This is a genomic window from Leclercia sp. 119287, assembly GCF_009734485.1.
Taxonomy (GTDB): Bacteria; Pseudomonadota; Gammaproteobacteria; order Enterobacterales; family Enterobacteriaceae; genus Enterobacter; species Enterobacter adecarboxylatus_C.
This window is the reverse complement of the sequence record NZ_CP046445.1, coordinates 3,090,040-3,147,459: the sequence shown is the minus strand read 5'-3', so window position 1 is coordinate 3,147,459 and position 57,420 is coordinate 3,090,040. Positions and strand designations below refer to the sequence as shown.

Below are 57,420 nucleotides of genomic sequence, written 5' to 3'. Positions count from 1 at the left end.
CTTCGGCTAGAGGGGAGTTAGAAATAACGACGGTTAATGAAGTTTACCTGAGTAATAATACCCTTAATGTTGAGTTGTTAGGACGAGGTTTTGCATGGTTGGATACTGGTACGCATGACAGCTTGATTGAAGCTGGCAGTTTCGTTGAAACCGTTCAAAAACGTCAGGGGATGATGGTCGCATGTCCTGAAGAAATTGCATGGCGCAATGGATGGTTGAGTAATGAAGAATTATTAAATATGGGCATGCATTTAAGTAAAAATCATTATGGTCAATACTTAATTAAGTTGGCAAATCATATATGAAAATAGATTTTATTCCGCTCCAGGTACATGGGGACGAGCGTGGCGCATTAGTATCGCTTGAAAGGGAAAGAAATATCCCTTTCGATATTCGAAGAGTATATTATATCTTTGATACTAAACAGGGTGTTACTCGTGGTTTTCACGCTCACCGTAAATTAAAACAAGTTGCAATTGCTGTGAAAGGGAGTTGTCGGTTTATTCTTGATGATGGGAATGAACGAGTAAATGTGATATTGGATAACCCCACGCAAGGTCTACTAATTAACTCCTTTGTTTGGAGAGAAATGACTGATTTCAGCGAAGATTGTGTACTTATGGTCTTAGCTGATATGGAGTATGAAGAATCAGATTATATTAGAGATTATTCTACCTTCAAAATGATTGTACAAGCCCAACAAGGTTAATTGCGACAACACCTTAACTCATTAATAATTGGAATGTTATTCTTTTGGGTTATTATAGCTAAATAATGGTGAAAAAATGGTTGATTTTTTGAATCTGAAAAAGATAAACGAGCGACAAAGAAGTGAGTTAATCAGTGCTGTCGAACGAGTGATCGATTCAGGTTGGTATATAATGGGAGCGGAATTACAAGCCTTCGAGCAAGAATTTGCAAAATTCTGTCAGGTTAAATTCTCTCTGGGTGTTGCAAATGGTCTGGATGCACTTACGTTAGTGCTTCGAGCCTGGAAAGAAATGGGTAAATTAAAGGATGGCGATGAAGTTATCGTACAGGCTAATACCTATATTGCTTCCGTTTTAGCTATTACAGAAAATAATCTTGTGCCTGTGCTAGTAGAACCTGATGAGGGAACATTTAATTTAAATATTAATAATGTCCGTGCTGCGATATCTGATAAAACTAAAGTCATTCTGCCAGTGCATTTATATGGCCAGATTTCACCAATGAAAGAAATCATGGCGCTTGCAAAAAAACATGGCTTGTTAGTTCTTGAAGATTGCGCTCAATCACATGGCGCCCAAATTGAAGGCAAACGAGCAGGTAGCTGGGGCGATGCAGCTGGATTTAGTTTTTATCCTGGTAAAAATCTAGGGGCGCTTGGTGATGCTGGTGCCATTACCACTAATGATCAGGAGCTATTTACTGTTGTTAGTGCGTTAAGAAACTATGGATCAGAGAAAAAATATTTAAATATATATCAGGGAGTTAATAGCCGGCTTGATGAAATACAAGCGGCTATGTTACGTGTTAAACTAACAATGCTTGATAATGATATTAAAATCAGGCAAGAAATCGCACAACGTTATCTTTCAGAAATTAAAAACCCATTACTTGAATTACCATTTATTGAAAAAATGGAAAATCATGTATGGCATTTATTTGTAGTGAAAACAACTAAGCGAGAAGCATTACAAAACTGGCTCAAGCAACATAATATTCAATCATTAATTCATTATCCTATTCCACCTCATAAACAAAACGCCTATAAAGAGATGAAATCGCTTGTTTTACCTCTTACGGAAAAAATTCATTCACAAGTATTATCGATCCCAATGGATCCAACAATGACCGATGCTGACATAAGTTCAGTTATAAAAGCGTTAAATGGTTTTATGGGATGAGTAAACTCTTAAAAGTTATAGCCTCTACCGGAATTTTAACCTTGGCCAAAATGGCAATGGGATTTGCGATCGCTAAGGTCGTCGCAATTTATACCGGGCCTGCGGGTATGGCTTTACTTGGGCAGATTCAAGGATTTATTACTTCTTTAACAGGGATTATTAACGCACCAGTAAGTAATGGAATCATAAGATATACGTCAGAACAAAAAAAAAATGGCTTCACTGAATGCTCGCCTTGGTGGCGAGCTTCAATACTTTGGGTTTTAACTATTTTCCTGGTTATGCTGCCCTTCTCATTATTGGCATCAAGAAACATTGCAACTTACTTTTTTGGTGATATTAAGTATTCATGGGTAATTAATTTAGTTGTCTTTTTACTACCCATTTCAGCATTTGGAACGCTTCTCCTTTCAATCATCAATGGGTTACAAAACTTCAGAAGATTCATTGTTTTAAACTTTGTCTCAGTGCTAACTTCAAGCATTGTTATGATTTTTTTAATTATCAAGTATAATATTACTGGAGCGATAATTGCGGCCGCCATTCAAACAGCATTGATTGGTGTCATTATTGTACTATCTAATATTGGTCAACAATGGTTAGGGATTAAATATTTTATTGGCACGGTTCACTTTGCTGAGTTCAAAGGCATCGGTAAATATGTACTTATGGCTATGACGAGTGCTTTAGTTATGCCTATATCATTACTTATTGTACGTAATCTATTGGTGCAGTATACCGGATGGCAAGGAACTGGGTTATGGCAAGCTGTCTGGAAAATTTCTGAAGTTTATTTGGGTGTAATAACCATAGCGCTCAGCACCTATTACTTACCTAAATTATCTCAACTATCAGATATAGATAATATATTAAAAGAAATAATATCAACTACCAAGGTTATAATACCAATCATATCCCTAATCGCCGTCACGGTTTTTTTATTCCGTGATTTATTAATTAGTATCTTGTTTACTAATGAGTTTCGTGAGGCAAGGAATCTCTTTGCCATTCAATTAGTTGGGGATGTAATAAAGATTGTAGCTTGGCTATTTGCATTCCCCATGTTATCGCGAGGTGCTGTTAAGTGGTATTTATTAACCGAACTTCTTTTTGGTGTGGTTTTTATTTCACTTTCATTCATTCTTATTCCTATTTTCATGTTGCACGGTGCCAATTACGCCTATCTTTTTAGTTATATAATTTATGGCGTTATTGTTATAACAAAAATTAGAACTTTCGCAGCATAGGGCTTTAAAATTGAACTATCTTAGTAAACTTTATTATACGGTGTTGAGTATTATGTACCTCGTGATTGTCAATATTAGTACACGAGGTTCAATTAAATTTAAATCCCCCAGATTCGGAAAAGGATTAAGTGTTTCAGTATACGGCCGAGCAAAGATTGAAATTGAAAATTTAGTTGCAAGAAATAATTTAAATCTGCTTGTAAGTCAAGGTTGCTTGTCTTTTCAGAAAGGTTGCTTCGTAAATAATAATTGCTCTTTTAATTGCCTTGATAAAATTGAAGTTGGAGAAAATACAATTTTTGGTGAAAGTGTGAAAGTATATGATCATGATCATCTAATCAATGATGGATATTTTGTTAGCAAAAACGAATTTGTTACTTGCCCTGTTAGTATAGGTTCTAACTGTTGGATTGGTTCTAACGTAGTAATATTAAAAGGGGTAAGTATAGCGGATAATGTCATTATTGGTGCCAACTCTCTTGTAAATAAGTCTATATCCTCTTCAGGCATCTATGTTAGTAAAAACGGCGTACTAACAAAAATTAAGTAAATATAAGGTTTACATGTCAGAAATGGAAATGCTAATAACTGTTGTCGTATTATCTTATAATTCTGGGAATACTATTGCTGAAACATTACATAGCATTCTTGAACAGACTTATGATAAGAAAAATATTGAAGTAATTATCTCTGATGATGGTTCTCAAGACGATACATTGCTTATTGCCCAAGAGTGGAAAAACCAAAATCAAGTTTTTTTCAAAGAAATCATCATTATATCGCATAAAAAAAATAAAGGCGTTGCGGCTAACTGTAATCAAGGATGGCGGCTAGCGAGTGGAAAATGGATTAAAACTATTGCCGCGGATGATCTACTATTGCCAGACTGTTTAAAACATAATGCATGCTTTGTTTCAAATAATCCAGAAGCAAAGATTGTTTTCTCTGATATGATTCCCTTCATTGGCAATGTATATCAAGCACCGATTGTGCATGATAAAAATAAAATATTATGCAACCAGCAACAACAATTTAATAATATACTCTCAGAATGTTATCTGCTTGCACCTACAGCTTTTATCAACAATAAGGTTCTGAAAGAGGTTGGGTATGCTGATGAATCCTATCCGATGATTGAGGATTACCCCCTATGGTTCAAATGTCTTAGTAATGGTTATTTGCTTTCATATCTTGAAGAGACTACTGTACTTTATCGGAAAGGTGACTCTCTATCGCAGCAAGGTACGCGAATTGGAAATGCCTCTTACCTTGAGTCTTTTTATAATTTCCAAAAAGAAAAAATATGGCCTAAATTACCATTAAGCAAAATTTTAAAAAAATGGGACGATTATTTGCTTTTTAAACAAAGAATACTTTGGATTCGTTTCTTTGGTAATAAGGTGACATTACCATATCTCATATTGCAAAAATCATTATTTCTAATTAGACCATACCGTTTATATTCATTCGCAAAAAAATTAATGAACAAATAGAGACAAGATGATGGCTATAAATGCATTAATAATATTAATATTTGCGATTGTAACTATATTGGCAAATGTGCGTTTGAGAATGTTTAGTTTCAAACCAACGGTGTTAGGGGCCATTTTTTTACTGGCTTTGTTTGTGCAGATTGTACCGGGTACAATTTTAGTTGCATTTTACAATTATCCAATGTCATTTGGCGTTGATACAGTTATCACAGCAGAAAGCAAAGTTGAAACATTCCGTTATACTATAATCTCAATTTCAGTTTTATTATTCATCATTTTTTTATTTTCTTATATTTGCCGTTTTGATGTTGATCTTGAGAAACTGGAAACACATCATATTCGCGCCAAATTGCTGACGTTTTTTTCATTTGCAGTAATTGCTATCAAAATCCTATCGGTTGGAAATATTCCATTCCTGATGGCACTAAGAGGTGACTTTGACGGAGCTGCTTTGGCTAAAGCACAAATACTCAGAAACGAAGTAGGCTTCGGTGGTTTGTTTATTGGTTATATTTTTGTCTACTTCCCATACATTTCAATGGTTTATGCTTATTGCCATAAAAAGCGATACCAGTTTGGTAATTTCATATTCAGAGTTAACTTACTACTTATAACCATATATAGTATTTATGATATGCAAAAGTCAAAGTTTATAGTTGTGCTTTTCATGCTATTTATACTTTATTTAAAGTTTTCCAAACGCGTCAACTATGTGCTTGTCACAATAATTCCTGCAGTTAGTATTGTGCTTCTCTGTGCTTTCTTTATGTTGTTACATAATATTCCGTTAGGAGAGGTTTTTGATTCTGTTTTAGCAAGGCTATTTATCGGTCAAACTGAAGGTTCTTTCATGATATATCAGGCATTGATACCTGATATTTCTCGTATAGCATATGGTATGCCTCTGGGGGGCCTTTTTGGTATATATGCAGTGGATCCTGCAGCGGAAATAATTACAATATTCTTTCCAACTGCTGGTGACGCATGGATTAACTCTAACAGTTACTTCCAGGCGCATGCATGGTCAATATTTGGAGATATCTCGCTATTGCTCGGACCTTTAATTGTCAGTCTGAATATTATTGGTCTATACTTCTTAAAAGAGATGTTCAGTAAAATTGATAGGGCATATGCAAGTTGTGTTTATATTGTTTCCATTTTGACATTACCCATTGTAAATGATTTTTCGTATTTCTTGTTCTTTAAATCTTGGTTCTGCATGCTTGTACTGATGCTATTTTATATTATTACTTCTAAAATGATTGAGTTGAGCATTAAGGTAAGAACAAATACTATATCTTAATTGCTCATTATGTTTCTTCCTCACTAATCAACCTACTATTGATTAACTTTTGAAAACTATGATGAAAGTACTGCATATTGTTGGGAATAAGATTGAATCTTCAAATGGCATTGGACGGCTATTACCTGAGATGATTGTGATGCAGAATAATTACAGTTCAGACATGGAGTCTTCGCTTTACTGTATCAATGACACCTACGAAAATGCATCCTTCGAGGTCATCAATTATAATGAAATGAATGATAGCCTCATCGATAATTTCGACATATTTATTTTTCATGGCCTTTACTTTTACCGTTATATCACATTTGCAAAAAAGATTCGCTCAAGAAATAAACCTTATCTCATAAAACCTCACTCTAGCTTAATAACTCACGCTCAGAAAAAATCCTTAATTAAGAAATATTTAGCGAATCTATTATTTTTCAAGGGATTTGTGAAACATGCAAACGCTGTAATATTTACAAATGAAGATGAGGCTAAAAATTCTGTACAATGGAATGATAATATTTTGTATGAAGGTAACGGCTTGCAAAGTATCCAAACAAAAGAGGTGAGACTCAGGAAAAAAAATTCACCATATAAATTTGTATATCTTTCTCGCATAGATTTTTCACATAAAGGAACGGATATCCTTTTAGATGCTTTGATGTTGTTGAAAGAAAACAATAAAATCGATAATCTTGATCTTGCAATATATGGAAAGGGTTCTCCAGAGGAAGAAAATGAATTAGTGAGACGCATCAATCAATTGAATTTCAAAGATGTATCGTTTAAAGGACCAATATTTGGTCAGCAAAAAAATGATATGTTTTATGAGAAAGATATTTTTATATTAACTTCTCGATACGAAGGTTTCCCGATGGCTATTCTTGAGGCATTAGACTCAGGTTTACCATGTCTGGTTACGCAAGGCGTTAATATGACGAGTATTATTAATAATCATCATGTTGGCTGGGAGTGTCAAACTACTCCACAAAGTGTTGCTGAACTAATTCTCTATGTAATGAACATAGACGAAGAAGTTCTGAATAATATGACTACAAAATCACGGGAGTATATTATTAATCAACATGATTGGTCTGCACTCGTTAAATATTCAGAATCTATTTATGCTGATGTGTATAAGAGGGTTGTGTGAAAAAGAAAATTCTAATTTTAGGAGGTGCTGGTTTTATTGGGGTAAACCTAATTGAACATTTCTTAAACAAAAATTATGATGTAGTTGTATATGGTAGAACACTACCTTTAGGATTTGAAGGTAAGATAATATTTATTGAGGCCGGATTATCTGATGTTTCTGAAAAAAAAGATTATCTTCGAAACCTTAAAATCGACTCGGCAATTTACTTAATTAATACCTTTCCCGTAAATTCAAATGTTTCTGATTATCAATTCTTATTAGAACAGAATAAAAATCTTATTAATAACATTTTTGATGTCGTTGAACGTTTCATCTTTATCTCTTCAGGTGGCCGGGTTTACAAAAGTAGCAATCGCCCTCATCATGAAAATGAAAAGCTTACAGCGATTTGTGATTATGGGAAAAGCAAAATTGCATTAGAGCAATTTGTTTCGTCTTGCGCTAATCATAAAAATAAAAAACACCTTATTATAAGACCTTCTAATCCTTATGGTCCTCACCAGAGACTTACTGGAAACCAAGGGTTGATCGCTGTATTAATTGGTCGGATATTAACTGGGGAACCTATTGAGGTATGGGGAAGTGGGCTTGAAGTAAGAGATTATATTTATATTAAAGACTTTGTTGGGATATTTTATAACTTATATTGCATTGAAACCCCTAAATATAATGTCTATAACATAGGCTCATGTGCTGGCGAGTCGACATTATCTATTTTAGATGCGGTTCGTCTCCAATTGCCTAAGCATGAAATACAAATCAAGTATATTGCGAATGATCAAATAATAAAATCAAATATACTTTGTAATAAGCGTGTTCTTGATGAAATAGGTAACTTTACTTATACAAATCTTAGCTCTGGAATTGCGCAATTTATAGAATGGTTGCATGTTACACCGCATAATAAATGATGTTGAGAATACTCTTTCAGGATTGGCCATGAAAATTAGTGTATTACTATCTTTATATAACAAAGAATCGCCAGAATTCCTAAATGTCTGCCTGACAAGTTTGCATGAGCAAACTCTTGCGCCAGATGAAATAGTGATTGTTTTCGATGGGCCTGTCACGCCTGAGTTGAATGATTGTGTAGTTAAGTGGTCCCACAAATTACCTATCATTATTATTCGATTAGATAATAATGTTGGACTTGGTGAAGCACTTAATATCGGACTTAAATCATGTAGCCATAACCTTGTATTCAGGATGGATACTGATGATGTATGTCACAAAGATCGTTTTTTAAAACAACTGTCCTATTTTGAACATAACCCTAAAGTAGGGCTTTTAAGCTCTTCTGTTGGAGAGTTTAAAGAATCTCTTGATGATGTTTATGCATTTCGTAAATTGCCACTAACGCATAATGAAATCATTCGCTATGCTAAAAAAAGAAATCCTTTCAATCACATGGCTGTAGCTTTCAAAAAAGATTTGGTTTTACTTGCGGGGGGCTATAAACGTGAATATTTATACGAGGATTATGCTTTATGGGTAAGAATGATTCAGAATGGCGTGATTACTGCAAATCTACCTGATGTGTTGGTTTATGCCAGAACAGGTAATGGTATGGCAGCAAGGCGTTCAGGAATTAAGTATGCCAAATCAGAATATACAGCACAAGTAAATTTCTACAGGACAGGGCATTTGACTTTAATTGAATTGGTCAGGAATCTTTCAATTAGATTACCGTTAAGGCTTATTCCCGTACGACTATTATCAATTCTGTACTCAACCATTTTACGTAAGTAAGTTATATTTACACTTTTCGGAAAATGCTCTTAACCAATTAAAATCATAATAAATATTTATTCTAAGACACCTATCCGCTAAGATACAGTGTACATTAATATACTTAGCGCACATAATTGCTGAGAAACACACCTGACAGGAGTAAGTAATGTCCAAACAACAGATCGGCGTCGTCGGTATGGCAGTGATGGGGCGCAACCTGGCGCTGAACATTGAAAGCCGTGGTTATACCGTCTCCGTTTTCAACCGCTCCCGTGATAAAACCGAAGAAGTGATTGCCGAGAACCCAGGGAAAAAACTGGTTCCTTTCTATACGGTTCAGGAGTTCGTTGAATCTCTGGAAACGCCTCGTCGTATCCTGTTAATGGTGAAAGCAGGCGCTGGCACAGATGCGGCCATCGACTCCTTGAAACCGTATCTGGAAAAAGGCGACATCATTATCGATGGCGGTAACACCTTCTTCCATGACACCATTCGTCGTAACCGTGAACTTTCTGCAGAAGGCTTCAACTTTATCGGTACCGGTGTATCCGGCGGTGAAGAGGGCGCACTGAAAGGCCCATCCATCATGCCTGGCGGCCAAAAAGATGCTTATGAGCTGGTTGCGCCAATCCTGACAAAAATCGCTGCGGTTGCTGAAGACGGTGAGCCATGCGTGACCTATATCGGTCCTGACGGCGCGGGTCACTATGTGAAGATGGTTCACAACGGTATTGAATACGGTGACATGCAGCTGATCGCAGAAGCCTATTCTCTGCTGAAAGGCGGCCTGAACCTCTCCAACGATGAACTTGCGCAAACCTTCACCGACTGGAACAACGGCGAGCTGAGCAGCTACCTGATCGACATCACCAAAGATATCTTCACCAAGAAAGATGAAGAGGGTAAATACCTGGTCGATGTGATTCTGGATGAAGCGGCGAACAAAGGTACCGGTAAATGGACCAGCCAGAGTTCACTGGATCTGGGCGAGCCACTGTCACTGATCACCGAATCGGTCTTTGCACGTTACATCTCTTCTCTGAAAGAGCAGCGTGTTGCAGCATCTAAAGTGCTGACCGGTCCACAGGCGAAGCTGGCAGGTGATAAAGCAGAATTTATCGAGAAAGTACGTCGCGCACTGTATTTGGGTAAAATCGTCTCCTATGCGCAGGGCTTCTCTCAGCTGCGTGCCGCGTCTGATGAGAGCAACTGGGATCTGAACTACGGTGAAATCGCGAAGATTTTCCGTGCCGGTTGCATCATCCGTGCGCAGTTCCTGCAGAAAATTACCGATGCGTACGCTGAAAATGCGAACATTGCTAACCTGCTGCTGGCTCCATACTTCAAGCAGATTGCTGATGATTACCAGCAGGCGCTGCGTGACGTTGTTGCTTATGCAGTACAGAACGGTATTCCGGTGCCAACCTTCTCTGCTGCAGTCGCTTATTACGACAGCTATCGTGCTGCTGTTCTGCCTGCAAACCTGATTCAGGCGCAGCGCGACTACTTCGGTGCACATACCTATAAACGTACCGATAAAGAAGGCGTGTTCCATACCGAGTGGCTGGAATAATTTTTTAACTCTCCTGGCAGCACGTAAATCTTGTTGCGATGAGTAGTTAATATTTTAAAGCTGATTAGTTCAACCTAAAAGGCTTTAGAGCCTGAGTTCGTTAATTTGCGGACTCAGGCTTTTTTGTTTAAAGATTTGTGATTATTTTCTAACGCGCTTAATCTAAAACATTAAGGAAGCTATCTGCTATAACAAATGAAATAGTATGAAGCAATGGTAAAACAATTTTTGACTTACTATCTATCACATTAATTACTTTGCCACTCGGCATAAAGTAAATGAAATTTAATGCGAGTACGAGGCTAATGTAGATATATTATTCACCCATAATAGAGCGAATAATTTTAGCCGGATTACCTGCAACAATAACATTGTCAGGGATATCTTTTGTTACAACAGACCCGGCTCCAACGATACTATTGTAGCCTATTGTTATTCCTGGCAAGATTGTTGCGTTCGCGCCAACTGATGCACCTTTTTTTATAAGAGTCTTTGGATATTCAGCTGAATAATGTTTGGAACGTGGGTACATATCATTGGTAAATGCAGCGCAAGGACCAATAAATACATTATCCTCTAATGTAATTCCATCCCATAAATATACACCTGATTTTATTGTTACATTATTGCCAATGAGTACTTTATTTTCTATAAGTGTATGTGCACAAATATTGCAGTTCTCACCAATTACAGCATTTTCAAATATCACTGCATATTGCCAAACAGTCGTACCTGAACCAATGTTCTTCGATTTTACATCACTTAATGCATGAATTTTCATTTTATTCCTGATGAGTTTGATCAATTATTTTTACATTTTAGCAAAAAATAAATTTGGTGAAAAGTGCATTTAAAAGCGTAGCTCTATGCGTGAAAGAAGTAGCATTCCCTTATCACAATATTCTGAAATGAAGGAACTGGTTAAACTACCGTTTTTCACCTCAAGTTAGCTGGATTAATCTGATTTAACTCAGTCATGTAGCGATACCTGGTTAAGCTCACCTGGGTTTTTTATCTATACAATCCCCGTGTTGCCTAACCTGGTTTATCCGAAGGGCTATAATGCAGCATAAACCACTGCAATCGTCCCATTCTGCAGCCAGCCATTCGCCTTGACATCAACTCAGCATACGAGGTACAAACCCCAAAAGTTGCTCATTGCGGTGGGGCGGCAGTCGTCCCCGGACACTTAATCTCAAAGAAGTTAAATCAATGAAAATAACAATCTCAGGAACAGGTTATGTGGGTCTCTCTAACGGGATCCTGATTGCACAGCACCATGAAGTGGTGGCTCTGGATATCGTGCAGGCCAAGGTTGATATGCTTAACCAGAAGATCTCGCCAATAGTGGATAAAGAGATCCAGGACTATCTGACCAATAAGCCGTTGAATTTTCGTGCCACGACAGACAAAGTTGACGCCTACAGCGGTGCGGATTATGTGATCATTGCGACGCCAACTGACTACGATCCGAAAACCAACTATTTCAACACTTCAAGCGTAGAAGCGGTGATTAAGGATGTAACGGCGATTAACCCGAACGCCGTGATGATCATTAAATCGACCATTCCTGTCGGCTTTACCCAATCCATCAAAGAAGAGCTGGGTATCGATAATGTCATTTTCTCACCGGAGTTTCTGCGTGAGGGCAGGGCATTGTACGATAACCTGCACCCGTCACGTATCGTCATTGGGGAGCGCTCGGAGCGAGCGGAACGTTTTGCTGCTCTGCTGCAGGAAGGCGCCATTAAAAAAGACATCAATGTCCTGTTTACCGATGCGACAGAAGCTGAAGCTATCAAACTCTTTGCCAATACTTATCTGGCAATGCGTGTCGCCTACTTTAACGAGCTGGACAGCTACGCTGAGAGCTTGGGGTTGAACACCCGGCAGATCATCGAAGGCGTCTGCCTTGATCCGCGTATTGGCAACCACTATAACAACCCTTCCTTTGGTTACGGCGGTTACTGTTTGCCGAAAGATACCAAGCAGCTGCTGGCCAACTACCAGGCCGTACCGAACAACATAATCTCTGCGATTGTAGATGCTAACCGCACGCGTAAGGACTTCATCTCCGACTCTATCCTGGCACGACAGCCCAAAGTCGTGGGCGTGTACCGTCTGATTATGAAGAGCGGGTCGGATAACTTCCGTGCTTCATCCATTCAGGGGATCATGAAACGTATTAAGGCGAAGGGCGTTCAGGTCATCATTTATGAACCGGTAATGAAAGAAGATGAATTTTTCCATTCACGTGTGGTTCGCGATCTGGATGCCTTCAAGAAAGAAGCGGACGTGATTATCTCCAACCGGATGGCGGAAGAACTGTCTGACGTGGCGGATAAGGTCTATACCCGCGATCTTTTTGGCAGTGACTGATTGCTCTGTAGCATGAAAAAGCCCGGCGTAATCGCCGGGCTTTTTTTAGACTTTGTAAAATTCGCGATACCAGTCAACGAAGTTCTTCACGCCTTCTTTAACCGAGGTCTGCGGCTTAAAGCCTATGACGTCATACAGCGCCGTAGTATCCGCGCTGGTTTCCAGCACATCACCAGGCTGAATCGGCATCAGGTTTTTGTCCGCTTCAATGCCTAACGCCTCTTCCAGCGCCGTGATGTAATCCATCAGTTCGACAGGCGAGCTGTTACCGATATTATAGACACGATAAGGGGCGGAACTGGTGGCCGGGGAGCCTGATTCAACGGTCCACTCGCTGTCAGCCTGCGGGATCACATCCTGCAGGCGAACAATCGCTTCGGCAATATCATCGATATAGGTAAAGTCGCGCTTCATCTTACCGAAGTTATAAACGTCAATGCTTTTTCCTTCCACCATGGCTTTGGTGAATTTAAACAGCGCCATGTCGGGACGGCCCCAGGGGCCATATACGGTAAAGAAGCGCAGGCCGGTCGTTGGCAGTCCATACAGATGCGAGTAGGTGTGCGACATCAGTTCGTTAGCTTTTTTAGTCGCGGCATACAGCGATACCGGATGATCAACGGAATCGTCGGTAGAGAAAGGCATCTTACGGTTTAGTCCGTAAACGGAGCTTGAAGATGCATATAGCAAGTGTTGCACCTTATTATGACGACAGCCTTCCAGCACGTTCAGATGACCTACCAGATTGGCTTCGGCATAGGCATGTGGGTTGTCCAGGGAATAACGTACGCCCGCCTGAGCGGCGAGATGGATCACGCGATCAAATTTTTCCGCAGCGAAGAGAACAGCCATACCTTCTCGATCTGCCAGATCAAGCTTATGGAAAGTAAAGTTCGCGGATGTTAGCAGATCAAGACGCGCCTGCTTCAGGCTCACATCGTAATAGTCATTGAGGTTGTCGATACCCACAACCTGATGCCCGGCATCCAGGAGCCGTTTGCTGACATAAGCGCCGATAAAACCCGCTGCGCCAGTGACCAGAAATTTCATAACTGTCCTCATCTGTTACTTACCATGCCCGGTGCGTTAAATACCGGATTTAAGGTATGATAACGCGATGCGCAGGGTTCCCAAACATCATATTTTCGATATGGCTAATCGGATTCCTATAGAAAATCCGTCAACAATCGATAAACTATATCTGAAACTTTATTATTTGCGCTTTTTGGCCTTCTAAGGATTATATGACGCAGAACAACAATAACGTGGTCACGCGAAGCAGTGACCCTGAGCAGATTGATTTGATTGATCTTTTGGTACAGCTGTGGCGTGGGAAATGGTTAATCGCTGCGTTTGTCGTTATCGCTCTAGTGGTTGCCGGTGCATACCTGGCTTTTGCCAAAGAGAAATGGACATCTACCGCGATTATCGCTCAACCTGATGCAGCTCAAATAGGCAGTTACAGCAACGCGCTAAATATCCTTTATGGTAGTAATGCGCCGAAATTAACCGAAATTCAAGAAAGCGTAATCACGCGCTATAACGCCTCTTTCTCTGCGCTTTCCCAGACGCTGGAAAACAAGACTGACGCAGAAAAACTGACTATCGAGCCTGCAGTAAGAGGTCAGGATTTCCCTTTAAGTATCAAATATGTAAGTGGCTCGGCAGAAGCGGCGCAAAAGCAGGTGGCGCAATATATTCAGCAGGTAGATGAGCTGATTCAAAAAGAGCTTCAAGTAGATCTTAACGATAACATTAAGCAGCAGATCATCAGCTTGAAGGATGTACTGAGTAACCAGGAAACCATCGCTCAGGAGCAAAAAGATCTGCGGATCAAACAGATCACGGAAGCATTGAAATATGCTGAGGCAGCAAACGTTACAACCCCAAAAATTCAGCAGACACAAGATGTTACGCAAGAATCAATGTTTCTGTTAGGTACCGAAGCGTTGCAATCCATGATTGCTCATGAATCTTCACGTCCGCTGACGCTGTCCGACAGCTACTATCAAAACAAACAGAAACTGCTCGATATTCAGAAACTGAAAATCGATCCCACCACCATCCATGCGTATCGTTACGTAATGAAGCCAGATCTGCCGATTCGCCGTGACAGCCCGAAACGTTCAATCGTACTGATCCTCGCGGTACTGTTGGGTGGGATTATTGGCTCTGGCGTCGTCTTAGGTCGTAACGCTCTGCGCAACTACCAGACCAGAGCCTGATACAGGCCTGCAAGCTGAAAAAAACCGGGTTTCCCCGGTTTTTTTATTTGTGTCGCTGTCGCAGATTCTCAATCACCGTCGTTAAATCCAGGTCCTGATCCTGCAGCAGCACCAGCAGGTGATACATCAGGTCAGAGGCTTCATTTGTCAGCTCAGCCCGGTCGTTAACGGTCGCGGCCAGGGCTGTCTCTACGCCTTCTTCGCCCACTTTCTGCGCAATGCGCTTGGTGCCGCTGGCATAGAGCTTCGCAGTGTAGGAGCTTTCCGGGTCGGCAGTTTTGCGCTCGGCCAGCAGTTGTTCCAGCTGATACAGGAACAGCCACTGGTGGCTGGCATCGCCAAAGCAGCTGCTGGTGCCCAGATGGCAGGTCGGCCCGATTGGGTTCACCAGTACCAGCAAGGTATCGTTATCGCAGTCCGGGGTGATGCTGACCACGTTCAGAAAATGGCCGGAGGTTTCGCCCTTGGTCCACAGACGCTGTTTAGTGCGCGAGAAAAAGGTCACTTTGCCGCTGTCGATGGTCTTCGCCAGCGCGTCCTGATTCATATAACCCAGCATCAGCACTTCACCGGATACCGCGTGCTGCACGACCACCGGCATTAAGCCGTCAGTTTTTTCCCAGTCCAGCTGCGCACGTTGTTGCTCTGTTAACATACCCTGATCTCCACGCCCTGATTTGCCAGGAACGTTTTTAACTCACCAATATTAATAATCTGCTTGTGGAACACCGAGGCCGCTAGCGCGCCGTCAACGTCGGCATCGCGGAAGGCTTCAAGGAAGTGCTCCATCGTACCCGCGCCGCCAGAGGCGATCAGCGGCACATGGCATACCTCGCGCACTTTTTTCAGCTGCGCCAGGTCATAGCCGTTACGTACGCCATCCTGGTTCATCATGTTCAGCACGATCTCACCCGCGCCGCGCTTCTGCACTTCCTGCACCCAGTCCAGCGTCTCCCACTGGGTGACGCGGGTACGGCTCTCATCGCCGGTATATTGATTGACGTGATATTTGCCGGTGGCGTCGTCAAACCAGGTATCAATCCCGACCACGATACACTGTACGCCAAAACGATCGGCCAGACGGGTGATGAGCTCAGGATCGGCCAGGGCAGGGGAGTTAATGGAAATTTTGTCGGCGCCGAAGGAGAGGATCTTTGACGCGTCGTCTGCCGATTTAATCCCACCCGCTACGCAGAAAGGAATATCAATCACTTCCGCAACGCGCGCGACCCAGCTTTTATCCACCACACGGCCATCGCTTGAGGCGGTAATATCGTAGAAGACCAGCTCATCCGCACCTTCCTCCGCATAGCGTTTTGCCAGGGGAACGATATCGCCGATAATCTCGTGGTTGCGAAACTGCACGCCTTTTACGACCTGACCATTACGCACGTCGAGACAAGGAATTATCCGTTTTGCCAGCATTGAATCGCCTCCTTAACCGTAAATTTTTCTTCCAGCAGGGCGCGCCCAACGATGACCCCACGTACACCAGTCCCGTTCAGGGCGGCAATATCATTCAAATCACCAATGCCGCCGGATGACTGGAACGCCACCTGTGGATAACGGGCACAGACCTCTTCATACAGCGACACGTTAGAACCGGCCAGCGTGCCGTCGCGGGAGATATCAGTGCACAAAACATGCTTCAGACCCACCGGCAGATAGCGCTCCACCAGCGCTTCCAGGGTCACGCCGGAGTTCTCCTGCCAGCCGCTGACCGCGACCTGTTTGTTACCCTGTTCGTCGATACGCACGTCCAGCGCCAGCACCAGCACGTCGGCGCCAAAGCGCCTGAACCAGCCCTGTACCGTCTCAGGATCTTTTACCGCCGTAGAGCCCACCACCACGCGCGCCACGCCGGCTTCCAGCAGCGCCGCTACGTCCTCTTCGGTGCGCACGCCGCCGCCAACCTGGACCGGAACGTTCACGCCCGCGACCAGTTTTTTCAGCAGTGGGATCTGGCGTTTGGCCGGATCTTTCGCGCCGGTCAGGTCAACCAGGTGCAGCACCTCGGCTCCCTGCGCGGCATAGTCCTGCAGACGCGGCAGCGGATCGTTGCCGTAGTCGCGTTGCTGACCGTAATCGCCCTGGTGCAGACGAACAACCGTGCCGTCAATTAAATCTAAAGCGGGAATAATCATTACATCTCCAGGAAGTTTTTCAGCAACTGCGCGCCAGCGGCCCCGGAACGCTCCGGGTGAAACTGCACGCCGTAGAAATTGTCTTTCTGCACCGCGGCGGTGAAGGGCTCGCCGTAATGGCACTGGGCGATGGTATTCGCGTTTACCGGCATCGCGTAGCTGTGCACGAAATAGAAATACGCTCCGTCCTCAATACCGCGGAACAGTCGATCGCCCGCTTTGGGATAGACCTGGTTCCAGCCCATGTGCGGCAGCGGCAGGCCGTGGTCGGTCATTTTCGGCACGTCCTCGTCGATGATGCCCAGCAGATCCACGCCGTTGGACTCTTCACTGCGACGCCCCAGCAGCTGCATGCCCAGACAGATACCCAGCACCGGCTGGGTACAGGCTTTAATCAGATCAACCAGCTCACGCTGGTGGATCTGATCCATCGCCGCCTGCGCCGTACCGACGCCCGGTAAAAAGAGTTTGCTTGCGTGCAGCACCACATCCGGGTCGCGGCTGACCAGCGGGTCGTAACCGTGGCGGGCAATCGCGGATTTCACCGAATTGAGGTTGGCGCAGCCGGTATCGAGGATCACCACGTTCATTACAGCACTCCTTTCGACGACGGCAGGGTATCGCCTTCCACGCGAATGGCCTGGCGCAGGGTGCGGCCGAAGGCCTTAAACAGGCTCTCCACGCGGTGGTGATCGTTCTTACCTTTGGTTTTCAGGTGCAGCGTCAGGCCCATGGTGTAGGAGAGGGAGCGGAAAAAGTGCTCAACCATCTCGGTGCTCAGGTCGCCCACGCGCTGATAGGTAAAGTCGGCTTTATATTCCAGGTGCGGGCGGCCGGAGATATCCAGCGCACAGCGAGCCAGGCACTCATCCATCGGCAGTACAAAGCCAAAACGGCTGATGCCGCGCTTGTCACCCAGCGCCAGCTTCAGCGCTTCACCCAGCGCCAGGCCGGTATCTTCCACGGTATGGTGATCGTCAATGTAGAGATCGCCCTTAACGCCGATCTCCATGCGGAAGCCGCCATGGGTGGCGATCTGATCCAGCATATGATCGAAGAAGCCCACGCCGGTGTGGATCTTGCTGCCGCCTTCGCGATCCAGCCACACCTTGACGTCAATCTGCGTCTCTTTGGTATTGCGCTCCACGTGGGAGTAGCGGTCCCGTTTGGTCAGCTGATCGCCAATCATCGCCCAGTTCAGACCCTCACGCTGATAGCGCAGGCCGGTGATGCCCATGTTGGTCGCCAGCTCGATATCCGTAGCGCGATCGCCGATGACATAGCTGTTGGCTTTATCCAGCGCCGTGTCTGCCAGGTACTGCTCAACCAGCTTCACTTTCGGCTTACGGCAGTCGCAGTTGTCGGCAGGCAGATGCGGACAAATCAACACCTCATCAAACACCACGCCCTGAGAGGTGAGGATCTGCATCATCAGGTCGTGCGGGCCGTCAAAATCAGCCTGCGGGAAGCTATTAGTGCCGAGGCCGTCCTGATTAGTGATCATCACCAGCTTAAAACCGGCTTTCTGCAGTTTCAGCAGCACCGGAATAACGTCGGCTTCAAAGGCCAGCTTGTCGAAACGATCGACCTGATAATCACTGGGTGGTTCCGAAATGATAGTGCCGTCACGATCGATAAAAAGGTACTTCTGGCTCATACTTTCTCCGCATTCAGGGCGTCGATAACGCGCTGGCTCTCTTCCCGGGTGCCCACGGTAATGCGTAAGCAGCCACTCAAAGAGGGTTGTTTGTTCTGGTCTCGTAAGATAATGCCCTGATCCCATAAAGATTTAAACACTGCACTCGAGGCGGTAAAACGCGCCAGAATATAGTTGGTTTCCGAGTCGAAAACCTGCTCCACGCAGGGGATAGTTTTTAACTGGCTGACTAGATACGTACGCTCGTCGACGATCTGCGCCACACGACGCCGCATGGCGGTGATGCCGTCTGGCGACAGCGCCTGGGCGGCGATATCCGCTACCGGCGTCGAGAGCGGATAAGGCGCAATCACCTTCATCAGCAGATCAATCACCTCTTTATTCGCCAGCGTAAAACCGCAGCGCAGCCCGGCCAGGGCGAAGGCTTTTGACAGGGTACGCAGGATCACCAGGTGCGGATACTCCGCCAGCCAGCCGGCAAGCGTCGCCTGCGGGCAAAACTCAATATAGGCTTCATCGGCCACCACCAGCGCTTTACCGCGGGTCATATCCAGCAACGTGCGGATATCCTGCGGGTTAATCAACTGGCCGGTGGGGTTGTTCGGGCTGCAGACAAACACCACCTTCACGCCGTCGAGATTGTCGGCAATGCCCTGCAAATCGAGCTGCCAGTTTTCCAGAGCAGGCACTTTACGCAGCTCAACGTTAAAGGTTTCGGCGCTGACGCTGTACATCCCGTAGGTCGGCGGGCAGTAGAGCACCGCGTCTTTACCCGGCTCGCAGAAGGCGCGGATCAGCAGTTCAATGCCTTCATCCGCCCCGCGGCTGACCAGCACCTGCTCCGGCTGTACCCCGGCATAGGCCGCATAGTTCTCGATCACCGCTTTCGGCTGACACTCCGGGTAGCGGTTCAGCGTCTGCTGGGTCAGCTCGAAGCTGACGGCAGTGGGGAATTCATTGGCGTTCAGCCAGACATCGCCATTACCACCCAGACGGCGGGCAGACTGATATGGGGTCAGGGCGCGAACGTTGTCGCGGGCTAACTCTTCAATACTCATGCTTGCTCCTTCAGGGCGGCAACGCGCAGCGTCACGGCATTTTTGTGGGCGGTCAGACGTTCGGCGGCGGCCAGCGTTTCGATGGTAGAGGCCAGTGAGGCAAAGCCCTCGCGGGAAAGCTCCTGCACGGTCATGCGCTTCTGGAAATCCGCCAGTCCCAGGCTGGAACAGGTGGCGGTATAGCCGTAGGTCGGCAGCACGTGGTTGGTTCCGGAGGCGTAATCGCCTGCGGATTCCGGGGACCAGTCACCAAGGAACACCGAACCGGCGCTGGTGATGCTGTCCACCAGCTCACGGGCGTTGCGGGTCTGAATGATCAGGTGCTCAGGGCCGTAGAGGTTGGAGATAGCGATGCACTGGGCCAGATCCCGGGCCACGATCAGGCGGCTGGCGGAGAGCGCCTGGCGGGCGGTTTCTGCACGCGGCAGATCGGCCAGCTGACGTTCAACCGCTTCGCCCACGCGTTTTGCCATACCGGCATCCGGCGTCAGCAGGATCACCTGCGAGTCCGGGCCGTGCTCTGCCTGGGAGAGCAAATCGGAGGCCACGAAATCAGGCGTCGCGCCGCTGTCGGCGATGACCAGCACTTCCGACGGGCCGGCCGGCATATCGATGGCCGCGCCGTCCAGCCGCTGGCTGACCTGACGCTTGGCTTCGGTCACAAACGCATTGCCCGGCCCGAAGATTTTATCCACCCGCGGCACAGATTCGGTGCCCAGCGCCAGCGCCGCGATAGCCTGCGCCCCGCCGACGTTGAAAATCTCCTGCACGCCGCACAGCTGCGCGGCATACAGAATTTCATCGGCAATCGGCGGCGGAGAGCAGAGCACCACTTTGCGACAGCCGGCGATACGGGCAGGGGTCGCCAGCATCAATACGGTTGAGAAGAGGGGGGCGGAGCCACCCGGAATATACAAGCCCACCGAGTCGACCGGACGGGTCACCTGCTGGCAGCGCACGCCGGGCAGGGTTTCCACATCGACGGTTTGCAGCTTCTGCGCGGTGTGGAAGGTATCAATGTTCTGCACCGCGACGGCCATCGCCTGCTTTAACTCATCGCTGAGACGCGCGGCGGCTTCGGCAATCGTCTGCTCGCTTACCTTCAGCGCGCCGACCTCGGTTTTGTCGAATTTCGCGCTGTACTCCCGCAGGGCATCGTCGCCACGGGTTTTCACATTTTCCAGAATTTCCGCCACGGTGCGGGTAATGCTTTCCGACGCAGAGATGGCCGGGCGCATCAGCAATTCACGCTGCTGTTCTGCGCTACAGGTGTTCCAGTCGATAACGGTGTTAAAAGTCATGGTTGTTACTCCATCATCTTCTCAATCGGCAACACCAGGATTGAGCTGGCGCCCAGCGCTTTCAGTTTTTCCATAGTTTCCCAGAACAGGGTTTCGCTGCTGACCATATGCATCGCCACGCGTTGCTGATCCCCTGCCAGCGGCAGAATGGTTGGGCGTTCAGCACCCGGCAACAGGGCAATGACTTCATCCAGACGCTCGGTCGGGGCGTGCATCATGATGTATTTCGATTCGCGGGCCTGGATCACCCCCTGAATACGGGTCAGCAGGCGGTCAATCAGCTGCTGTTTGGCTTCCGGCATCTCGCCGTCGCGCTGGATCAGGCAGGCTTTGGAGCGGTAGATCACTTCCACTTCGCGCAGGCCGTTGGCTTCCAGGGTGGCGCCGGTGGAGACCAGGTCACAAATCGCGTCAGCCAGGCCGGCACGCGGGGCCACTTCGACAGAGCCGTTCAGCAGGCAGGATTTGAACTGCACCCCTTTCTGATCGAGGTAACGCTTCAGCAGGTGAGGGTAGGAAGTCGCGATACGCTTGCCGTTCAGGGAAGCCGGACCGTCCCAGGGTTCGTCTGCCGCGGTCGCCAGCGACAGGCGGCAGCCGCCAAAGTCCAGGCGACGCAGGGTAAAGTAGCGCGGGTCTTCTCCCTGCGCGCGGCGGGTCAGGAGCTCTTCTTCCAGCACGTTTTCGCCAATGATGCCCAGATCCACTACGCCGTCCATGACCAGGCCCGGAATGTCGTCGTCACGCACGCGCAGAATATCAATCGGCATGTTCTCTGCCAGCGCAATCAGGCGCTGAGTGTGCAGGTTAATTTTAATGCCGCAGCGGGCCAGCAGTTCGCGGGAGTCGTCGCTAAGACGACCTGATTTCTGCATAGCTATGCGTAAACGTGAATTATCTAACATTGTCGGTTCCTCATGATCCTGTTGTAACTTGCCTGAATACGGTCCAAAAAAAAGCCCCCGGAAGATGATCTTCCGGGGGCTTTTTCTTGCGTTCATGCACCGCTGGAAGATCTAACTGTCTTCCAGCACACATCGCCTGAAAGACTAGTCAGGATGATGGTGATGATGGTGGTGTTTAAATTGAACGCGTGTCATAAAATTCTCGATGAATGCTTATTCATGTGATGTCGTTTAACCTAAACCACTTGCGCTACATAAAGCAAGGGCTTTTTTTAATCATTAAATGATTTCATATTGGTGCTATCAATTGTCAGTTGCGTATGGCTGGCGTAGCCTTAAAGCAGAGGCGTAAACGTCAGGAGAAAACGCATGAAAAAGGTCGCAATTGTCGGTCTGGGATGGCTTGGAATGCCGCTGGCCATGTCGCTACTGGCGCGGGGCTGGGAGGTCACCGGCAGTAAAACCACAGCGGATGGGGTCGAAGCGGCGCGAATGTGCGGCATCGAAAGCGTTGAATTGCGCCTGGAGCCAGAGCTGGTGTGCAACACCGACGATCTGGATACGCTGATGAGTGATGTGGATGCGCTGGTGATCACGCTGCCGGCGCGTCGCACCGGGCCGGGGGAGTCTTATTATCTGCAGGCAGTCCAGGAAATTGTCGACAGCGCCCTGGCGTACCATATTCCCCGCATTATTTTCACCAGCTCCACGTCGGTATATGGCGATGTGGAAGGCGCGGTGAAAGAGAATATGCCGCGCCAGCCGGTGACGGCCAGCGGGCGGGTATTAAAAGAGCTGGAAGACTGGCTGCATAATTTACCCGGCACCCAGGTGGATATATTACGCCTGGCGGGGCTGGTGGGGCCCGGTCGTCATCCCGGTCGTTTTTTTGCCGGAAAATCAGCACCTGATGGACAACATGGCGTCAATCTGGTGCATCTTGAAGACGTGATCGGCGCAATTACCCTGCTATTACAGGCCCCGAAGGGCGGGCACATCTATAATATATGTGCGCCCTCTCATCCAACACGCAGTACATTTTATCCGGTGATGTCGCGTCAGCTCGGCCTGGCACCGCCGCACTTCCACGATGCCCCCGGAGAGGGGAAGGGCAAATTGATTGATGGGAACCGCATCTGTCATGAACTGGGATTTGAGTATCTCTTTCCCGATCCGCTGGTTATGCCTATGGAGTAACGCCGCTGGCGGAGCGTAAGCGCACCACAAGGGGGTGAGCATGAAACCGCTGCTGGATGTCCTTATTATCCTTGATGCACTGGAAAAGGAGGGGAGCTTTGCTGCGGCCTCGGCGAAGCTCTTTAAAACCCCCTCAGCGCTCAGCTACACCGTTCACAAGCTCGAAAGCGATCTTAATATTCAGATCCTGGACCGCTCCGGCCACCGGGCGCGCTTTACCCGAACCGGGCAAATGCTGCTGGAGAAAGGGCGGGACGTACTGCATACGGTACGTGAGCTGGAAAAGCAGGCCGTTAAACTGCATCAGGGCTGGGAAAACGAGCTGATTATCGGAGTCGATGATACCTTTCCGTTTTCCCTGCTGGCACCGCTTATCGAGGCCTTTTACGAGCGACACAGCGTTACCCGTCTCAAGTTTATCAATGGCGTGCTGGCCGGCTCCTGGGAGTCGCTGGTGCAGGGGCGGGCGGATGTTGTCGTCGGCGCACTGCATGAGCCGCCGCAGCTCAGCGATTTTGGCTTTGCCTGTCTCGGGCAACTGGAACAGGTATTTGTCATCGCTCCACACCATCCGCTGGCCCAGGAGCCGGAGCCGGTGAATCGCCGGACGATCAAAAATTATCGCGCTATCGTGGTGGGTGACAGTTCCTTACCCGGCTGCGCGGTCTCTTCCCAGCTACTGGACGATCAGGAAGCTATTACCGTATTTGATTATAAAACCAAGCTGGAGCTGCAAATTAGCGGCTTAGGCTGCGGCTATCTGCCACGTTATTTAGCCCAGCGCTTTATTGAAAGCGGTGCGCTGGTAGAGAAACAGGTCATCGCGCAATCCAGCTATGATTCCGTATGGATTGGCTGGAATGAGCAGACCGCGGGGCTTGCCAGTGCATGGTGGCGACAAGAAATTTTAGCAAATAGTGCTATCGCTGCCGTTTATGCACAGGGCGCCGCTGAGAAATCAGGCGATTAAATAAAAATTTAACTTTAGGATGCCTTTCGATCTCTTGCATTTTCACTATCATTTAGGGAAAATGCGCCGCAGCAAACATGGAATAATCGACGATATAAAAGGCGTCGGTTATTTTTTTTTGCATGTAAGAAAACCATTAAATCCAAGAGGCCGGGCTTCGTACCGGATAGATATTTACTAAAATCCGACAGTTGTTGTCGCTGAGGAAGAAAGAAATGGGGCAATCATTCGCTTACGTGGCGGTATTCACCGTAAAGGAGAATAACTATGTCGCATAACGCAACTCCAAAAACCTCTCGCGTGGAATTACGTAAAACGCTTACGTTGATTCCGGTTGTTATGATGGGCCTTGCCTATATGCAGCCGATGACGCTGTTCGATACGTTTGGTATCGTCTCAGGCCTCACTGACGGTCACGTTGCAACGGCATATGCCTTTGCGCTGATCGCGATCCTCTTTACCGCGCTGAGCTACGGCAAGCTGGTTCGCCGCTTCCCGTCCGCAGGCTCTGCGTACACCTATGCTCAGAAGTCCATTAGCCCGGCTGTCGGCTTTATGGTGGGCTGGTCATCCCTGCTGGACTACCTGTTCATGCCGATGATCAACATCCTTCTGGCGAAAATTTACTTCGAAGCGCTGGTGCCTTCCGTACCGTCGTGGATCTTCGTTGTGGCGCTGGTGGCCTTTATGACCATCTCTAACCTGCGCAGCATCAAGACCGTTGCCAACTTCAACACCCTGATTGTTATCCTGCAGATGGGGATTGTTGCGGTGATCGTGGGTCTGATCATTTACGGCGTTTCTCACGGTGAAGGCGCAGGTACGCTGACCAGCACCCGTCCGTTCTGGTCTGAAGGCGCGCATGTGGTGCCTATGATCACCGGTGCGACTATCCTGTGCTTCTCGTTCCTCGGCTTCGACGGCATCTCTTCTCTGTCTGAAGAGACCAAAGACGCTGAGCGTGTGATTCCGCGCGCTATCTTCCTGACGGCATTGATTGGCGGCATCATCTTTATCGGTGCTTCTTACTTCCTGCAGCTGTACTTCCCGGATATCTCTCGCTTCAAAGATCCGGACGCGTCACAGCCAGAAATCATGCTGTATGTTGCCGGTAAAACCTTCCAGTGGGGCGTGCTGATCTTCTCCAGCGTCACCGTTCTGGCATCCGGTATGGCGGCACACGCAGGCGTTTCCCGTCTGATGTACGTGATGGGCCGTGATGGCGTGTTCCCGACTCGCTTCTTCGGTTATGTTCATCCGAAATGGCGTACCCCGGCATGGAACGTGCTGCTGGTGGGTGCCATTGCGCTGCTGGCGATTAACTTCGACCTGGTTACCGCGACTGCGCTGATCAACTTCGGTGCGCTGGTTGCCTTTACCTTTGTTAACCTCTCCGTGATCTCTCAGTTCTGGATCCGTGAGAAGCGCAACAAAACGCTGAAAGACCACTTCAACTACCTGCTGCTGCCGGTATGTGGCGCGCTGACTGTAGGTGCGCTGTGGATCAACCTGGAAGAGAGCTCAATGGTTCTGGGTCTGATCTGGGGTGGTATCGGCCTGATTTACCTGGCATGCGTAACCAAAAGCTTCCGCAACCCGGTTCCTCAGTACGAAGACGTAGCATAACAAACCTCCAGGTCCGGCAAGCGTAGCGCCGCCGGGCAAAGCAAAAAAAACCGGAGAACATCGCCTCCGGTTTTTTTATATCCTGTGCTTACACAATCTCCTGCGCATATTGATACAGCGCCTTCAACAGCGCCTGCTTTTCAGCATTGCCTTCATACTCGCCATAGAGCATCTCCAGCTCCTGGGCGTAAGCCTGCAAATACTCCGGCGTAAACACATTGCGGCGATGCTGCAACCACCGTTCCTGCTCGGCCTCATCCAGCGTGCCGGGGAAATTACGCGCCCGGTAGTTAAAGATCAGCTTGTTGATGCGCTGGTCGGCAAAGGTGATATCCAGTGCGGGCAGGTTACGGGGATCGGTCTGCAAAACAATATTCATGGCAGAGCGGTCAGCATCGCTGAAAAAGCCGTTATAGAGCTGGGCATCAACGTTCTCTGACGGGACAAACGGCTCCGCCTCGGCAAAAATCGCCACCACCTTTTCGCGCACCTGCGGGTTCTCACGCAGCCGTTTCAGGTTGTCCAGGCAGTGCTGACGGTCGATACCCAGCCGTTCGGCATCGTCCGGACGCAGGGTATTGGCGGGGGCCAATACCGGGCACTTGTTAATATGCACCAGCTTCACCGGCACGGCAGCATCGTCGCCCAGCGCCTCTTTCGGCGTGTACAGCCGCTCGCGCAGGGCGTCGCTTTCAAGCGTCAGCAAGGGGGTAATATCCCCGGCCAAATCAACCATAATCACCGCGTTGCGGTTTTCCGGGTGCCAGGCCAGCGGGGCCACCCAGCTGGTATTCCCGCGCCAGGCGCCAAACATCCCGGAGATGTGCATCAGCGGCTTCATCTGCGGCACGTCTATCAGGGTGGTGAGTTTCTGTTTACTGCGATGGCTGAGCAGGTACTCGAACAGCTTCGGCTGCCGGGTCTTCACCAGCTTCGCCATGGCGATAGTGGCGTAGACGTCCGCCATCGCGTCATGGGCGTTGCTGTGTTCAATGCCGTTCGCGCGGGTCAGATGTTCCAGGCGGAAGCTGGGTAGCCCGTCTTCATTATCAGGCCAGACGATCCCCTCCGGGCGCAGGGCATAGCAGGCGCGCATCACGTCCAACAGATCCCAGCGTGAGTTCTTATTTTGCCAGCTCCAGGCATAGGGATCGTAGAAGTTGCGGTAAAAAATATGCCGGGTCACTTCGTCATCGAAGCGCACGTTGTTGTAGCCCACCACGCAGGTGTTGGGCACGGTAAACAGGTCGTGAATGCGACGGGCAAACTCCGCTTCATTCACCCCTTTCTCCCGGGCTTCCTGCGGCGTAATGCCGGTGACCATCACCGCACCGGGCTGGGGCAGATAGTCATCTGCGGGTTTGCAAAAGAACACCTCCGGCTCGCCGATGATATTGAAATCGGCATCGGTGCGGATCGCGGCAAACTGAGCAGGGCGATCCAGCGAGGGGCTGGTGCCAAAGGTTTCGTAATCGTGGAATAAAAATGTAGGCAGCGCGGCGGAGTCAGACACCAGTAATACCATCCTGTTTATGAGTGACACCACTATGGTAAACCATCCGGCCTGGCACGCCGAAGGAAAAGCGCCCTCAGCCTGCAAATTTGCGAGGCATCGTCCGGGAAAAACCTGCGTGCTGTCACATTTTTTTGCAATTATTCCAGGTATCCAGCGGAAAACTTCCGTAAAAAGGGCAACGATTTTAAATGACCTGAGGATATACCGTTGAAACGCCGTCTGTTTATTGCTGTTTCTTTACTCACTTTGAGCATTTCTTCCGCGCTGGCTGCCGATCCGATTAACTATGCGCCGCAGCCGCCAGCCATCCAGGCAGGCTCCTGGGTGCTGATGGATTATACGACGGGGCAGATTTTAACGGCGGGCAACGAACATCAGCAGCGTAATCCGGCCAGCCTGACCAAGCTCATGACCGGCTATGTGGTGGATCGCGCCATCGACAGCCATCGCATCACCCCGGACGATATGGTCACGGTTGGACAGGATGCCTGGGCCAAAGGCAATTCGGTGTTTGACGGCTCCTCGCTGATGTTCCTGAAGGCGGGCGAGCAGGTGTCGGTGCGCGATCTTAGTCGCGGTTTGATTGTCGACTCCGGCAACGACGCCTGCGTGGCGCTGGCCGATTACGTGGCGGGCGGACAGCCTCAGTTCGTCACCATGATGAACGACTACGTTAAAAAGCTGAATCTGCGCGATACCCATTTTGAAACGGTTCACGGTCTGGACGCCCCGGGCCAGCATAGCTCGGCGTACGACCTGGCGGTGCTTTCCCGTGCCATCATTCACGGTGAGCCGGCGTTTTATCACATGTATAGCGAGAAGAGCCTGACCTGGAACGGCATCACCCAGCAGAACCGTAACGGCCTGCTGTGGGATAAGTCCCTCAGCGTTGATGGCCTGAAAACCGGTCACACTTCCGGTGCCGGCTTTAATCTGATCGCCTCTGCCGTGGACGGTCAGCGCCGCCTGATTGCCGTCATTATGGGGGCCGAGAGTCCAAAAGGTCGTGAGGATCAGGCGCGCAAGCTGCTGCACTGGGGACAGCAGAACTTCGATACCGTGCAGATCTTGCGTAACGGTAAGCAGGTAGGCATCGAGCGTATCTGGTACGGCGATAAAGAGCAGATTTCGCTGGGCACCGATCAGGACTTCTGGCTGGCGCTGCCGAAGGCGGAGCTGCCGAACATTAAAGCCAAATATGTGCTGGATAAAAAAGAGCTGGAAGCGCCGATTGCCGCGCATCAGCGGGTCGGGGAGATCGAGCTGTACGATCGCGATAAAGTGGTCGCCCACTGGCCGCTGGTGACCCTGGAAGGGGTGGGTAAAGGTGGGATGTTCTCACGCCTGAGCGACTATCTGCACCACAAAGCCTGACGGCAGGATGAGCAGGCTGGCGACTGTGCGAGCCTGCTCGCATAATAGACAGATCATCATTGTTAAACCGCTTTTCTCTGCATTACAGTGTATGTATATACAGTAACCAATCGGAGGCAGCATGGACTACAGCATCAAGCACCAGAACAAACGCAAAATCGCCGGTTTTCATATGGTTGGCCCCTGGGAGCAAACGGTTAAGCAGGGTTTTGAGCAACTGGTGATGTGGGTAGACGGCAAGCATATTCAGCCGCTGGAGTGGGTGGCCGTCTATTATGATAATCCGGATGAAGTGCCCGCTGAAAAGTTACGCTGCGACACGGTGGTCACCGTGCCGGACGATTTTGTCATCCCCACCAACAGTGAAGGGGTGATCCTCACTGAAGTAGCCGAAGGCGAGTACGCGGTAGCCACCGCCCGCGTTGAGAATTATGACTTCGCCACCCCCTGGAACCTGTTTTTCGACAGCCTGCTTGAAGATGGCGATTACCAGATCGCACCGAAACCCTGCTTCGAACGTTACCTGAACGACGGTAACGCCGACGGCTACTGGGATATCGAGATGTTTATTCCGGTACAAAACCGGGTCGCGTAACGCTGCAGGTATGCTCAGTCTTCACAGGGTTTTTCTGCCGGGTGCCACCACTCCGGCAGAAAACGCAGTACAATCAGGGTTTGCCGTAATGCTGGAGAGCGTGTGCGCCCCGACAAAACTCTGACGCCTTTTGAAATTCGACTATATCGCCATTACCGCACCGTACACGGGTGCCGTATCGCGCTGGCGTTTGTCCTTACCTTTTTACTGGTGCGTCTGCTGGACGTGCCGGAAGGGACATGGCCGCTGATTACCCTGGTAGTCATCATGGGGCCCATCTCCTTCTGGGGCAACGTGGTGCCGCGCGCGTTTGAGCGCATTGGCGGCACCATTCTGGGTTCGGCACTGGGGTTGATTGCCCTGAAGCTGGAGCTAATCTCTCTGCCGCTGATGCTGCTGTGGTGCGCGGCGGCGATGTTCCTCTGCGGCTGGCTGGCGCTGGGTAAGCGGCCCTATCAGTCGTTGCTTATCGGGATCACCCTTGCGGTGGTAATAGGCGCGCCCACCGGGGATATGCATACCGCCCTGTGGCGAAGCGGCGACGTGATCCTCGGTTCTCTGCTGGCGATGCTGTTTACCGGTATCTGGCCGCAGCGGGCGTTCCTGCACTGGCGTATCCAGATGGCGAACTATGTCACCGCCTTCAATCGGGTCTATCAGGCGGGCTTTTCCCCTAACCTGGTGGAACGTCCACGGCTGGAAAAACATCTGCAAACCATCCTCAACGACGTGGTCAAAATGCGCGGACTGATTACTCCTGCCAGCAAAGAAACCCATATCCAGAAAGCCATTTTCGAAGCTATCCAGACCGTCAGCCGCAATCTGGTCTGCATGCTGGAGCTGCAAATCAACGCCCACTGGGCCTCCCGGGCCAGCCATTTTGTGATGCTGAATGCCCGGACTTTAAAAGAGACCCAGCAGATGACGCAGCAGACGCTGCTCACCATCGCTCATGCGCTCTACGAAGGTAATCCGCAGCCGATTCTGGCCAATACCGAGCGGCTGAACGAAATCGTTGCCGAGCTGCGCCAGCTGATCAACGATCGACCCAGTGAAAACGTGGCGGAAACGCCCATTCACGGCTATGTATGGTTGAGCATGGAGCTTGCGCGTCAGCTGGAACTGTTGTCACATCTTATCTGCCGGGCATTGCGCAAATAAAAAGCGGCTATGCGTGGTTGTGTTGCCTGCTGCTTCGATTCAGCAGAAATTGAGGTTATGATAGGGACAAAGGAAAAATTATTGTCATCAGCAATCGCTGTCAGTAAGGTTAACGGCATCGCGGTTGTTTAAACGAATCCGAATCTCACATTATCAGGGGTGTAAAAATGGAAACTACCAAGCCTTCTTTCCAGGATGTTCTGGAATTCGTCCGCCTGTTCCGCCGCAAGAACAAACTGCAACGTGAAATCCAGGACGTTGAGAAAAAGATCCGTGACAACCAGAAGCGTGTTCTGCTGCTGGACAACCTGAGCGATTACATCAAACCAGGCATGAGCGTTGAAGCTATCCAGGGCATTATCGCCAGCATGAAAAGCGACTACGAAGATCGCGTAGACGACTACATCATCAAAAATGCTGAGATCTCTAAAGAGCGTCGTGAAATCTCGAAAAAGCTGAAAGTCATGGGCGAGATGAAGCACGCTGAAGCCAAAGGCGAATAAGCGTCGCTGAACAAACTAAGCCCTCCGACCTGTCGGGGGGCTTTTTTTTGTCCCCGGTTTGCCGAACCCGGAAAAGCAAAAAGCCTGCTCGAAAGCAGGCTTCTTAAATGTGGCTCCTCTGACTGGACTCGAACCAGTGACATACGGATTAACAGTCCGCCGTTCTACCGACTGAACTACAGAGGAATCGTTGTGGAGCGTTATCTTAGCGGCGAAAAAACTTTTGTCAAACCTGATCTTACCTGATTTCGATCAACTGCTGATTCCGTCGTCAGTTTGACGTAATTACCAACATATTTTTGTGGGAAATACTTTGCAGGATCTGCATTTCTCCCTCATCATTTGAAATGGAGTTTCAACTTTTCTCGCTAAGGTCCATTTTGAACGTCACCTCCGCTTTACGCCAGGCCGTGATGCGCACGCCCTGGTATACCAAACGTAAGAGCTACAAGGTTCTCTTCTGGCGCGAAATCACCCCCCTTGCCGTGCCTATCTTCCTGGAAAACACCTGTGTCCTGCTGATGGGGGTGCTTAGCACCTTCCTTGTCAGCTGGCTCGGCAAAGAGGCGATGGCGGGGGTTGGGCTGGCCGACAGCTTTAACATGGTGATCATTTCATTCTTTGCGGCGATCGATCTCGGGACCACGGTAGTGGTGGCCTTTAGCCTGGGGAAACGCGATCCGCGACGGGCGAGGGCCGCTGCCAGGCAGTCGCTGGTGATCATGACCCTGTTCTCCATTGTGCTGGCGGCGGTGATCCACTATTTCGGTGAAGAGATCATCAACGTGGTGGCTGGCGAGGCCACCGGCGAGGTGAAAGCGCTGGCGCTGTCGTATCTCGAGATGACGGTGCTGAGCTATCCGGCCGCGGCGATTGCGCTGATTGGCAGCGGGGCACTGCGCGGAGCGGGGAACACCAAAATCCCGCTGCTGATTAACGGCGGGATGAACATCCTGAACATTATCATCAGCAGCGTGCTGATTTACGGCCTCTTCTCCTGGGACGGGCTCGGCTTTGTCGGGGCGGGTCTGGGGCTGACAATCTCGCGCTATATCGGTGCCATCGCCATCATCGTAGTGCTGGCGGTCGGTTTTAACCCGTCGCTGCGCATCAGCATTAAGAGCTATTTCAAACCGCTCAACTTCGCCATTATCTGGGAAGTGATGGGCATCGGCGTGCCTGCCAGCATTGAATCTGTGCTGTTTAACGGCGGCAAACTGCTGACCCAGATGTTCGTAGCAGGAATGGGTACCGACGTGATTGCCGGTAACTTTATCGCCTTCTCCATCGCGGCACTGATCAACCTGCCGGGCAACGCCCTCGGCTCGGCCTCCACCATTATCACCGGTAAACGACTTGGGAAGGGCCAGATCGGCCAGGCGGAGCGTCAGCTACGCCACGTCTTCTGGCTCTCGACCATCGGCCTGACCGCTATTGCCTGGGGAACCGCGCCGTTCGCCAGCCTGATGGCCTCGTTCTACACCCATGAGCAGGACGTTAAGGATGTGGTAGTGATCCTCATCTGGCTGAACGCCGCCTTTATGCCGATCTGGGCCGCCTCGTGGGTATTGCCTGCCGGGCTGAAAGGGGCGCGCGATGCCCGCTTTGCGATGTGGGTCTCGATGCTTGGGATGTGGGGCTGTCGCGTTGTGGCGGGTTACACCCTGGGGATCATGCTGGGGATGGGCGTTGTCGGGGTCTGGCTGGGGATGTTCCTCGACTGGGCGGTACGCGGAGCGCTGTTCTACTGGCGAATGGTCAGCGGGCGCTGGCTGAAGAAATACCCACGACCGCAGCGTGACAATGTGACGGTTGTAGCGTCAGAACGGGTGGTAAATGCGCAAAGTGGGGAATAAATCGGCAAACGATGCAAAATCTGCATTCTGCCTTTGACAACGCCAGGTGGCATCGCTAATATTCGCCCCGTTCACACGATTCCTCTGTAGTTCAGTCGGTAGAACGGCGGACTGTTAATCCGTATGTCACTGGTTCGAGTCCAGTCAGAGGAGCCATATTTAAGAAGCCCGCTTAAGGAAACTTAAGCGGGCTTTTTGCTTTTGCAGGTTCGCCCTCACCCGGTGGGTGAGGGCGTCAGCCAGACTACCTCTGTACCGGTGCCGTCGCCGCAACCAGCCACGGTAGCGCATCGCTGTTAACGTGCGGCGAGAGCGTCTCGCGTACCTGCTGGTGATACGCATCCAGCCACTGGATCTCTTTTTCGCTCAGCAGATGCAGCTCCACCTGGCTCAGGTCAATCGGCGCCAGCGTCAGGGACGCGAAGCGGCAGAAGCCCGGCAGGCTCTCCACAATCTCCACCTGATTTTCAATGCGGATCCCATACGCATCGGCCAGATAATAGCCCGGCTCGATGGTGATGATATTGCCTGCCACCAGCGGCCACGGATTGACCTTCTTAGCAATACGCTGTGGATTCTCATGGATCAGCAGCTGATGGCCTACGCCGTGTCCGGTGCCATGATCAAAATCGAGCCCCAGCTCCCACAGCCCACGCCGTGCGAAGGCATCTATCTGATGTCCGCAGGTCCCGGACGGGAACTGCAGGGAGATGAGCGATAAAAAGCCTTTCAGCACCGCGGTGTAGTGCTGACGACACTGGGCGCTCAGCGGACCGAAGGCCAGCGTACGCGTGGCATCGGTGGTGCCGTTATGGTACTGGCCGCCGGAATCGTTCAGATAAAAGTGGTCGCGGGTAATGGCGGCATTGGTCTGCTCGCTGGAGTGGTAATGACACATCGCCGCATTGCTGGCCGAGGCGGAAATGGTGGCAAAACTCTGCTCGATAAAGCCTGGTCTCTGCTGGCGGAATGCCAGCTGCTGGGCCTGCGCTTCCAGCTCCGTAAGGGGATTGCCCGCGGCCTCGCGGCGGGGCACCTCGTGCGCCAGCCAGGCCAGGAAGTTGACCCACGCCACGCCGTCCTGCTGATGGCTGTCGCGGTAGCCCGCCAGCTCGGTCGGGTTTTTATGGGCTTTCATAGCGGTGATCGGGTCGGCGTGCCAGACGATCTCCCCCTTCGGCTCAACGGCAAAGCGCAGGGCGACAGGCGCTGAATCGGCGTCCACCATCACGCGTTTCCCCGCACACAGCAGCTGGCTGCGCGGCAGAAAATCGGCTTCAGGAGCCAGCACCAGGCTCTCCAGCAGCGATGCTGACAGACCCTGCGTTTTCTCCGGGATGACAAACCACTCCACCGCGCCCTCGCGGCTCAGCAGGGCAAACGAGTTAGGCACCGGACTGGTCGGAATATCGCTGCCGCGCACGTTCAGCAGCCAGGCAATGTTGTCCGGCTGGGTGATGGCCAGATAATCAGCATTCTGCCCGGCGAGAATGGCGGCGACGCGCTGGCGCTTGTCAGCGCTGCTCTCGCCGCTGATTTCCACCGGCATCTCGCGGATCGCGCCGACGGGCGGGGCCGGGCGATCCTGCCACAAACTGTCGAACGGCGAATCATTCAGGGCAATCAATTCGCAATGGCTGGCGTTCAGCGCCTCATACTGGGCATTGGTCATCAGCAGCGCTTCAAAGGCAATACGGGAGCCTGCTTCAACATGCCGGTGCAGCCACTCCGCGAGCGGATCGTTGTGCAGATGCAGGATCTCAATCTCAGCCAGATCCACCTGTTCGCGGGCCTGTACCTGATAGCGTCCGTCGACAAACAGCAGGGCGCGATCGCGCAGGATCAGGGCGTGGCCCGCCGAGCCGTCAAAGCCGGTCAGCCAGGCGAGAACATCGTCATGCGGGTGGCAATATTCGCTCTGAAAGGCATCGGTACGCGGAACGATAATGCCATCCAGCGCCTGGGTTTCCAGCCACTGGCGCAGGGCAGAGAGCGGGGATGTGGTTTGCATAACTTTCCTTTTTTATGATTAGCGGAACGGCGGCTCGTTAAAGGTACGCAGTTTGCGTGAATGCAACTTATCGCCTTCGGCACGCAGCAGGTCGATGGCGCGAATGCCAATCTGCAGATGCTCAGAGATCGCCCCCTCGTAAAAACGGTTCGCCTGGCCGGGGAGTTTAATTTCACCGTGCAGCGGCTTATCAGAGACGCACAGCAGGGTGCCGTAAGGCACACGGAAGCGGTAGCCCTGGGCGGCGATGGTGGCGCTCTCCATGTCGATAGCCACCGCGCGGCTTAAGTTAAAGCGTAGCGCCGATGCCGAGTAGCGCAGCTCCCAGTTCCGGTCGTCGGTCGTGACCACCGTTCCGGTGCGCAGTCGCTGCTTAACTTCTTCGCCCGGCATGCCGCTCACCTCTTTGGTGGCGTCGTACAGCGCCCGCTGCACTTCGGCAATGCTCGGGATCGGAATGTCCGGCGGCAGTACCGCATCCAGGACATGATCGTCACGCAGGTAGGCGTGGGCCAGCACGTAATCGCCAATCAGCTGGCTTTCACGCAGCCCGCCGCAGTGGCCAATCATCAGCCAGACGTCCGGGCGCAGCACCGCGAGATGATCGCAGATGGTTTTGGCGTTCGAGGGGCCAACGCCGATGTTGATCAGGGTAATGCCCTGACCATCGGCGGTCACCAGGTGCCAGGCCGGCATCTGATGCTTCTTCCACGCCAGGTCGGAGATGGCCTGCTCCGGGGCTTCGGTTTCAGCGGTGATCCAGATCCCACCCGCGCAGGAGAGGGCGATGTACGGGCTGTCAGGATCGAGGATCTGGCTGCAACCCCAGCGCACAAACTCATCCACATAGCGGGTGTAGTTGGTGAACAGCACGAACGGCTGGAAATGTTCAGCCGGGGTGCCGGTGTAGTGACGCAGGCGCGCCAGGGAAAAATCGACGCGGCGGGCGTCAAAGTGCGAAAGCGGGGAAAACTCCGCCGGATGGTAGATCCCGTCGGCGGTCTCATCCCCGATCTGCGACAGCTCGGTGGTCGGGAAGTGGCGCGTCAGGCCCGCGCTCATGGAGCGGTCCAGCGTCAGCTCTGAGCCGTCGATAACATACGGATAGGGGATCTCATGGCGCGACGGCTCCACGGTGATATGGGCGCCGTAATCCTGATACAGCAGCGTCAGCTGCTCTTCCAGATACGGGCGAAACAGCGTCGGGCGGGTAATGGTGGTGGAGTAGCATCCCGCGTGGGTGAATCGCGCATAGGCGCGGGTCTTCGGCGTATTGGTGGCGCTACCATCCCAGGTCACTGAAAGCGATGGATAAACAAAGAGGCCATTGATTCTGGCCTCTGCATCGGGGAGCGTTCCGTCTTTAATATAGTCGCTGATGGCGCTGCGCAGGGCGTTGACCGCCTGGTCGTACAGCGCATCCAGCGTTTCCAGTGCCTGAGCCGGGGTCAGGCTGGAGCCCTTATTATTCATCTCTGTCTCCTTGTTCCACAGGTGTACGGCTTTCACCGATAGTATGTCACCTGGATGTGAAACTAAAGTATCAGGATGAAGCCTGTTTCATCAGCAGGGCCGTGGCGGCAGAGAGCAGACAACCGGCCAGCAGATAGATCGCCACGCTGTGCCAGTCGCCGCCGGAGAAGGTCACCAGCGCGGCGGCGATAAATGGCGTAAACCCGCCGCCCACCACGCTCGCTACCTGATAGCCAACGCCCGCGCCGCTGTAGCGGTAGCTCGCGCCAAACATCTCGGTGAACATCGGCTGCTGGACGCAGACCACCATGTCATGGGCGATATTCGCCAGCAGGATAGCGAATACCACAATCCAGACTATCGACTGGGCTTCGAGCGCCATAAAGAACGGGAAAGTGCTCAGGGCGCCGGTGAGCGCACCGGTGATATAGACCCGGCGGCGGCCAAAGCGGTCCGCCAGCCAGGCGAAACAGGGGATGGTCAGGCAGCTGATACCGCCCACCAGCAGACCAATATTGAGGAACAGCTCGCGGGGCAGGCCGAGATTCTGGGTGGAGTAGCTCAGGGCAAAGGCCGTGACGATGTACATGGTCAGCAACTCGCACAGGCGCAGGGCGATGATTTTTAAAAAGGCGCCCGGATGGCGGATCAACGCGTCCATCACCGGCAGGCGGCGCTTCTCAGCGGGCTGCTGACGCTGCTGCTCGAATTCGGCGGACTCGTCCATCCCCTTACGCACCCATAAAGCACCCAGCACCAGCACGATGCTGAACAGGAACGGGATCCGCCAGCCCCAGCTCAGGAACTGCTCGTCGGTGGTAAGCGTGCTGATCAGCGACACCAGCCCGGTGGAGAGCAGCAGGCCAACGCCATATCCCACCTGCACGCCGCTGCTGTAGAACGCTTTTTTTCGTGCCGGGGCGCTTTCCACCGACAGCAGCGCTGCGCCGCCCCATTCGCCGCCGACGGCGAAGCCCTGAACGGCGCGCAGGGTGACCAGCAGAACCGGTGCCCACCAGCCAATCGTAGCAAAGGAGGGCAGGATACCAATCAGCGCGGTGGCGATGCCCATCATCCACACCGTCAGCATCAGCATCCGTTTGCGCCCCAGCTTGTCGCCAAAATGGCCAAAGATCACCCCGCCGAGCGGGCGGAACAGAAAGCCGACGCCAAAGGTGGCAAAGGCAGCGAGCGTACCCATTGCCGGGCTAATCTGCGGGAAAAATTCGCGGTTAAAGACCAGCGCGGCGGTAATGCCGTACAGCAGAAAATCGTACCAGTCGACTACCGCACCGGCAAAACTGCCGAGGGCCGCGCGGCGCGCACGATTTAGCGATGGTGTTGCCCCGTCGGGGGACGAGGATGCGAGGGTGGTGTCCATAGTGGTCCTGTCTGACGTTATTTTTTTATTGGTATAGGAAGAAGATCACTCACATTGCGGTCGCCTGAAAATAGCGACGGGTATGAGACTACCCCGACAGCGGGCAGGTGAAAACGTTTTTATCCCCGAGTGAGCTAAACGGGTGATATTTATCGACATGATGATTTGTTATCTGGCGATAAACGCAGCAACAAGGCTATGCTTGTCTGATACGTGGAGCGACAGAGGAAGGGAATGATGCGTCGTAGTACTATTTTGGGCTGTTTTGCAGCATTACTGGTCAGTCAGAGCGCGCTGGCGGTGAGCTACCCGTTGCCGCCTGAAGGCAGTCGTCTGGTGGGAAGCCCACAGACGATCACCGTTCCGGCTGACAACAGGTTGCCGCTCGAAGCCTTTGCGGCGCAGTACGGGCAGGGGCTGAGCAATATGCTGGAGGCCAACCCGGGAGCCGATCCGTTTTTACCTAAATCAGGCTCGCAGCTGATCGTCCCACAGCAGATCATCTTACCGCCGACCGTGCGGGAGGGGATTGTGGTGAACGTGGCGGAAATGCGCCTGTACTACTACCCCAAAGAGGGCAATACCGTTGAGATCTTCCCTATCGGCATAGGCGAGGCCGGACGGGAAACGCCGCGTAACTGGGTCACTGCCGTCGAGCGTAAGCAGGACGGGCCAACCTGGTCGCCAACGCCAAACACCCGTCGCGCCTACGCCAAAGAGGGCAAGACCCTGCCCGCATTTGTTCCCGCGGGCCCGGACAACCCGATGGGGCTGTATGCTCTCTATATCGGCAGGCTGTATGCCATTCATGGCACCAATGCGAACTTTGGCATCGGGCTGCGCGTCAGCCAGGGCTGTATTCGTCTGCGGAACGACGATATTAAGTATCTGTTCGATAATGTCCCGGTCGGAACCCGTGTCCAGCTGATCGATCAGCCGGTGAAAGTCACCACCGAGCCGGACGGCAGTCGCTGGGTGGAAGTCCACGAACCGCTGTCGCGTAATCGTGCAGAGTTTGAATCGACGAATAAAGTGCCGCTGCCGATGACGCCAGGATTACGCGCGCAGATTAACGGTGGGGATGTGGACGCCGTGCGCGTTAGCGAGGCGCTGGAGCGCCGGTCGGGAATGCCGGTGAATATCAGTTGGGGAGCCCGGAGTGCACCACTGCTATAGGAGTACTCGCTGAGTCGTCGCCTGAATTCAGGCGACTCATGCCGCGCTTGTACCCACGATTGCCTATTTCCAGGCACGATTAAGAATTCATACATATTGATTACGGCGTATAGCTGACGGATATCTATTATTCAGAATTACCGTTGGCTCCTCTTTCTCACCTTAAATCGGTGGGCCACTCTCATTACGTCATTTTTAGCGTTGAGATATTGCAGGTTGTTTGTCAGCTGTTGGAACTGACGGCATCGCAAGTATTCCTCTACCACATCAGTGAGAAGAGATACGATGAAAAGTTACCAGCCGATCTCCCCGCTGCCAAAACCCCCTGTGCGGCGACTCAATGTTTATGCTTTCGATCCACAATCTTCCGTGGAGCTTAAAACCGCGGTTATTAACAATACGGTTATTGAGCTTCCCTGGGAAACCCGTTGGGAGGATCAGTTAGAAAACGGCCCCATCAATGATTATCTTGAAGTAATTGATTACGATCCCAGCTCAGGACTCTTTTACACTCCAACCGATCTCAATGATCCTTTTTTGCTGGCACAGGATGGATTACCCCCTTCCGAAGGCAACCCGCAGTACCATCAGCAGATGGTATTCGCCGTTGCAATGCGAACTATACGTAATTTCGAGCGTGCGCTAGGACGCCTTGTTTTGTGGGCGGGCGATCGTAACGCACCGAAATCCTCACCGGAACGTAATTTTACGCGACGGCTACGTATTTATCCCCATGCTCTGCGTGAAATGAATGCCTATTACAGCCCCACTAAGCGGGCTTTATTATTTGGATACTTTAAGCACCCGGAAGGCGATGTCGCCTCCTGCTCCTGGGTTTTTACCTGCCTTTCGCAGGATATCATTGCTCATGAGACCACACATGCCATTCTCCATGGCATGCAACAGCGTTCGATTGAAGCCTCCAATCTGGACTCTCTGGCTTTTCATGAAGCCTTCGCAGATATCATCGCATTACTACAGCATTTCAGCATGACAAACGTCGTCCGGCACCAGTTGGCGCAGAATAAAGGTTCGCTACGTGAACCTGGATTATTAAACGGACTTGCGCTTCAGTTCGGTCATGCAACGGGTTGTCACGGTGCTTTACGTTATGCGCTGCAATACTTGAGTACCTCTGCGACAGCGACTGAAGGAGGAGAGCATACCGCTCTCAGCCCGCTCAAAAAATTGTCTGAAACCTTTGAGTCGCATGAGCGGGGCGGGTTTCTCGTTGCTGCTATCTTCGATGCCTTCGTCACGATTTATGAGCAAAGGACCGCCGACCTTTTTCGCCTGGCGTTCTCTGGGGCCGCCTCAAACCAGGATTATCTCCCAACGGAATTGGTTAATCGCCTTGCCATTGAAGCAGCAAAAGCTGCGGATCAAGTGCTACGTATGTGTGTGCGTGCCTTGGACTATATTCCGCCCGTCGATTTACATTTTGGCGAATATTTACGCGCAATTATTACGGCTGATACCGATCTGGTGGCGCATGATCCAATGCGCTATCGCATTGCTTTCGTTGAAGCCTTTAAAAAACGAGGCATAACTGTGCCTGGCTGCATTTCGATGGCACCTGAGAGTCTGTTATGGGATGAACCTGATCTTACGGAAGCTCCCGAATTTGGTTCCAGGGGTCGTAGCCCTGAAGTGGGGTTGAGTAATGTTTTCTCCGGGCTGCTGAATACACTCGAATTATCAGGTTCGATCAAGCCAGGGGAGCCGGGAGCGACGGGCGGCGGGAGACGTAATCTCCGGGAAGCCGCAATGTTATCAATCCAGCGCAATCAGGCACGCATTCACGCCTGGTTCGAGCAGGATAGCCCGTTTGACGAAGGATGGGAAAAGCTGTTGGGTATGCGGCTCATTGCTTTCGATAATCCTATACGTAAGTCGCCCGTCCCCCTTGTTGCTACCCTGTGGACGGGGAGAGCAACACAGAATGGTGAATTTTCTAACGTCCCCACTTTCGAGGTTCATTCTGCACGTATTGCGCGTCGTGTTGGGCCGGAAGGTCAAGAGACGCATCAACTTATCATACAGATCACCCAGAAACGGCGTGGATTTGATGATCCGGCCGATCAGGAGAAAGCGGATGCGGGGAATATCGCACTTTTAACTCGGGATCCTGATTTCTGGTTCCGCGGCGGTGCGACGATACACATCGACCTGCGAGATGGAAAATTAATCCGCATCATTAGAAAGAATATTTGCGACAACAAAAGGTTGGCGGTTCAGCGGGCATTCAGGACGGGGCAAACCCTGGGGCTGGCACCTGGGTTATATTCACATGCGAACTGCGAGCCATTCGCCTTCCTGCACAGGGGGCTATGATGGCGCAACCAACAATAACGGTTCGCATGTATCGCGCATTAGGCGGTGAGGGTAGTGATTATTGCGGTTATCTGGGCGATTGCTTTCTCATTAGGGTGGCGAACGAACCTAATCCCCCTGCGCATATATTGATCGATTTTGGCGTTCTGATGGGCACGACACAAGCCCATGAGCGAATGCGGAAAATCGCGACTGATATCGTCATTATGACCGGGGGAAAATTCGATGATGAGGGCAAGATAACGCAAAAAGGGACTTTGGATCTGTTAGTGATAACCCATGAACACTGGGATCATCTCTCAGGCTTTTCACAGGCGCAGGATATTATTTTTAGCGGTCTGGCGATCCAGCAACTCTGGATGGCCTGGACCGAGGATGATAATGATGCCTTAGCCAATCAGTTACGTCAGGAGCGGGACCGACGCACACTTTCATTAGCCGCTCTTTCTGAAATGATCCAAAAGGCTGCGGAGGGTCTGAATCCCTCACCACTGGCGGCTGACAGGCAAATTGCGCTTTCCGGGCTTGATGCCTTTTTAGGTCCTTTGGTAAAACCGGTTGAGCAAGAAAGGGCGGATAACGGGCTGGCCGCCAGAACTACCGCACCACGACGCCTTCAAAGCCGGGAGATTATCGCTAAATTAAAAACCGAGGCGGTAAGTAAGGCATTCCTGACGCCCGGTCAGGTGGTTACCGCGCCGGGAGGAATGAAAACCTATGTGCTGGGGCCACCACGTAATATTTCTCGACTGAAAAAGGACAAGCCGTCAGGTACAGCAAAAGAGACCTATTTCGATAATCAGGCGTTAGAGGAAAGGCTGTTCCGAATTGTTGACAATACGCCTCTCGATCCGGATAACGACCAGCCTTTCGCCAACCGTTTCAATCGTTTCCATGTTGAGCAGGTGCATGCGTTGAATGAGGCATCTACAGGCAGCGACTGGAGTACCTTTCTCTGGTTCAAAGAACACTATTTCGCTCAGACATCCGAAGACGGATGCGATCTGTCGCGCCGAACGATTGATTCGGACTGGATGGGCGCAGCGGGTCAACTGGCCCTCAAGCTCGACGCTGATACCAATAATACCAGCCTTGTCCTGGCTTTTGAGCTACCTGACGGAACCTTTATGCTTTTCCCGGGGGATGCTCAGGTAGGTAACTGGTTATCGTGGCACGACCAATCATACCTTTATGGACATCAGGAGCTTACTGCGGCTGACATTCTTAGCCGCGTGCGATTTTACAAGGTTTCGCATCATGGCAGCGATAACGCCACGATCAAGGAGAGAGGCCTTGGCCTGATGACTCACCCCGATCTGGTCGCGGCAATCTCTACGGATGAGGCTTTTGGCAAGCAACAGGGTGTTAAGGGATGGCATATGCCAGACGCGCGGTTAAATAATGCTCTTCTGGCAGCAACGAAAGGGCGAGTTTTTCGTAACGATGACCCAACAGATACGCTTTACCCGCATTTCGATAATCGGCTGAGTTCCTGCGAACTCTACCTTGAGTACACCGTGTATAACGCAACGGAGTAGACATCATGGTCTTCGATCAAGAGTATGCACAGCGTTTTATTGTGAATGCCTCTTTACCCTCAAAACCCGAGCTGTTCGGTATTGATAAAGGAATGGGAATGCCGGATTTAAAAACATCCAGCAAACAGTCGCTGGTTGTCGGCTCAAATGTTGTTTCTTTCATGGCTGGGGTAGAGGCGGAATTGCGGCAGGCCATTACAGACTCGTCCCTTTTTGCACAGCTCGCCGCGGCGAAAAGCGTTAACGCGGATCCTGATCCGCTGAAGTTCTTTGATGCCTATTTCACCAATCTGGCGGTACTTGGCTGGGTTATTGAGGAAAAAGAAAGTATGGAGCTTCATTATGAGGGAGATACGCTCGACGTTCATCAGGCGATAATTGGCGTGATTACTTCTTTTTTAAGCCCTGTAGCCGGAGCAGTAGAAGCTGTTCTCGCTGTATTGAATGGATTGCGTAGCATGACCAACCATGCGCCATTCATCACCCTTTTTAATCAACAAAGTCGACATGACAATATTGGCCGTTTCCAGTTCACCTGTATATATTCCAGACCGAATCAAGGTCTCACAGCAAGTGCAATGGCTTTTTCTCTTCGAGCGGATAATACCTTGACGCAGGTTCTGTTTTTTAAACTGCAAAAAGGTCAGGCCTCATTGCGCCAACGCGCAGGCGTGCTTTCTATTGATGCTTACGCAATGAAAACGCTGCAATCACAACTGAACGCGAAATTGGGAGCATATCGCAGCGCGTATATAGCTAATGTTGAACTTGGCACTCTTTGAGAGGAGAAAGATCATGGCATTTTGCCCATTTGCTGAACAGCGTACCATCACCGGTAGCAGTGGAAAATATACGGGAGGTATATTCAAAATTGTTCATCACACGACAGAAGGTGGAAGCGCTGAAGGTGCATTTGCTGCGTTTAAGGCTCATCGATCCGATCCGCACTTCACCGTTGATGCCAACAAAATCTATCAGCACATTGATACTGACGTGGCGGCGCGCTCATTACGAAATGCGGCCGGTGGGGTAGAGACCAACCGGGATCGTGCATTACAGATTGAAGTTGTAGGTTTTGCCGGGAAGACAAAGAACAAGGCGGCGATGAAGAATCTTGCTCGTCTGTGCCGTTGGCTCGAAGAAACGCATCATATTCCTTTAGTTTGGCCTGCTGGCCTCCCCAAACCAGCCCGGAATGGCAAAGATCCGGGGGGACATGTGCGTAGCACCGAGGCATGGGCAAAAGGCGGGCATTTTGGTCATTGCCATGTGCCTGAAAATACGCACTGGGATCCCGCCTATACGAAGACTGAAGCCGCTTATCTGATGGCCGCAAGATTTGACGCTGCCGGGAAACTCATCAATGCGCAGGATCCCGCCGTACTCGCTCTGGAGCAGCAACCGATCGCGATGGACGGCGACGCAGCGTTCGCGATCATGGACGATCATGCGGACGTTGGCGATGCGAATACAGACACTGTCGAACCCGTTAATCCTGCCGTCCATAAACAGCCGGAGCAGGTGCCGCTTTTAATACAACCCGGCGGCGGTCTGTGCCTGTCAGGTGGTGGCTACCGGGCCATGCTTTTTCATGCGGGAAGTTTGCTTCGGCTTTATGAAACGGGTCATCTTTACTCCCTGCAACGTATTTCTAGCGTTTCAGGAGGATCAATCACCAGTGCAGTTCTGGCGCTGGCCTGGAGGCATCTCCCGTTTGATGGCGAGCGAGCGTCATTCGAAGCCCGGATAATTATTCCGATAAGAGATCTTGCCCGACGGACCCTCGATGCTGAAGCAATCCTGACGGGACTGCTGCTGCCTGGTACCATTGGCGAGCAAATCGCTGCTGCGTACGACAAGTACCTGTTTCATGGTGCAACATTGCAGAACCTGCCCGTCACGCCGCGTTTTATTATTAATGCAACGAATGTGCAATCCGGCATACTGTGGCGTTTTTCCAGGCCCTATATGGGAGACTATCGGGTTGGCCGTATTGAGAATCCTGAATTCTCGCTAGCCAGCGCAGTTGCCGCTTCCTCCGCATTTCCGCCTGTGTTATCACCGCTTACTATTGGACTTTCTCCAGCCTCCTTTAAATCCGGTTCGGGCGATGATTTGCAGCGGTTCCCCTATACATCTGATGTCGTACTGGCAGATGGCGGCGTTTATGACAACCTGGGCCTGGAGACGGTCTGGAAACGTTACGAGACGGTACTGGTCAGTGATGCGGGGGCCAAAATAAAACCGGAGGAAGAGCCTAAAAAAGACTGGGCACGTCATGCTTATCGTATTCTTGATATCATTGATAATCAGGTACGTAGCTTGCGAAAACGCACGCTCATTGCAAGCTATCAGGCCCTGCCTGACGATCCCGCAAAACGCAAGGGGGCTTACTGGGGGATCGGTGCGGAATATGATCATTATGCCAGGCGAGCGCTGAACCTGCATTGTACGCCGGAACGTGTTCAGGAGCTGGCTACTATCGCGACGCGTTTAAAGAAACTGGATGATGAACTGCAGGAGAGGTTAATTAATTGGGGCTACGCCATAACCGATGCTGCATTACGCACTTATGTTGATCCCGAATTGCCTGAACCTGCGGCCTTTCCCTATCCAAAGAGCGGTGTCTGACTCTTGCATCACAATCAGGGGACAAGATTAAAGGATGGGTAAACGCGTAATGTAAAAGCAAAAAGCCCGCTTAAGTTTCCTTAAGCGGGCTTCTTAAATATGGCTCCTCTGACTGGACTCGAACCAGTGACATACGGATTAACAGTCCGCCGTTCTACCGACTGAACTACAGAGGAATCGTGTGAACGGGGCGAATATTAGCGGCGTCACCTGCACTTGTCAAAGGGTGATCCCACCTGGGTGGATCGTTTGCTGACAAAATCAGCAAGGTGGCGGTTTCAGCAACGAATTGCACGTTTTTGGTGCGCCTATACCCCGAATGGGGCAGATCATAAACCGCTGTTTCATGTTTGAAACCGACGGCAGTGATTAGATTTCCTTATTTTCCGCCGCTTAGCGCACATATCGGACCTCTTCGCAAAACTGGCAAGCATCTTGCAAAACCCTCAGTACATTCGCGCCGGAACCGGCAACGCATTTCGTACAGGGGGCAAAATGAACTTAAGACGACTGAAATACTTCGTAAAAATCGTCGATATCGGCAGCCTGACCCAGGCCGCTGAGGTGTTGCATATCGCACAGCCGGCACTGAGCCAGCAGGTGGCCACTCTGGAAGGTGAGCTGGATCAGCAGCTGTTGATCCGCACGAAACGCGGCGTGACTCCTACCGAAGCGGGCAAGATCCTCTACACCCACGCACGTACCATTCTGCGCCAGTGCGAACAGGCGCAGCTGGCGGTGGGTAATGTCGGGCAGACGCTGAGCGGGCAGGTGTCGATCGGACTGGCACCGGGCACGGCAGCCTCGTCAGTCACCATGCCGCTGCTGCAGGCGGTGCGCGCGGAGCTGCCGGAGGTGCTGGTCTATTTGCACGAGAACAGCGGTTCAGCGCTGAACGATAAATTGCTCGGTGGGCAACTGGATATGGCGGTGCTCTACGATCGCTCGCCCGTGGCGGGGATCACCAGCCAGCCGCTGCTGAAGGAAGATCTATTCCTGGTGGGAACGCGCGACTGCCCGGGGCAGAGCGTGGATTTGACCGCGGTGGCCGAGATGAATCTGTTTCTGCCTCGCGATTACAGCGCCGTGCGGTTACGCGTCGATGAAGCTTTCTCCCTGCGCCGTCTGACGGCCAAAATCATTGGTGAGATTGACTCTATCTCCACGCTGACCGCCGCTATCGCCAGCGGGATGGGCGTGACTGTCCTGCCTGAATCGGCAGCCCGATCGCTCTCCAGCGCCGCAAACGGCTGGATGGCAAGGATCTCCTCGCCGTCAATGAGCCTGCCGCTGTCGCTGAACGTCTCTGCACGCGGCGCGCTGTCACCGCAGGCGCAGGCGGTAAAAGAGATCCTGATGTCGCTGGTAAGTCGTCCATCGCTGGAGAACCGTGAGCTACAATTGGTCAGCTGATATTCCATAAAGGTATAAGTTGCGGGTTTTTATTATTTGTTCTCACGACGAGCACACTCTAACAATAGCGTTATGTCAGATGCGCCGGAGTGAACCGTGAATTTCCAGCAACTTAAAATTATTCGTGAGGCGGCCCGTCGGGATTACAACCTGACCGAGGTCGCCAACATGCTCTATACCTCCCAGTCGGGCGTCAGCCGTCATATCCGCGAGCTGGAGGAAGAGTTGGGCATTGAGATCTTCATTCGTCGTGGCAAGCGCCTGCTGGGGATGACCGAACCCGGCAAGGCGCTATTGACCATTGCCGAACGCATTCTCAATGAAGCCAGCAACGTGCGTCGGCTGGCCGATCTCTTTACCAATGATGCCTCCGGTGTATTGACCATCGCCACCACTCACACTCAGGCCCGCTACAGCCTGCCGCCGGTGATAAAGGCGTTCCGCGAGCTGTTCCCGGACGTGCGTCTGGAACTGATCCAGGGCACGCCTCAGGAGATTGAAGTCCTGCTGCAAAACGGCGGTGCGGATATCGGCATCGCCAGCGAGCGCTTAAGCAACGACCCGCTGCTGGCCGCATTCCCGTGGTTCCGCTGGCATCACAGCCTGCTGCTGCCGGTCGACCATCCGCTGACCCAGGTCTCCCCGCTGACGCTGGACGCTATCGCCAAATGGCCGCTCATTACCTATCGTCAGGGCATTACCGGGCGTTCCCGTATTGATGAGGCCTTTAACCGCAAAGGCCTGACGCCGGATGTGGTGCTCAGCGCGCAGGATTCCGACGTGATCCGCACCTACGTCGAGCTGGGGCTGGGGATTGGGCTGGTGGCGGAACAGTCCGGCGGCGAGCGCGAGCAGGGGAGCCTGGTGCGCCTTGATACCCGTCATCTGTTTGATGCCAATACCGTCTGGCTCGGGCTTAAGCGCGGCCAGCTGCAGCGCAACTATGTCTGGCGCTTTATCGAACTCTGCAACGCCGGGCTCTCGGTGGATGAGATCAAACGCCAGGTCATGGAGCCGGAAGAAGTGGCGATTGACTACCAGATTTAGGCCAACCAACCCCGCATCGCGGGGTTTTTCTCTGAAGCGTTTTCGCATTTCTTGTAAAACCTGATTCTGCCTGGAAAATGTACATCATTAAATTCCAATGTTATATTTAAATATAATATCTGGAGGAGTTTTATGTACATAACACGTCTGAAAAAAGTGGGTGGCTCTGTCATGCTGGCAGTCCCTCCAGCGATTTTGAAAACGCTCGACCTGCAACCAGACAGCGAGGTCGGCGTCACTATCGACAACGGCTGCCTGATAGTTGAACCGCAAAAACGCCCGCATTATTCACTTGCTGAACTGCTGGCGCAGTGCGATCCGCAGGCCGAACTCAGTGAAGAAGATCGAGAATGGGTTGATGCGCCAGCTGCAGGCAAGGAGCTCCTGTAAATGGATAGAGGGGAAATCTGGCTCGTTTCACTTGATCCTATTGCCGGGCATGAGCAAAGCGGAAAACGTCCGGTGCTTATCGTGTCGAAGGCTGCGTTCAATCATCTCACCCGCCTGCCTGTTGTGGTTCCTGTCACCACCGGCGGCAAGTTTGCCCGTACTGCGGGTTTTGCCGTATCCCTGGATGAAGCGGGCTCAAAAACCAGGGGCGTGATTCGCTGCGATCAGCCTCGTACCATAGATATGGGAGCACGGCATGGCATAAAGTTGGAGCGTGTGCCGGATAGCGTAATGAATGAGGTACTTGCGAAGTTGGGTGCTTTGTTAACCTGATGTCGTGCTTAGAAATATCCAAAATAGCAAAAAGCCCGCTTAAGTTTCCTTAAGCGGGCTTCTTAAATATGGCTCCTCTGACTGGACTCGAACCAGTGACATACGGATTAACAGTCCGCCGTTCTACCGACTGAACTACAGAGGAATCGTGTGAACGAGGCGCATGTTAATGGCCCCGCTAGTTTGTGTCAACACTAAATTCAACGCGCTGATTCAATTGATTAATTAAGCCTCAGAGTGCTGATTTAGTGTACTTGCGTGGCAGGATCATCGCCCTGGCCGTCATTTTCACGTAACCGCTGCAGCGGGTCCTGCTGGTAAAACTGACAAAAACGCTGCCAAAGCGCCGGGAAGCGGGGGGCGAAAAGCTCGGGTGCGCTGAAGAAATATTCTGATAACACCGCAAAGCACTCAGCAGGATCGGTGGCAGCATAGGCATCAATGCTGGCTGCGCTTTCGCCCACCAGATCGATCTCATCCTGGATGTTGTTCATCGCAGCGTGCAAATCGTGTTCCCAGCCCGCCACTTCACGCAGGGGGATAAACGGGACGCCGCTGGCGCGATCGCCGTTGCGGGTGTCCAGCTTATGCGCCACTTCATGAATGATGAGGTTAAAACCGGAGGCGTCGAACGAGTCCTGAATGTCCAGCCAGTTAAGAATGATCGGTCCCTGCTGCCAGCTTTGACCGGACTGCACCATTCGCTGACTGTGCACCAGCCCAATGTCGTCCTCCCATTCGTCGTCTACCACAAACGGCGCCGGGTAGATCAGCACTTCATGGAAACCGTCCAGCCATTCGATACCCAGTTCCAGAACCGGCAGGCAGAAGAGCAGGGCAATGCGGGTGCTCTTGCGATCGTCGAGTTCAAAACCCTGCAGCGGGACCAGGCGTTTTTGCTGTAGGAATCGCACGGCAAGCTGCACCAGACGCGATTTATCCTCATCCGATAAAGTGGACAGGACGGGGATCGCCAGCGCCTCTTCCCACGGCAGCGCCGCGCTTCGGGCGGATTCATTCGATTTCCAGGGCCACTTAATCATCGCTTTGCTCGCAAACTCGTCACTTGAACAAAATTGACCGGTTATGGTCTGTTAAAATGCCAAATTACCCGGCATGATGGCAACCATCAAAACGGAGAGATGCCGGAGCGGCTGAACGGACTGGTCTCGAAAACCAGAGTAGGGGCAACTCTACCGGGGGTTCAAATCCCCCTCTCTCCGCCACTTCATCTCTTCAGTCAGTCTTCCTGCTAGCTTTCTCGTCAGACATCCTGTGCGCTGGGTACCTTATCATTCCACTTACGGGAAGTAACAGCCCTTTACCGCTTCAAAACAATATATGTGAACTAAATCAGGATGTTTACCTGAAGAGGTTGTATTGCGGGCGTTACTCCTGGTGGCAATATTGCCGAAGCAGGGCAACCTGCTCCGGGCGCAGACGATAGCGATACACGGGCCGGCCGGTGGCACCATAGTGAATGCTGGTGTGCAGAATGTTGACCTGGGCCAGCCAAATCAGGTATTTGCGGCAGGACACCCGGGAAATATTGACTGCGCTAGCCAGATCGTCGGTCGAAAATTCCGTCCCCGGATGGGCGTCAATCCACAGGCACAGCGTGCGCAGCGTCTGCGGGGTGAGCCCTTTCGGCAGGCGTCGACTGTCCGCCAGCCCTGGCGCGCCGCCGCGCAGCAGCCGGTCAACATCGGCCTGGTCATGATACTGATGCGATCCCATCAGGGCTTTTTTCTCACGCCAGCCGTTCAACGCCTCTTCGAAGCGCGGGAACTGGAACGGTTTGATCAAATAGTCCACCACCCCGTAATGCATGGCGGTCTGAATAGTCGCGGCATCGGAAGCCGAGGTGATCATGATGACATCGGTGTCACGGCCGGATGCCCGGATAACCGGCAGCAGGCTCAGGCCATTGTCACGCTGCATGTAGACATCCAGCAGGATCAGATCGACCTGCCGGGCGGGGGCGTTCAGCACGGCCCCGGCCTCTGCCAGCGACGTGGCAATGCCGCAGCAGCAAAAACCGTCGACCCGGTTTACGTACTGGCGGTTAAGATCGGCCACCATGGCATCATCATCAACAATCAAAACATGTATCACGCGCTTTTCCTTTCACTGTCCCAGGGGAGCTGAACAAAAAACTGGGTAAATACGCCCGGCTCAGATTCTACGGCGATCTCCCCGCCCAGGTTTTCGATTTGCTGGCGGGCGAGGAATAGCCCCACCCCCCGGTTTTCCCCTTTGGTGGAAAATCCTTTGTTAAAAATGGCCTGCAGATGGTCGGGGGCGATGCCCGGCCCGTCGTCACTCACTTCGGCACTAAGCCAGCCCTGCTGATAGTGCAGGAGGAGGCTGATTTCCCCCTCGGACTGCGCGGCCATCGCATCCAGCGCATTCTCGATCAGATTACCGAGCACGGTGATCAGCCCCGCGACCTGCTGTTCATTTGGGTTATCCGGCACCAGGCTGGCATCCGAAAGCGTCAGGCTAAATCCCAGCTCTCTGGCGCGGCTGATCTTACTCAGCAGAAAACCAGCCACCACCGGCGATTTCACGTTGCGCTGCAGCGTGCCGACGTCGCTCTGCCAGGCATTGGCGGTCAACAGGACGTACTCTTCCAGTTTGGCATAGTGCTTCATATGCAGTAGCCCGAGGATCACATGCAGCTTGTTCATAAACTCATGGGAATGGCTGCGCAGCACATCCAGATAACTCACCATCCCGTCCAGCCTCTGCAACAGCTGGCTGATCTCGGTCTTATCACGGAAGGTGGTGATGGCGCCCATCAGCTGATTCTCGCTTTTGACGGGCAGGGTGTTGCAGAGCAACAGCCGGCCGTGACAGTTGATCTCCTGATCCTGACGCGGCAGCCCGGTTTGTAATACCTCGCGCAGGTTCGCCAGCAGCGGCGCCTCGTGCAGGGTATGATTGCTGGCGCTGGCATTCAGGATCTGCCGGGCAGCATGGTTTATCATCGTCACATGCCCCTGCTGATCCACCGCGATCACGCCCTCGCGAAGGGATTGCAGCATCGCCTGGCGCTGCTCCAGCAAGGCTGAAATTTGATACGGTTCGAGGCCAAACAGCACGCGCTTCAGCATCCGCACCAGCCCCCATGCGCCGAGCGCGCCCATCAGGGCGCTGAACAGCACCAGCCAGATGGCATCCCAGCGGTTGCGGGCGATCTGCTGCTCTACTTTAATCAGGGAGATCCCCACCGCAACCACGCCAATCTGCTGATGCTGTGCGTTATAGACAGGCGTAAACACCCGCAGCGCCTCGTCGAGTACCCCGTGGTTGACAGCAACATTCTCTTTATCTTCCAGCGCAGGCCGAAGGTCGTCCCCAATAAAGGCTTTGCCGAGCAGGGCGCTGTTGGGATGCGAATAGCGGATCCCCCGCATGTCGGTGACAACGGCAAACAGCAGATTGTTGCGCTGCATCACCGCCCGGGCGACAGGCTCGATGATGTTACTGTCCGGGGGCAGGGACAAGCCGCGGATCACCTCCGGGCTATCAGCCAGGGTTCTGGCGACCGCCAGGGCGGTATCCCGCACGCCATCGCGCGTAGCCCGGGTGATTTGCGCAAAATAGAGGACAAAAATCACCAGCAGGATCGCGCCCGTCACGCTGTAGACCATCAGCGTGACCAGGGTGTTCAGTTTCATTGGGCGCTTGCGCGTAGGAGGGAGGGGCGGCAAATCGCGCATTGAAACTCCAGGACATACAGAAAGTGGGCATTATGGCTGATGGCGCTAATTTGTTAAAGCTATGTAAATCTGGTGGCGGTTAAAAAGCAAAAAGCCCGCTTCGTAGCGGGCTTACAGAGTCTTGCCGGACAATCAGAACTGGTAAACGATACCCAGCGCGAACTGGTCGTCAGCAGGCATGCCGGTACGGGCCGCGTCATCATCATCCAGCAGGTTGAATTTATACGCAGTGTAGACGTTCATGTTCTTGTTGAAGTAGTACCAGGTACCCAGTTCAACATAGTTCACGAGGTCGGCATTCACGCCGCGAACGCCGTTGCGTTCACCCAGATCTTTGCCTGTGGAGTAGACGTAGCCCAGGGAGGGACGCAGGCCAAAGTCAAACTGGTACTGCACCACGGCTTCAACGTTCTGCGTTTTGTTGGCAAAACCTTTATTGCTCACATAGGTCATGTTGCGGGTTTCACCGTACATCACCGCAGCGTAGAGGTTGTTGGCATCATACTTCGCGACCAGCGACCAGACTTCAGCGGTATCGCCAAAGCCGTCCAGGGACTGTTTGTTGGTACGGTCAGACTTGCCGTAGACGCCGACGAAGCCAAAGCCATCGAAGTTGTAGGCGAGGGAGGTGCTGTAACCGTCACCGTTGGCTTTTTTCACCTGGCTATCGTGGTTTTTACCCTGGTACTGCAGCGCAAAATCCAGCCCTTCAACCGCGCCGAAGAAGTCCGTGTTGCGATAAGTCGCCACGCCGGTGGTACGGCCAGTCATAAAGTTATCGGTGTGAACCCAGGAATCGCCACCCCATTCCACGAGCATATCGGTGTACGCCCCGGCGTCGTAAGCCACACCGTAGTTGCGGCCATAGTCAAACGAACCGTAGTCACCGAATCTCAGACCTGCGAACGCCAGACGGCTACTCTCATCCTGTTCGCCTTCCGGGGCGCTGGCACCCATGTTGTACTCAAACTGACCGAAACCGGTCAGGTCGTTGTTGATTTGTGTTTCGCCTTTAATGCCGAAACGGGCGTAGGAGTCATCAAAGTTTTCGCTGTTGCTATCGTCGGTATTGTTCCAGATGCGCTTTCCGACCATTTTTCCGTAAAGATCGAATTTATTGCCGTCCTTGTTGTAGATTTCAGCCGCATTTACCGCGCCAGCGCTCAACAAAACAGGGACGAGAACTGCCAGAACTTTTCTTTTCATTATATATTCCCTTGAATGTATTTTTTTAATGAATATACGCAACCCCCTCCGGGTTACGGGCTCAATACTATTTCAGGGTGGGTTTTTACTGTTTAAAAATAAATGTAACTAAATCATTTAGATTATTTCAAAATATTAATTACGGTGTCATTATATTTTATATTTATGGTTCTGAAAAATGTATTATTACTTTTTATTGATATGTATTTCAATAAGTTATTGATTTTAAGGAATCTATTGATGAAGAAGGGGGTGCCCTGCGGCAAAGACAATAAAAAGCCCGATAATAGTATCGGGCAAAAATAAAGGGGTAATTTAAGAGTATTTAATAGTGAAGCGATAAAAAAGCACATAACCCCGTCATCATTGCACAGTTATCCGCTTTGGAAAATAAGTTCCTTGAATAATAAGAGTGAAATAACGCATTTACAGCCTTGCTTTAGGCTATGACATTTCCCTGACTGCATAAATACTGTGGAACTATAATTATAATCAATACAAAATTGCGAAAGATCAACTTAACGCAAATCGACAGGGGAAACTTTTACAGGTAGCGTGTTTTTTATTAGAAAATGTGATTTATTTACCGGTTCGAATTGGCGATGTGAATGCGACGGCCAGCGTGCCGTGAAAAAGGAAAGGACAACATGGAACAAAAACACGATCGCAGCCTGGGAGGCAAACTGGCCCTGTGGGTTTTTTACGCCTTTTGCGGCTATTTCATCTGGGCGATGGCGCGCTATTTGTGGATCGTCAGCAAAGTCACCTCGGTATCAGGGCCGCTGATTGAGGACGATCTCGGCTCAACGTCCGGGAAATGGCTCAGTGCCCTGTGCGGTTTTCTGCTTTTAAGCGCGGTGGGGGGAATCCTGGGCGCGATTGCCTGGTACACCCGGCCGCGTGATGTGTCAGAAGAGTAAATAATTGCTATTGTACGGCTTTTCACTTTCTGGAAAGCCGATATGGAACTCGTGCAGTGGCAGCAACGTTTTGAAAACTGGCTGAAGGCGCATCATGCCACCGATGATACCGCCCATGATATCTCCCATTTCCGTCGTGTCTGGAACACCGCACAGCGGTTGATGAAAGATGCGCCGGTCGATCCCCTGGTCATCCTGACGGCCTGTTATTTTCACGATATCGTCAGCCTGCCGAAAAACCATCCGCAGCGCGGCCGCTCGTCGCAGTTGGCCGCCGAAAGAACGATGGCCATTCTGCGCGACGACTTTGCCGATTTTCCTGCCCATCACTATGCCGCGATCCAGCATGCCATCGAGGCGCACAGCTTCAGCGCAGGCATTACGCCGCTTACCGATGAAGCCAAAATCGTGCAGGACGCCGACCGGTTGGAGGCCCTGGGCGCGATTGGTCTGGCGCGCGTCTTTGCCGTGTCCGGCGCGCTGGGGGTTCCGCTGTTCGACCCGGAGGATCCCTTTGCTGATGCGCGCAAGCTGAACGACCGGGCATACGCCCTGGACCATTTCCAGAGCAAACTGCTCCGCCTGCCCGGGACGATGCAGACCGCCGCCGGTCGGCAGCTTGCGCGACAGAGTGCCGATGTGCTGATTCAGTTTATGGCCCGGCTCAGCGCCGAGCTACGCGGCGATTACGAGGGTATTGACGCCGCGGTAGTGCAGCGTTTCCGCGACAGTCTGTAATGCCTTTCTGTGTTACTCTCTCTTAAGTCTTTTTTGGCCCGGTTAAATGTATGCAGGAAAATGTATCAGTGACGGAGTCGGCGCTTGTGCTGGCAGATAAATCAACGGCGTCAGTTCAGGCGTTATTGAGCCAGCTTCTGGAAATTTACGATGCCAGAACGCTGGCTCATCTTCTGGTTGCTCAGGGTGACAGCCACTGGAGCCCGGCGATCCTCAAACGACTGGTGACCAGCGAGCGGGCAGGACATCGCCTTAGCGACGGTGAATACCGCTTCCTGCAAAACCTGCTGCCGCGCCCTCCGGCCTGTCATCCTCACTATGCGTTCCGCTTTGTCGATCTGTTCGCCGGGATCGGCGGCATCCGTCATGGATTTGAGGCGATTGGCGGCCAGTGCGTATTTACCAGTGAGTGGAACAAACATGCGGTACGCACCTACAAGGCCAACTGGTACTGCGATCCGGATGCGCACCAGTTTAATGATGACATCCGCGAAGTGACGCTCAGCCACCAGAGCGGCGTGACGGACGACGAGGCGGCGCAGCACATCCGCAACGCCATTCCGGCGCACGACGTGCTGCTCGCAGGCTTCCCGTGCCAGCCGTTTTCGCTGGCTGGCGTATCAAAGAAGAACGCTCTGGGTCGCGCGCACGGTTTTGCCTGCGACACTCAGGGCACGTTGTTCTTCGACGTGGCGCGCATTATTGACGCCCGCCGCCCGGCAATCTTTGTGCTGGAGAACGTGAAAAACCTGAAGAGCCATGACGGCGGTAAAACGTTCCGTATCATCATGCAGACCCTGGACGACCTGGGGTATGACGTGGCGGATGCAGCGGAGAGCGGGCCAGACGATCCGAAGATTATCGATGGAAAACACTTCCTGCCCCAGCACCGCGAGCGCATTGTGCTGGTGGGCTTTCGTCGCGATCTCAACCTGCGGGGCAACTTCACCCTGCGCGATCTCCCGGGGCTGTGGCCGGCACGGCGACCCACAATTGCCGATCTGCTCGAGCCCGTCGTGGACGCAAAATTCATTCTCACCCCGGTGCTGTGGAAGTATCTCTATCGCTATGCGCAGAAGCATCAGGCGAAGGGCAACGGGTTTGGCTTCGGGATGGTCGATCCGACGAACCCGAACAGCGTCGCCCGCACCCTGTCGGCACGCTATTGGAAAGTACTTGTAGATAAAAGAAAAAGCCACGTCTTAATGTATTGATTTAAATAAGTTTGATTATAAACTCACAATGTCCATTTTTTTAAAAAAAAGGCATCTCATTATCAATAAACCTCCAGAACCTATGTGTCAAACCTGGTGACCTGCTTTCAATCCTCAACCAAACACATGTTAAATGTAATGTCTTTTTTAGTTCTGAGCTTGTGGCCTTTTAAATATACAACTTTAGTTTTGTACTGTATACATGAACAGCTTATTATGTTAGGGTGATTTCCGTGATTAATCATCACACATTCAACCCAGATGGAGTAAGCATGAAAGAGTTACAACCGGTTATTAATGAACTTATTGAACAATCACGAGACGCAGATAAGTACAAACAAGAAGAAGAATTGTGTCTTTTGAAAAAAGTTCTGGAGATCTATGATCAGAAGGTTGTGTGAATCGCCACGGGTTTAACAGACACCTCAGAGTCATTTAAGATGGCTTAAAGAGAGGTGCCCATGAGCGGTAAGCGTTATCCCGAAGAGTTTAAAATTGAAGCAGTCAAACAGGTTGTTGATCGCGGTTATTCTGTTGCCAGCGTTGCAACACGTCTCGATATCACCACCCACAGCCTTTACGCCTGGATAAAGAAGTACGGTCCGGATTCTTCCGCTAATAAAGAACAGTCAGATGCTCAGGCCGAGATCCGCCGTCTCCAGAAAGAGCTGAAGCGGGTTACCGACGAACGGGACATATTAAAAAAAGCCGCGGCGTACTTCGCAAAGCTGTCCGACTGAGGTACGCCTTTATCCGTGACAACACCTGTTGCTGGCCTGTTCGCCTGCTCTGTCGGGTGCTGGATGTTCATCCCAGTGGTTTTTACGCCTGGCTTCAGCAGCCGCATTCACAACGCCATCAGGCAGACCTGAGACTGACAGGACAGATTAAACAGTTCTGGCTGGAATCGGGATGCGTCTATGGTTATCGCAAAATCCATCTGGATCTGCGGGACAGCGGGCAACAGTGCGGAGTGAACAGAGTCTGGCGACTGATGAAACGTGTCGGGATAAAGGCTCAGGTCGGATACCGGAGCCCGCGGG

General features: G+C 51.4%; 53 protein-coding genes, 5 tRNA genes, 2 pseudogenes and 1 other annotated feature (2 of these 61 cut by a window edge). Of the genes and pseudogenes, 38 read left to right on the top strand and 22 right to left on the bottom strand.

The annotated features are described in order from the left end of the window. The 11 genes from rfbA to gndA all read left to right on the top strand — a co-directional run. Positions 1 to 305: the 3' portion of a glucose-1-phosphate thymidylyltransferase RfbA gene (rfbA, locus tag GNG27_RS15275; RefSeq protein WP_156264195.1), read on the top strand. It extends 565 nt beyond the left edge of the window; 305 of the gene's 870 nt are visible here — the last part of the coding sequence; the start codon falls outside the window, past its left edge; the stop codon is at positions 303 to 305. Then, entirely contained in the window at positions 302 to 709 is a 408-nt protein-coding gene (locus tag GNG27_RS15270) for an FdtA/QdtA family cupin domain-containing protein (protein ID WP_156264194.1), read from the top strand. Before rfbA ends, GNG27_RS15270 begins: the two co-directional genes overlap by 4 nt. Positions 710 to 785: 76 nt before the next feature. After that, a complete protein-coding gene (locus GNG27_RS15265; RefSeq protein WP_156264193.1) occupies positions 786 to 1,889 on the top strand; it encodes a DegT/DnrJ/EryC1/StrS aminotransferase family protein in 1,104 nt (367 codons plus the stop codon). After that, positions 1,886 to 3,136: an O-antigen translocase gene (locus GNG27_RS15260; protein ID WP_156264192.1), complete on the top strand. Its 1,251-nt coding sequence runs from the start codon at positions 1,886 to 1,888 to the stop codon at positions 3,134 to 3,136. The genes GNG27_RS15265 and GNG27_RS15260 overlap by 4 nt, the downstream gene beginning before the upstream one ends. Positions 3,137 to 3,188: 52 nt before the next feature. Beyond that, on the top strand, positions 3,189 to 3,686 hold the full coding sequence (locus GNG27_RS15255) for an acyltransferase (RefSeq protein WP_156264191.1): 498 nt from the start codon (positions 3,189 to 3,191) through the stop codon (positions 3,684 to 3,686). Positions 3,687 to 3,699: 13 nt separating this feature from the next. Next, positions 3,700 to 4,629: a glycosyltransferase gene (locus tag GNG27_RS15250; protein ID WP_156264190.1), complete on the top strand. Its 930-nt coding sequence runs from the start codon at positions 3,700 to 3,702 to the stop codon at positions 4,627 to 4,629. Positions 4,630 to 4,636: 7 nt separating this feature from the next. Next, positions 4,637 to 5,932 carry a hypothetical protein gene (locus GNG27_RS15245; protein ID WP_285130279.1) on the top strand — a complete coding sequence of 432 codons (1,296 nt, stop codon included), beginning with the start codon at positions 4,637 to 4,639 and terminating at the stop codon, positions 5,930 to 5,932. Positions 5,933 to 5,993: 61 nt separating this feature from the next. Beyond that, the gene (locus GNG27_RS15240) at positions 5,994 to 7,073 is read left to right on the top strand and encodes a glycosyltransferase (protein ID WP_197090531.1); all 1,080 of its coding nucleotides are present in this window, start codon (positions 5,994 to 5,996) and stop codon (positions 7,071 to 7,073) included. Then, positions 7,070 to 7,987: an NAD-dependent epimerase/dehydratase family protein gene (locus tag GNG27_RS15235; RefSeq protein ID WP_156264188.1), complete on the top strand. Its 918-nt coding sequence runs from the start codon at positions 7,070 to 7,072 to the stop codon at positions 7,985 to 7,987. The genes GNG27_RS15240 and GNG27_RS15235 overlap by 4 nt, the downstream gene beginning before the upstream one ends. Before the next feature lie 28 nt (positions 7,988 to 8,015). Next, the gene (locus GNG27_RS15230; protein ID WP_156264187.1) at positions 8,016 to 8,825 is read left to right on the top strand and encodes a glycosyltransferase; all 810 of its coding nucleotides are present in this window, start codon (positions 8,016 to 8,018) and stop codon (positions 8,823 to 8,825) included. A gap of 148 nt (positions 8,826 to 8,973) precedes the next feature. After that, complete coding sequence (gene gndA / locus GNG27_RS15225) at positions 8,974 to 10,380, top strand: NADP-dependent phosphogluconate dehydrogenase (RefSeq protein WP_156264186.1); 1,407 nt, start codon at positions 8,974 to 8,976, stop codon at positions 10,378 to 10,380. A 316-nt stretch (positions 10,381 to 10,696) separates the two neighbouring features. Here gndA and GNG27_RS15220 read toward each other — a convergent pair whose 3' ends face one another. After that, positions 10,697 to 11,161 (bottom strand): acyltransferase, encoded by a 465-nt coding sequence (locus GNG27_RS15220; protein WP_156264185.1) that lies wholly within the window; start codon positions 11,159 to 11,161, stop codon positions 10,697 to 10,699. A gap of 431 nt (positions 11,162 to 11,592) precedes the next feature. Here GNG27_RS15220 and ugd point away from each other — a divergent pair, with 431 nt between their 5' ends. After that, entirely contained in the window at positions 11,593 to 12,759 is a 1,167-nt protein-coding gene (gene ugd, locus GNG27_RS15215; RefSeq protein ID WP_142486359.1) for a UDP-glucose 6-dehydrogenase, read from the top strand. 45 nt (positions 12,760 to 12,804) lie between these two features. On the opposite strand, the gene GNG27_RS15210 is transcribed toward ugd, so the two are convergent. Then, positions 12,805 to 13,809, bottom strand: coding sequence for an NAD-dependent epimerase (locus GNG27_RS15210; protein ID WP_156264184.1), 1,005 nt, complete (start codon positions 13,807 to 13,809; stop codon positions 12,805 to 12,807). Between the two features lie 194 nt (positions 13,810 to 14,003). Here GNG27_RS15210 and wzzB point away from each other — a divergent pair, with 194 nt between their 5' ends. Beyond that, positions 14,004 to 14,984, top strand: a complete 981-nt coding sequence (wzzB, locus tag GNG27_RS15205) for an LPS O-antigen chain length determinant protein WzzB (RefSeq protein ID WP_156264183.1) — start codon at positions 14,004 to 14,006, stop codon at positions 14,982 to 14,984. A gap of 43 nt (positions 14,985 to 15,027) precedes the next feature. Here wzzB and hisIE read toward each other — a convergent pair whose 3' ends face one another. The 9 genes from hisIE to hisL all read right to left on the bottom strand — a co-directional run bounded on the left by hisIE (position 15,028) and on the right by hisL (position 22,244). Further along, positions 15,028 to 15,639, bottom strand: a complete 612-nt coding sequence (gene hisIE / locus GNG27_RS15200; protein ID WP_142486356.1) for a bifunctional phosphoribosyl-AMP cyclohydrolase/phosphoribosyl-ATP diphosphatase HisIE — start codon at positions 15,637 to 15,639, stop codon at positions 15,028 to 15,030. Further along, positions 15,633 to 16,409, bottom strand: coding sequence for an imidazole glycerol phosphate synthase subunit HisF (gene hisF, locus GNG27_RS15195; protein WP_142486355.1), 777 nt, complete (start codon positions 16,407 to 16,409; stop codon positions 15,633 to 15,635). The genes hisIE and hisF overlap by 7 nt, the downstream gene beginning before the upstream one ends. After that, on the bottom strand, positions 16,391 to 17,128 hold the full coding sequence (hisA, locus tag GNG27_RS15190) for a 1-(5-phosphoribosyl)-5-[(5-phosphoribosylamino)methylideneamino]imidazole-4-carboxamide isomerase (protein ID WP_156264182.1): 738 nt from the start codon (positions 17,126 to 17,128) through the stop codon (positions 16,391 to 16,393). Before hisA ends, hisF begins: the two co-directional genes overlap by 19 nt. Next, entirely contained in the window at positions 17,128 to 17,718 is a 591-nt protein-coding gene (gene hisH / locus GNG27_RS15185; RefSeq protein ID WP_156264181.1) for an imidazole glycerol phosphate synthase subunit HisH, read from the bottom strand. The genes hisA and hisH overlap by 1 nt, the downstream gene beginning before the upstream one ends. Continuing rightward, positions 17,718 to 18,785: a bifunctional histidinol-phosphatase/imidazoleglycerol-phosphate dehydratase HisB gene (gene hisB, locus GNG27_RS15180; protein WP_156264180.1), complete on the bottom strand. Its 1,068-nt coding sequence runs from the start codon at positions 18,783 to 18,785 to the stop codon at positions 17,718 to 17,720. The genes hisH and hisB overlap by 1 nt, the downstream gene beginning before the upstream one ends. Beyond that, complete coding sequence (gene hisC / locus GNG27_RS15175) at positions 18,782 to 19,843, bottom strand: histidinol-phosphate transaminase (RefSeq protein WP_156264179.1); 1,062 nt, start codon at positions 19,841 to 19,843, stop codon at positions 18,782 to 18,784. The genes hisB and hisC overlap by 4 nt, the downstream gene beginning before the upstream one ends. After that, positions 19,840 to 21,144: a histidinol dehydrogenase gene (gene hisD / locus GNG27_RS15170; protein WP_156264178.1), complete on the bottom strand. Its 1,305-nt coding sequence runs from the start codon at positions 21,142 to 21,144 to the stop codon at positions 19,840 to 19,842. Before hisD ends, hisC begins: the two co-directional genes overlap by 4 nt. A gap of 5 nt (positions 21,145 to 21,149) precedes the next feature. Then, entirely contained in the window at positions 21,150 to 22,049 is a 900-nt protein-coding gene (hisG, locus tag GNG27_RS15165) for an ATP phosphoribosyltransferase (RefSeq protein ID WP_103180189.1), read from the bottom strand. 45 nt (positions 22,050 to 22,094) lie between these two features. Next, positions 22,095 to 22,218, bottom strand: a sequence feature (His leader region). Further along, complete coding sequence (hisL, locus tag GNG27_RS15160; protein ID WP_001364200.1) at positions 22,194 to 22,244, bottom strand: his operon leader peptide; 51 nt, start codon at positions 22,242 to 22,244, stop codon at positions 22,194 to 22,196. It overlaps the preceding feature by 25 nt. 174 nt (positions 22,245 to 22,418) lie before the next feature. Between hisL and GNG27_RS15155 the strand changes: the two genes are divergently transcribed. The 4 genes and pseudogenes from GNG27_RS15155 to GNG27_RS15140 all read left to right on the top strand — a co-directional run bounded on the left by GNG27_RS15155 (position 22,419) and on the right by GNG27_RS15140 (position 25,842). Continuing rightward, on the top strand, positions 22,419 to 23,246 hold the full coding sequence (locus GNG27_RS15155; RefSeq protein WP_142486349.1) for an SDR family oxidoreductase: 828 nt from the start codon (positions 22,419 to 22,421) through the stop codon (positions 23,244 to 23,246). A 40-nt stretch (positions 23,247 to 23,286) separates the two neighbouring features. Beyond that, positions 23,287 to 24,272 (top strand): annotated as a pseudogene (locus GNG27_RS15150) (LysR family transcriptional regulator). Between the two features lie 159 nt (positions 24,273 to 24,431). Further along, positions 24,432 to 24,494: a membrane protein YoeI gene (yoeI, locus tag GNG27_RS23900; protein ID WP_138370007.1), complete on the top strand. Its 63-nt coding sequence runs from the start codon at positions 24,432 to 24,434 to the stop codon at positions 24,492 to 24,494. After that, positions 24,484 to 25,842, top strand: coding sequence for an APC family permease (locus GNG27_RS15140; protein WP_185902373.1), 1,359 nt, complete (start codon positions 24,484 to 24,486; stop codon positions 25,840 to 25,842). Before yoeI ends, GNG27_RS15140 begins: the two co-directional genes overlap by 11 nt. Positions 25,843 to 25,930: 88 nt before the next feature. Here GNG27_RS15140 and sbcB read toward each other — a convergent pair whose 3' ends face one another. After that, positions 25,931 to 27,355 (bottom strand): exodeoxyribonuclease I, encoded by a 1,425-nt coding sequence (gene sbcB, locus GNG27_RS15135; RefSeq protein ID WP_156264176.1) that lies wholly within the window; start codon positions 27,353 to 27,355, stop codon positions 25,931 to 25,933. A 204-nt stretch (positions 27,356 to 27,559) separates the two neighbouring features. Here sbcB and dacD point away from each other — a divergent pair, with 204 nt between their 5' ends. From dacD to GNG27_RS15115, 4 genes are all read left to right on the top strand, one after another. Further along, positions 27,560 to 28,732, top strand: a complete 1,173-nt coding sequence (gene dacD / locus GNG27_RS15130; protein WP_156264175.1) for a serine-type D-Ala-D-Ala carboxypeptidase DacD — start codon at positions 27,560 to 27,562, stop codon at positions 28,730 to 28,732. Positions 28,733 to 28,853: 121 nt separating this feature from the next. Continuing rightward, the gene (sbmC, locus tag GNG27_RS15125) at positions 28,854 to 29,327 is read left to right on the top strand and encodes a DNA gyrase inhibitor SbmC (RefSeq protein ID WP_142486344.1); all 474 of its coding nucleotides are present in this window, start codon (positions 28,854 to 28,856) and stop codon (positions 29,325 to 29,327) included. 102 nt (positions 29,328 to 29,429) lie between these two features. Further along, the gene (locus GNG27_RS15120) at positions 29,430 to 30,488 is read left to right on the top strand and encodes an FUSC family protein (protein ID WP_156264174.1); all 1,059 of its coding nucleotides are present in this window, start codon (positions 29,430 to 29,432) and stop codon (positions 30,486 to 30,488) included. A 167-nt stretch (positions 30,489 to 30,655) separates the two neighbouring features. After that, positions 30,656 to 30,991 (top strand): DUF496 family protein, encoded by a 336-nt coding sequence (locus tag GNG27_RS15115; RefSeq protein WP_103180181.1) that lies wholly within the window; start codon positions 30,656 to 30,658, stop codon positions 30,989 to 30,991. Between the two features lie 110 nt (positions 30,992 to 31,101). Here the strand turns inward: GNG27_RS15115 and GNG27_RS15110 are convergent. Continuing rightward, positions 31,102 to 31,177, bottom strand: a tRNA-Asn gene (locus tag GNG27_RS15110). A 161-nt stretch (positions 31,178 to 31,338) separates the two neighbouring features. Between GNG27_RS15110 and GNG27_RS15105 the strand changes: the two genes are divergently transcribed. After that, a complete protein-coding gene (locus tag GNG27_RS15105) occupies positions 31,339 to 32,847 on the top strand; it encodes an EmmdR/YeeO family multidrug/toxin efflux MATE transporter (RefSeq protein WP_156264173.1) in 1,509 nt (502 codons plus the stop codon). Between the two features lie 80 nt (positions 32,848 to 32,927). Further along, positions 32,928 to 33,003, top strand: a tRNA-Asn gene (locus GNG27_RS15100). Positions 33,004 to 33,091: 88 nt separating this feature from the next. Here the strand turns inward: GNG27_RS15100 and GNG27_RS15095 are convergent. The 3 genes from GNG27_RS15095 to shiA all read right to left on the bottom strand — a co-directional run bounded on the left by GNG27_RS15095 (position 33,092) and on the right by shiA (position 37,712). Beyond that, positions 33,092 to 34,858, bottom strand: a complete 1,767-nt coding sequence (locus GNG27_RS15095) for an aminopeptidase P family protein (RefSeq protein WP_156264172.1) — start codon at positions 34,856 to 34,858, stop codon at positions 33,092 to 33,094. Between the two features lie 18 nt (positions 34,859 to 34,876). Then, positions 34,877 to 36,331 carry an AMP nucleosidase gene (locus GNG27_RS15090; protein ID WP_156264171.1) on the bottom strand — a complete coding sequence of 485 codons (1,455 nt, stop codon included), beginning with the start codon at positions 36,329 to 36,331 and terminating at the stop codon, positions 34,877 to 34,879. Between the two features lie 70 nt (positions 36,332 to 36,401). Further along, complete coding sequence (gene shiA, locus GNG27_RS15085; RefSeq protein ID WP_142486339.1) at positions 36,402 to 37,712, bottom strand: shikimate transporter; 1,311 nt, start codon at positions 37,710 to 37,712, stop codon at positions 36,402 to 36,404. A 234-nt stretch (positions 37,713 to 37,946) separates the two neighbouring features. On the opposite strand from shiA, the gene ldtA reads away from it, so the two are divergent. From ldtA to GNG27_RS15060, 5 genes are all read left to right on the top strand, one after another. Continuing rightward, positions 37,947 to 38,888 carry a L,D-transpeptidase gene (ldtA, locus tag GNG27_RS15080; protein ID WP_156264170.1) on the top strand — a complete coding sequence of 314 codons (942 nt, stop codon included), beginning with the start codon at positions 37,947 to 37,949 and terminating at the stop codon, positions 38,886 to 38,888. A gap of 285 nt (positions 38,889 to 39,173) precedes the next feature. Further along, positions 39,174 to 41,222 (top strand): hypothetical protein, encoded by a 2,049-nt coding sequence (locus GNG27_RS15075; protein WP_156264169.1) that lies wholly within the window; start codon positions 39,174 to 39,176, stop codon positions 41,220 to 41,222. Then, entirely contained in the window at positions 41,222 to 42,760 is a 1,539-nt protein-coding gene (locus GNG27_RS15070; protein WP_197090530.1) for a hypothetical protein, read from the top strand. The genes GNG27_RS15075 and GNG27_RS15070 overlap by 1 nt, the downstream gene beginning before the upstream one ends. A 5-nt stretch (positions 42,761 to 42,765) precedes the next feature. Next, positions 42,766 to 43,542 carry a hypothetical protein gene (locus GNG27_RS15065; RefSeq protein ID WP_156264167.1) on the top strand — a complete coding sequence of 259 codons (777 nt, stop codon included), beginning with the start codon at positions 42,766 to 42,768 and terminating at the stop codon, positions 43,540 to 43,542. A gap of 13 nt (positions 43,543 to 43,555) precedes the next feature. Next, complete coding sequence (locus GNG27_RS15060) at positions 43,556 to 45,391, top strand: patatin-like phospholipase family protein (RefSeq protein WP_156264166.1); 1,836 nt, start codon at positions 43,556 to 43,558, stop codon at positions 45,389 to 45,391. Between the two features lie 100 nt (positions 45,392 to 45,491). Here GNG27_RS15060 and GNG27_RS15055 read toward each other — a convergent pair. Continuing rightward, positions 45,492 to 45,567, bottom strand: a tRNA-Asn gene (locus tag GNG27_RS15055). A 319-nt stretch (positions 45,568 to 45,886) separates the two neighbouring features. Here GNG27_RS15055 and nac point away from each other — a divergent pair. The 4 genes from nac to GNG27_RS15035 all read left to right on the top strand — a co-directional run bounded on the left by nac (position 45,887) and on the right by GNG27_RS15035 (position 48,574). Then, complete coding sequence (nac, locus tag GNG27_RS15050; RefSeq protein ID WP_142486333.1) at positions 45,887 to 46,804, top strand: nitrogen assimilation transcriptional regulator NAC; 918 nt, start codon at positions 45,887 to 45,889, stop codon at positions 46,802 to 46,804. A gap of 96 nt (positions 46,805 to 46,900) precedes the next feature. After that, complete coding sequence (gene cbl / locus GNG27_RS15045; protein ID WP_142486332.1) at positions 46,901 to 47,851, top strand: HTH-type transcriptional regulator Cbl; 951 nt, start codon at positions 46,901 to 46,903, stop codon at positions 47,849 to 47,851. Positions 47,852 to 47,983: 132 nt separating this feature from the next. Next, entirely contained in the window at positions 47,984 to 48,241 is a 258-nt protein-coding gene (locus tag GNG27_RS15040) for an antitoxin (protein WP_142486331.1), read from the top strand. Then, positions 48,242 to 48,574 (top strand): type II toxin-antitoxin system PemK/MazF family toxin, encoded by a 333-nt coding sequence (locus GNG27_RS15035; RefSeq protein ID WP_142486330.1) that lies wholly within the window; start codon positions 48,242 to 48,244, stop codon positions 48,572 to 48,574. A 69-nt stretch (positions 48,575 to 48,643) separates the two neighbouring features. Here the strand turns inward: GNG27_RS15035 and GNG27_RS15030 are convergent. Both GNG27_RS15030 and mtfA read right to left on the bottom strand, forming a co-directional pair. Then, positions 48,644 to 48,719: transfer RNA gene (locus tag GNG27_RS15030), tRNA-Asn, on the bottom strand. Positions 48,720 to 48,819: 100 nt separating this feature from the next. Beyond that, entirely contained in the window at positions 48,820 to 49,617 is a 798-nt protein-coding gene (gene mtfA / locus GNG27_RS15025; protein WP_156264165.1) for a DgsA anti-repressor MtfA, read from the bottom strand. Between the two features lie 93 nt (positions 49,618 to 49,710). Between mtfA and GNG27_RS15020 the strand changes: the two genes are divergently transcribed. Continuing rightward, positions 49,711 to 49,800: transfer RNA gene (locus GNG27_RS15020), tRNA-Ser, on the top strand. Positions 49,801 to 49,963: 163 nt separating this feature from the next. Here the strand turns inward: GNG27_RS15020 and dcuR are convergent. The 3 genes from dcuR to GNG27_RS15005 form a co-directional block, all read right to left on the bottom strand. Then, positions 49,964 to 50,689 (bottom strand): two-component system response regulator DcuR, encoded by a 726-nt coding sequence (gene dcuR / locus GNG27_RS15015; RefSeq protein WP_156264164.1) that lies wholly within the window; start codon positions 50,687 to 50,689, stop codon positions 49,964 to 49,966. Beyond that, the gene (locus GNG27_RS15010; RefSeq protein WP_156264163.1) at positions 50,686 to 52,299 is read right to left on the bottom strand and encodes a sensor histidine kinase; all 1,614 of its coding nucleotides are present in this window, start codon (positions 52,297 to 52,299) and stop codon (positions 50,686 to 50,688) included. The genes dcuR and GNG27_RS15010 overlap by 4 nt, the downstream gene beginning before the upstream one ends. A gap of 132 nt (positions 52,300 to 52,431) precedes the next feature. Continuing rightward, positions 52,432 to 53,505 (bottom strand): porin, encoded by a 1,074-nt coding sequence (locus tag GNG27_RS15005; RefSeq protein WP_156264162.1) that lies wholly within the window; start codon positions 53,503 to 53,505, stop codon positions 52,432 to 52,434. 647 nt (positions 53,506 to 54,152) lie between these two features. On the opposite strand from GNG27_RS15005, the gene drpB reads away from it, so the two are divergent. The 5 genes and pseudogenes from drpB to GNG27_RS14985 all read left to right on the top strand — a co-directional run. Further along, entirely contained in the window at positions 54,153 to 54,425 is a 273-nt protein-coding gene (gene drpB / locus GNG27_RS15000; RefSeq protein ID WP_142486325.1) for a cell division protein DrpB, read from the top strand. Between the two features lie 42 nt (positions 54,426 to 54,467). Continuing rightward, complete coding sequence (locus GNG27_RS14995) at positions 54,468 to 55,163, top strand: phosphohydrolase (RefSeq protein WP_156264161.1); 696 nt, start codon at positions 54,468 to 54,470, stop codon at positions 55,161 to 55,163. Between the two features lie 50 nt (positions 55,164 to 55,213). Then, positions 55,214 to 56,350, top strand: a pseudogene (gene dcm / locus GNG27_RS14990) (DNA (cytosine-5-)-methyltransferase); the annotation flags it as partial. A gap of 299 nt (positions 56,351 to 56,649) precedes the next feature. Further along, entirely contained in the window at positions 56,650 to 56,778 is a 129-nt protein-coding gene (locus tag GNG27_RS23815) for a hypothetical protein (RefSeq protein ID WP_255474554.1), read from the top strand. A 60-nt stretch (positions 56,779 to 56,838) separates the two neighbouring features. Continuing rightward, a protein-coding gene (locus GNG27_RS14985) for an IS3 family transposase (protein WP_089518920.1) occupies positions 56,839 to 57,420 on the top strand; the annotation gives its coding sequence in 2 pieces (ribosomal slippage) (positions 56,839 to 57,076 and positions 57,076 to 57,420; 1,149 coding nt in all); it runs 566 nt beyond the window's last position.

What these genes read in the sequence shown, in the direction of transcription:
- GNG27_RS15270 (WP_156264194.1), top strand. Translation starts at nt 302, where the DNA reads ATGAAAATAGATTTTATTCCGCTCCAGGTACATGGGGACGAGCGTGGC.
- GNG27_RS15265 (WP_156264193.1), top strand. Translation starts at nt 786, where the DNA reads ATGGTTGATTTTTTGAATCTGAAAAAGATAAACGAGCGACAAAGAAGT.
- GNG27_RS15260 (WP_156264192.1), top strand. Translation starts at nt 1,886, where the DNA reads ATGAGTAAACTCTTAAAAGTTATAGCCTCTACCGGAATTTTAACCTTG.
- GNG27_RS15255 (WP_156264191.1), top strand. Translation starts at nt 3,189, where the DNA reads ATGTACCTCGTGATTGTCAATATTAGTACACGAGGTTCAATTAAATTT.
- GNG27_RS15250 (WP_156264190.1), top strand. Translation starts at nt 3,700, where the DNA reads ATGTCAGAAATGGAAATGCTAATAACTGTTGTCGTATTATCTTATAAT.
- GNG27_RS15245 (WP_285130279.1), top strand. Translation starts at nt 4,637, where the DNA reads ATGATGGCTATAAATGCATTAATAATATTAATATTTGCGATTGTAACT.
- GNG27_RS15240 (WP_197090531.1), top strand. Translation starts at nt 5,994, where the DNA reads ATGAAAGTACTGCATATTGTTGGGAATAAGATTGAATCTTCAAATGGC.
- GNG27_RS15230 (WP_156264187.1), top strand. Translation starts at nt 8,016, where the DNA reads ATGAAAATTAGTGTATTACTATCTTTATATAACAAAGAATCGCCAGAA.
- gndA (WP_156264186.1), top strand. Translation starts at nt 8,974, where the DNA reads ATGTCCAAACAACAGATCGGCGTCGTCGGTATGGCAGTGATGGGGCGC.
- GNG27_RS15220 (WP_156264185.1), bottom strand. Translation starts at nt 11,161, where the DNA reads ATGAAAATTCATGCATTAAGTGATGTAAAATCGAAGAACATTGGTTCA.
- ugd (WP_142486359.1), top strand. Translation starts at nt 11,593, where the DNA reads ATGAAAATAACAATCTCAGGAACAGGTTATGTGGGTCTCTCTAACGGG.
- GNG27_RS15210 (WP_156264184.1), bottom strand. Translation starts at nt 13,809, where the DNA reads ATGAAATTTCTGGTCACTGGCGCAGCGGGTTTTATCGGCGCTTATGTC.
- wzzB (WP_156264183.1), top strand. Translation starts at nt 14,004, where the DNA reads ATGACGCAGAACAACAATAACGTGGTCACGCGAAGCAGTGACCCTGAG.
- hisIE (WP_142486356.1), bottom strand. Translation starts at nt 15,639, where the DNA reads ATGTTAACAGAGCAACAACGTGCGCAGCTGGACTGGGAAAAAACTGAC.
- hisF (WP_142486355.1), bottom strand. Translation starts at nt 16,409, where the DNA reads ATGCTGGCAAAACGGATAATTCCTTGTCTCGACGTGCGTAATGGTCAG.
- hisA (WP_156264182.1), bottom strand. Translation starts at nt 17,128, where the DNA reads ATGATTATTCCCGCTTTAGATTTAATTGACGGCACGGTTGTTCGTCTG.
- hisH (WP_156264181.1), bottom strand. Translation starts at nt 17,718, where the DNA reads ATGAACGTGGTGATCCTCGATACCGGCTGCGCCAACCTCAATTCGGTG.
- hisB (WP_156264180.1), bottom strand. Translation starts at nt 18,785, where the DNA reads ATGAGCCAGAAGTACCTTTTTATCGATCGTGACGGCACTATCATTTCG.
- hisC (WP_156264179.1), bottom strand. Translation starts at nt 19,843, where the DNA reads ATGAGTATTGAAGAGTTAGCCCGCGACAACGTTCGCGCCCTGACCCCA.
- hisD (WP_156264178.1), bottom strand. Translation starts at nt 21,144, where the DNA reads ATGACTTTTAACACCGTTATCGACTGGAACACCTGTAGCGCAGAACAG.
- hisG (WP_103180189.1), bottom strand. Translation starts at nt 22,049, where the DNA reads ATGTTAGATAATTCACGTTTACGCATAGCTATGCAGAAATCAGGTCGT.
- GNG27_RS15155 (WP_142486349.1), top strand. Translation starts at nt 22,419, where the DNA reads ATGAAAAAGGTCGCAATTGTCGGTCTGGGATGGCTTGGAATGCCGCTG.
- GNG27_RS15140 (WP_185902373.1), top strand. Translation starts at nt 24,484, where the DNA reads ATGTCGCATAACGCAACTCCAAAAACCTCTCGCGTGGAATTACGTAAA.
- sbmC (WP_142486344.1), top strand. Translation starts at nt 28,854, where the DNA reads ATGGACTACAGCATCAAGCACCAGAACAAACGCAAAATCGCCGGTTTT.
- GNG27_RS15115 (WP_103180181.1), top strand. Translation starts at nt 30,656, where the DNA reads ATGGAAACTACCAAGCCTTCTTTCCAGGATGTTCTGGAATTCGTCCGC.
- GNG27_RS15105 (WP_156264173.1), top strand. Translation starts at nt 31,339, where the DNA reads ATGGAGTTTCAACTTTTCTCGCTAAGGTCCATTTTGAACGTCACCTCC.
- GNG27_RS15095 (WP_156264172.1), bottom strand. Translation starts at nt 34,858, where the DNA reads ATGCAAACCACATCCCCGCTCTCTGCCCTGCGCCAGTGGCTGGAAACC.
- GNG27_RS15090 (WP_156264171.1), bottom strand. Translation starts at nt 36,331, where the DNA reads ATGAATAATAAGGGCTCCAGCCTGACCCCGGCTCAGGCACTGGAAACG.
- shiA (WP_142486339.1), bottom strand. Translation starts at nt 37,712, where the DNA reads ATGGACACCACCCTCGCATCCTCGTCCCCCGACGGGGCAACACCATCG.
- ldtA (WP_156264170.1), top strand. Translation starts at nt 37,947, where the DNA reads ATGATGCGTCGTAGTACTATTTTGGGCTGTTTTGCAGCATTACTGGTC.
- GNG27_RS15075 (WP_156264169.1), top strand. Translation starts at nt 39,174, where the DNA reads ATGAAAAGTTACCAGCCGATCTCCCCGCTGCCAAAACCCCCTGTGCGG.
- GNG27_RS15070 (WP_197090530.1), top strand. Translation starts at nt 41,222, where the DNA reads ATGGCGCAACCAACAATAACGGTTCGCATGTATCGCGCATTAGGCGGT.
- GNG27_RS15065 (WP_156264167.1), top strand. Translation starts at nt 42,766, where the DNA reads ATGGTCTTCGATCAAGAGTATGCACAGCGTTTTATTGTGAATGCCTCT.
- GNG27_RS15060 (WP_156264166.1), top strand. Translation starts at nt 43,556, where the DNA reads ATGGCATTTTGCCCATTTGCTGAACAGCGTACCATCACCGGTAGCAGT.
- nac (WP_142486333.1), top strand. Translation starts at nt 45,887, where the DNA reads ATGAACTTAAGACGACTGAAATACTTCGTAAAAATCGTCGATATCGGC.
- GNG27_RS15040 (WP_142486331.1), top strand. Translation starts at nt 47,984, where the DNA reads ATGTACATAACACGTCTGAAAAAAGTGGGTGGCTCTGTCATGCTGGCA.
- GNG27_RS15035 (WP_142486330.1), top strand. Translation starts at nt 48,242, where the DNA reads ATGGATAGAGGGGAAATCTGGCTCGTTTCACTTGATCCTATTGCCGGG.
- mtfA (WP_156264165.1), bottom strand. Translation starts at nt 49,617, where the DNA reads ATGATTAAGTGGCCCTGGAAATCGAATGAATCCGCCCGAAGCGCGGCG.
- GNG27_RS15010 (WP_156264163.1), bottom strand. Translation starts at nt 52,299, where the DNA reads ATGCGCGATTTGCCGCCCCTCCCTCCTACGCGCAAGCGCCCAATGAAA.
- GNG27_RS15005 (WP_156264162.1), bottom strand. Translation starts at nt 53,505, where the DNA reads ATGAAAAGAAAAGTTCTGGCAGTTCTCGTCCCTGTTTTGTTGAGCGCT.
- drpB (WP_142486325.1), top strand. Translation starts at nt 54,153, where the DNA reads ATGGAACAAAAACACGATCGCAGCCTGGGAGGCAAACTGGCCCTGTGG.
- GNG27_RS14995 (WP_156264161.1), top strand. Translation starts at nt 54,468, where the DNA reads ATGGAACTCGTGCAGTGGCAGCAACGTTTTGAAAACTGGCTGAAGGCG.
- GNG27_RS23815 (WP_255474554.1), top strand. Translation starts at nt 56,650, where the DNA reads ATGAAAGAGTTACAACCGGTTATTAATGAACTTATTGAACAATCACGA.